The organism is Pseudomonas sp. R5-89-07, from assembly GCF_003851685.1.
Classification (GTDB): Bacteria; Pseudomonadota; Gammaproteobacteria; order Pseudomonadales; family Pseudomonadaceae; genus Aquipseudomonas.
The window spans coordinates 1,258,113-1,315,783 of sequence record NZ_CP027727.1 but is presented as its reverse complement, the minus strand read 5'-3'; the positions used below and the strand labels follow the sequence as shown (position 1 = coordinate 1,315,783).

At 62.1% G+C, this 57,671-nt stretch carries 49 protein-coding genes (2 of these 49 cut by a window edge); 18 read left to right on the top strand and 31 right to left on the bottom strand.

From position 1 onward, the window contains the following. On the top strand, positions 1-380 hold the end of the coding sequence (locus C4J94_RS05950; protein ID WP_124385327.1) for an OpgC family protein. Its footprint begins 754 nt before the window's first position; 380 of the gene's 1,134 nt are visible here — the last part of the coding sequence; its start codon lies beyond the left edge, outside the window; its stop codon occupies positions 378-380. A gap of 86 nt (positions 381-466) precedes the next feature. On the opposite strand, the gene C4J94_RS05945 is transcribed toward C4J94_RS05950, so the two are convergent. Further along, positions 467-1,879, bottom strand: a complete 1,413-nt coding sequence (locus C4J94_RS05945; protein ID WP_124385326.1) for an amino acid permease — start codon at positions 1,877-1,879, stop codon at positions 467-469. A gap of 437 nt (positions 1,880-2,316) precedes the next feature. On the opposite strand from C4J94_RS05945, the gene C4J94_RS05940 reads away from it, so the two are divergent. Next, positions 2,317-5,424, top strand: coding sequence for a transglycosylase domain-containing protein (locus tag C4J94_RS05940; protein WP_124385325.1), 3,108 nt, complete (start codon positions 2,317-2,319; stop codon positions 5,422-5,424). A gap of 222 nt (positions 5,425-5,646) precedes the next feature. On the opposite strand, the gene C4J94_RS05935 is transcribed toward C4J94_RS05940, so the two are convergent. The 5 genes from C4J94_RS05935 to C4J94_RS05915 form a co-directional block, all read right to left on the bottom strand. Beyond that, a complete protein-coding gene (locus tag C4J94_RS05935; protein WP_124385324.1) occupies positions 5,647-6,117 on the bottom strand; it encodes a CS1 type fimbrial major subunit in 471 nt (156 codons plus the stop codon). Positions 6,118-6,122: 5 nt separating this feature from the next. Next, entirely contained in the window at positions 6,123-6,881 is a 759-nt protein-coding gene (locus tag C4J94_RS05930; RefSeq protein WP_124385323.1) for a molecular chaperone, read from the bottom strand. A gap of 69 nt (positions 6,882-6,950) precedes the next feature. Further along, complete coding sequence (locus C4J94_RS05925; protein ID WP_124385322.1) at positions 6,951-8,195, bottom strand: hypothetical protein; 1,245 nt, start codon at positions 8,193-8,195, stop codon at positions 6,951-6,953. Positions 8,196-8,221: 26 nt separating this feature from the next. Beyond that, a complete protein-coding gene (locus C4J94_RS05920; protein ID WP_124385321.1) occupies positions 8,222-10,741 on the bottom strand; it encodes a CS1-pili formation C-terminal domain-containing protein in 2,520 nt (839 codons plus the stop codon). Between the two features lie 120 nt (positions 10,742-10,861). Continuing rightward, complete coding sequence (locus tag C4J94_RS05915) at positions 10,862-11,359, bottom strand: CS1 type fimbrial major subunit (protein WP_124385320.1); 498 nt, start codon at positions 11,357-11,359, stop codon at positions 10,862-10,864. A gap of 547 nt (positions 11,360-11,906) precedes the next feature. Between C4J94_RS05915 and C4J94_RS05910 the strand changes: the two genes are divergently transcribed. Next, entirely contained in the window at positions 11,907-12,443 is a 537-nt protein-coding gene (locus C4J94_RS05910) for a PadR family transcriptional regulator (RefSeq protein WP_124385319.1), read from the top strand. Then, positions 12,440-13,213 carry a siderophore-interacting protein gene (locus C4J94_RS05905; RefSeq protein WP_124385318.1) on the top strand — a complete coding sequence of 258 codons (774 nt, stop codon included), beginning with the start codon at positions 12,440-12,442 and terminating at the stop codon, positions 13,211-13,213. Before C4J94_RS05910 ends, C4J94_RS05905 begins: the two co-directional genes overlap by 4 nt. 119 nt (positions 13,214-13,332) lie before the next feature. On the opposite strand, the gene C4J94_RS05900 is transcribed toward C4J94_RS05905, so the two are convergent. Both C4J94_RS05900 and C4J94_RS05895 read right to left on the bottom strand, forming a co-directional pair. After that, positions 13,333-13,953, bottom strand: coding sequence for a Pr6Pr family membrane protein (locus C4J94_RS05900; protein ID WP_124385317.1), 621 nt, complete (start codon positions 13,951-13,953; stop codon positions 13,333-13,335). Positions 13,954-13,957: 4 nt separating this feature from the next. Beyond that, a complete protein-coding gene (locus C4J94_RS05895; RefSeq protein WP_024073644.1) occupies positions 13,958-14,191 on the bottom strand; it encodes a VF530 family DNA-binding protein in 234 nt (77 codons plus the stop codon). A gap of 171 nt (positions 14,192-14,362) precedes the next feature. On the opposite strand from C4J94_RS05895, the gene C4J94_RS05890 reads away from it, so the two are divergent. Beyond that, positions 14,363-16,381, top strand: a complete 2,019-nt coding sequence (locus C4J94_RS05890; RefSeq protein ID WP_124385316.1) for a TonB-dependent receptor — start codon at positions 14,363-14,365, stop codon at positions 16,379-16,381. Positions 16,382-16,817: 436 nt separating this feature from the next. Next, the gene (locus tag C4J94_RS05885) at positions 16,818-19,235 is read left to right on the top strand and encodes a glucose/quinate/shikimate family membrane-bound PQQ-dependent dehydrogenase (protein WP_124385315.1); all 2,418 of its coding nucleotides are present in this window, start codon (positions 16,818-16,820) and stop codon (positions 19,233-19,235) included. A 108-nt stretch (positions 19,236-19,343) separates the two neighbouring features. Here the strand turns inward: C4J94_RS05885 and C4J94_RS05880 are convergent, their stop codons facing one another. From C4J94_RS05880 to C4J94_RS05845, 8 genes are all read right to left on the bottom strand, one after another. Continuing rightward, positions 19,344-20,519 carry a PotD/PotF family extracellular solute-binding protein gene (locus C4J94_RS05880; protein WP_124385314.1) on the bottom strand — a complete coding sequence of 392 codons (1,176 nt, stop codon included), beginning with the start codon at positions 20,517-20,519 and terminating at the stop codon, positions 19,344-19,346. Next, positions 20,516-21,490 carry a GTP-binding protein gene (locus C4J94_RS05875; protein ID WP_124385313.1) on the bottom strand — a complete coding sequence of 325 codons (975 nt, stop codon included), beginning with the start codon at positions 21,488-21,490 and terminating at the stop codon, positions 20,516-20,518. The genes C4J94_RS05880 and C4J94_RS05875 overlap by 4 nt, the downstream gene beginning before the upstream one ends. A gap of 111 nt (positions 21,491-21,601) precedes the next feature. Then, positions 21,602-21,904 (bottom strand): hypothetical protein, encoded by a 303-nt coding sequence (locus tag C4J94_RS05870; RefSeq protein ID WP_124385312.1) that lies wholly within the window; start codon positions 21,902-21,904, stop codon positions 21,602-21,604. A 13-nt stretch (positions 21,905-21,917) separates the two neighbouring features. Beyond that, positions 21,918-22,667, bottom strand: a complete 750-nt coding sequence (locus C4J94_RS05865; RefSeq protein WP_124385311.1) for an SDR family NAD(P)-dependent oxidoreductase — start codon at positions 22,665-22,667, stop codon at positions 21,918-21,920. A 122-nt stretch (positions 22,668-22,789) separates the two neighbouring features. Further along, positions 22,790-23,551: an SDR family NAD(P)-dependent oxidoreductase gene (locus C4J94_RS05860; RefSeq protein WP_124385310.1), complete on the bottom strand. Its 762-nt coding sequence runs from the start codon at positions 23,549-23,551 to the stop codon at positions 22,790-22,792. A gap of 10 nt (positions 23,552-23,561) precedes the next feature. Next, positions 23,562-24,902 carry an MFS transporter gene (locus tag C4J94_RS05855; protein WP_124385309.1) on the bottom strand — a complete coding sequence of 447 codons (1,341 nt, stop codon included), beginning with the start codon at positions 24,900-24,902 and terminating at the stop codon, positions 23,562-23,564. 141 nt (positions 24,903-25,043) lie between these two features. Then, positions 25,044-25,922, bottom strand: coding sequence for a polysaccharide deacetylase (locus C4J94_RS05850; RefSeq protein WP_124385308.1), 879 nt, complete (start codon positions 25,920-25,922; stop codon positions 25,044-25,046). 12 nt (positions 25,923-25,934) lie between these two features. Next, positions 25,935-27,266, bottom strand: a complete 1,332-nt coding sequence (locus C4J94_RS05845; protein WP_124385307.1) for an amidase — start codon at positions 27,264-27,266, stop codon at positions 25,935-25,937. Positions 27,267-27,609: 343 nt separating this feature from the next. Here C4J94_RS05845 and C4J94_RS05840 point away from each other — a divergent pair, with 343 nt between their 5' ends. The 5 genes from C4J94_RS05840 to cmoB all read left to right on the top strand — a co-directional run bounded on the left by C4J94_RS05840 (position 27,610) and on the right by cmoB (position 33,618). Beyond that, positions 27,610-28,599 (top strand): GntR family transcriptional regulator, encoded by a 990-nt coding sequence (locus C4J94_RS05840; RefSeq protein WP_124385306.1) that lies wholly within the window; start codon positions 27,610-27,612, stop codon positions 28,597-28,599. Positions 28,600-28,813: 214 nt separating this feature from the next. Further along, the gene (lon, locus tag C4J94_RS05835; protein WP_124385305.1) at positions 28,814-31,231 is read left to right on the top strand and encodes an endopeptidase La; all 2,418 of its coding nucleotides are present in this window, start codon (positions 28,814-28,816) and stop codon (positions 31,229-31,231) included. Positions 31,232-31,420: 189 nt separating this feature from the next. Next, positions 31,421-31,810 (top strand): protease inhibitor I42 family protein, encoded by a 390-nt coding sequence (locus C4J94_RS05830; protein WP_124385304.1) that lies wholly within the window; start codon positions 31,421-31,423, stop codon positions 31,808-31,810. A 111-nt stretch (positions 31,811-31,921) separates the two neighbouring features. Then, complete coding sequence (cmoA, locus tag C4J94_RS05825; RefSeq protein ID WP_124385303.1) at positions 31,922-32,665, top strand: carboxy-S-adenosyl-L-methionine synthase CmoA; 744 nt, start codon at positions 31,922-31,924, stop codon at positions 32,663-32,665. Then, positions 32,662-33,618: a tRNA 5-methoxyuridine(34)/uridine 5-oxyacetic acid(34) synthase CmoB gene (cmoB, locus tag C4J94_RS05820; RefSeq protein WP_124385302.1), complete on the top strand. Its 957-nt coding sequence runs from the start codon at positions 32,662-32,664 to the stop codon at positions 33,616-33,618. Before cmoA ends, cmoB begins: the two co-directional genes overlap by 4 nt. A gap of 141 nt (positions 33,619-33,759) precedes the next feature. Here cmoB and tadA read toward each other — a convergent pair whose 3' ends face one another. The 10 genes from tadA to lptF form a co-directional block, all read right to left on the bottom strand. Further along, the gene (gene tadA, locus C4J94_RS05815; RefSeq protein WP_124385301.1) at positions 33,760-34,254 is read right to left on the bottom strand and encodes a tRNA adenosine(34) deaminase TadA; all 495 of its coding nucleotides are present in this window, start codon (positions 34,252-34,254) and stop codon (positions 33,760-33,762) included. Next, positions 34,254-35,636: a multicopper oxidase family protein gene (locus C4J94_RS05810; protein ID WP_124385300.1), complete on the bottom strand. Its 1,383-nt coding sequence runs from the start codon at positions 35,634-35,636 to the stop codon at positions 34,254-34,256. The genes tadA and C4J94_RS05810 overlap by 1 nt, the downstream gene beginning before the upstream one ends. Positions 35,637-35,877: 241 nt before the next feature. Then, positions 35,878-36,621, bottom strand: a complete 744-nt coding sequence (gene pdxJ, locus C4J94_RS05805) for a pyridoxine 5'-phosphate synthase (RefSeq protein ID WP_124385299.1) — start codon at positions 36,619-36,621, stop codon at positions 35,878-35,880. A gap of 51 nt (positions 36,622-36,672) precedes the next feature. Beyond that, entirely contained in the window at positions 36,673-37,362 is a 690-nt protein-coding gene (recO, locus tag C4J94_RS05800) for a DNA repair protein RecO (RefSeq protein ID WP_124385298.1), read from the bottom strand. 142 nt (positions 37,363-37,504) lie between these two features. Next, the gene (era, locus tag C4J94_RS05795) at positions 37,505-38,407 is read right to left on the bottom strand and encodes a GTPase Era (RefSeq protein ID WP_005785147.1); all 903 of its coding nucleotides are present in this window, start codon (positions 38,405-38,407) and stop codon (positions 37,505-37,507) included. Then, the gene (gene rnc / locus C4J94_RS05790) at positions 38,400-39,089 is read right to left on the bottom strand and encodes a ribonuclease III (protein WP_003188856.1); all 690 of its coding nucleotides are present in this window, start codon (positions 39,087-39,089) and stop codon (positions 38,400-38,402) included. Before rnc ends, era begins: the two co-directional genes overlap by 8 nt. 147 nt (positions 39,090-39,236) lie before the next feature. After that, the gene (lepB, locus tag C4J94_RS05785) at positions 39,237-40,091 is read right to left on the bottom strand and encodes a signal peptidase I (RefSeq protein WP_124385297.1); all 855 of its coding nucleotides are present in this window, start codon (positions 40,089-40,091) and stop codon (positions 39,237-39,239) included. A gap of 5 nt (positions 40,092-40,096) precedes the next feature. After that, complete coding sequence (gene lepA / locus C4J94_RS05780; RefSeq protein ID WP_003210439.1) at positions 40,097-41,896, bottom strand: translation elongation factor 4; 1,800 nt, start codon at positions 41,894-41,896, stop codon at positions 40,097-40,099. Between the two features lie 151 nt (positions 41,897-42,047). Beyond that, a complete protein-coding gene (gene lptG / locus C4J94_RS05775) occupies positions 42,048-43,127 on the bottom strand; it encodes an LPS export ABC transporter permease LptG (RefSeq protein WP_124385296.1) in 1,080 nt (359 codons plus the stop codon). Further along, complete coding sequence (gene lptF, locus C4J94_RS05770; RefSeq protein ID WP_124385295.1) at positions 43,120-44,238, bottom strand: LPS export ABC transporter permease LptF; 1,119 nt, start codon at positions 44,236-44,238, stop codon at positions 43,120-43,122. Before lptF ends, lptG begins: the two co-directional genes overlap by 8 nt. Before the next feature lie 283 nt (positions 44,239-44,521). Between lptF and C4J94_RS05765 the strand changes: the two genes are divergently transcribed. The 5 genes from C4J94_RS05765 (at position 44,522) to rlmF (ending at position 51,284) form a co-directional block, all read left to right on the top strand. Next, entirely contained in the window at positions 44,522-46,012 is a 1,491-nt protein-coding gene (locus C4J94_RS05765; protein WP_124385294.1) for a leucyl aminopeptidase, read from the top strand. A gap of 144 nt (positions 46,013-46,156) precedes the next feature. Next, positions 46,157-46,585, top strand: a complete 429-nt coding sequence (locus tag C4J94_RS05760; protein WP_124385293.1) for a DNA polymerase III subunit chi — start codon at positions 46,157-46,159, stop codon at positions 46,583-46,585. Between the two features lie 7 nt (positions 46,586-46,592). After that, complete coding sequence (locus C4J94_RS05755; protein WP_124388926.1) at positions 46,593-46,970, top strand: DNA polymerase III subunit chi; 378 nt, start codon at positions 46,593-46,595, stop codon at positions 46,968-46,970. A 211-nt stretch (positions 46,971-47,181) separates the two neighbouring features. Continuing rightward, entirely contained in the window at positions 47,182-50,028 is a 2,847-nt protein-coding gene (locus tag C4J94_RS05750) for a valine--tRNA ligase (RefSeq protein WP_124385292.1), read from the top strand. A gap of 239 nt (positions 50,029-50,267) precedes the next feature. After that, positions 50,268-51,284: a 23S rRNA (adenine(1618)-N(6))-methyltransferase RlmF gene (gene rlmF, locus C4J94_RS05745; protein WP_124385291.1), complete on the top strand. Its 1,017-nt coding sequence runs from the start codon at positions 50,268-50,270 to the stop codon at positions 51,282-51,284. 180 nt (positions 51,285-51,464) lie between these two features. Here the strand turns inward: rlmF and C4J94_RS05740 are convergent, their stop codons facing one another. Further along, positions 51,465-51,746 carry an HU family DNA-binding protein gene (locus C4J94_RS05740; RefSeq protein WP_005785131.1) on the bottom strand — a complete coding sequence of 94 codons (282 nt, stop codon included), beginning with the start codon at positions 51,744-51,746 and terminating at the stop codon, positions 51,465-51,467. A gap of 397 nt (positions 51,747-52,143) precedes the next feature. On the opposite strand from C4J94_RS05740, the gene yejK reads away from it, so the two are divergent. Together yejK and C4J94_RS05730 are read left to right on the top strand one after the other, a co-directional pair. Beyond that, on the top strand, positions 52,144-53,148 hold the full coding sequence (gene yejK, locus C4J94_RS05735; protein ID WP_124385290.1) for a nucleoid-associated protein YejK: 1,005 nt from the start codon (positions 52,144-52,146) through the stop codon (positions 53,146-53,148). Further along, complete coding sequence (locus tag C4J94_RS05730; protein ID WP_124385289.1) at positions 53,148-53,498, top strand: glutaredoxin family protein; 351 nt, start codon at positions 53,148-53,150, stop codon at positions 53,496-53,498. The genes yejK and C4J94_RS05730 overlap by 1 nt, the downstream gene beginning before the upstream one ends. 121 nt (positions 53,499-53,619) lie before the next feature. Here the strand turns inward: C4J94_RS05730 and C4J94_RS05725 are convergent, their stop codons facing one another. The 4 genes from C4J94_RS05725 to C4J94_RS05710 all read right to left on the bottom strand — a co-directional run. Further along, the gene (locus tag C4J94_RS05725) at positions 53,620-55,860 is read right to left on the bottom strand and encodes a TonB-dependent receptor (RefSeq protein WP_124385288.1); all 2,241 of its coding nucleotides are present in this window, start codon (positions 55,858-55,860) and stop codon (positions 53,620-53,622) included. A gap of 156 nt (positions 55,861-56,016) precedes the next feature. Next, the gene (locus tag C4J94_RS05720) at positions 56,017-56,994 is read right to left on the bottom strand and encodes a FecR family protein (protein WP_124385287.1); all 978 of its coding nucleotides are present in this window, start codon (positions 56,992-56,994) and stop codon (positions 56,017-56,019) included. After that, positions 56,991-57,566, bottom strand: a complete 576-nt coding sequence (locus C4J94_RS05715; RefSeq protein ID WP_124385286.1) for an RNA polymerase sigma factor — start codon at positions 57,564-57,566, stop codon at positions 56,991-56,993. Before C4J94_RS05715 ends, C4J94_RS05720 begins: the two co-directional genes overlap by 4 nt. 7 nt (positions 57,567-57,573) lie before the next feature. Beyond that, on the bottom strand, positions 57,574-57,671 hold the 3' portion of the coding sequence (locus tag C4J94_RS05710) for a DUF3325 domain-containing protein (protein WP_124385285.1). It continues 229 nt past the right edge of the window; only the last 98 of its 327 coding nucleotides appear in the window; its start codon lies off the right edge, out of view — the gene reads right to left on this strand; the stop codon is at positions 57,574-57,576.

Here is a 57,671-nt window from a genome sequence, read left to right as displayed (position 1 = left end):
ATGCGTGGATGCCGAGCCTGATCGGCGAATGGTTATATCCCATCAGCAAGACCGACCTGTCACCCGTGCGCCTGCTGCACTTTCTGGCCCTGGCCTATGTCACCGCCAAATTGCTCCCCGGTGTCGGCTGGACGCAACACTCGTTGGCGCGGCAACTGGGACGGATGGGGCGTTACTCACTGGAAGTGTTTTGCCTGGGCGTCGTGCTGGCGCCGTTGGCGGACATGGTCAACGCCCTGGCCGGCGATACCTTTGCCATGCAGATCGTCACCGCGTTGGTGGGGGCCGTCGTGATGGCCTTGTTTGCGGCGTGGCTGGAATTCAACAAGCAATTGGACCAGCGCAGGGCGACTGCGCCCCGGTTATCCGTTACGGAGTGAGTACCCTGTGGGAGGGAGCTTGCTCCCGATGGCGGTGTGTCAGCTACACATTGCCTGACTGACACACCGCTATCGCGGGCAAGCCCTCAGGCTGCGGAACGCACCGCCCCATTGGTCGGCTGCAGCTTGAACACATAGAACAACACTGTCAGCAACACCAGGAACGCCGGCCCCACATACAGTGCCACGCGGGTGTCCGGGAAGTAAGCCATCAGGCCCACCACCAGCACCAGGAACGCCAGCGCCAGGTAGGAACTGACCGGGTACAGCCACATGCGGTACTTGAGGCCCGCCTGCTCGGCCGGGCTCAGGCCCTTACGGAATTTGAGCTGCGCCAGCAGGATCATCAACCAGGTCCAGATCGCGCCGAAGGTGGCAATGGAGGTGACCCACACGAACACCTGGTCCGGCACCAGGTAGTTGAGCAGCACGCCCAGCAGCAAGGCGAAGATCGACAGCAGCAGCGCTTTACGCGGCACGCCGTTGCTCGATGTGGTGCCGAACGTCGCCGGGGCCTGGCCGTTCTGCGCCAGGCTGTAGAGCATGCGCCCGGTGCTGAAGATTCCGCCATTGCACGACGACAGCGCGGCGGTGATCACCACGAAGTTGATGATGCCCGCGGCGGTCTTGATACCCAGGCGCTCGAACGTCATCACGAACGGGCTGCCCTGGGTGCCGATTTCGTTCCACGGGTAGATCGACAGGATGACGAACAACGCGCCCACATAGAACAGCAGGATGCGCCAGAATACCGAGCCGATGGCGCTGGGGATGGTCTTCTGCGGGTTACGCGCTTCACCGGCGGTGAGGCCGATCATCTCCACGCCCAGGTAGGCGAACATGACCATCTGCAACGACATCAGTACGCCCTGCACGCCGTTGGGCATGAAGCCACCGTGGGTCCACAGGTTGGAAATGCCCAGCGCCACGCCGTCATTGCCGAAACCGAACGCAATGATGCCGACGCCGCCAATCACCATGGCGATGATGGTGACGATCTTGATCAGCGCAAACCAGAACTCGAACTCACCGAAGGCCTTGACCGCGATCAGGTTGATGGTGCCCATGCTGATCAGCGCCGCCAGGGCCCAGATCCAGCGCGGGGTGTCGGGGAACCAGACGCCCATGTACACCGCCACGGCGGTGATCTCGGCGATACAGGTCACCAACCACAGGAACCAGTAGTTCCATCCGGTCAGAAAGCCCGCCAACGGGCCAAGATAATCCTGCGCATAACGGCTGAACGAACCGGCGACGGGGTTGTGCACCGCCATTTCACCGAGGGCGCGCATGATCACCAGGATCGCCAGGCCGCCAATGATGTAGGACAGCATGATCGCCGGCCCGGCCATTTCGATGGCCTTGGCCGAGCCGAGGAACAGGCCCACACCGATGCAGGCGCCGAGCGCCATCAGGCGAATGTGCCGCTCACCGAGTTCGCGTTTGAGCGGGCCGCCTTGAGCGGTCTCGCCAGGGGGCAGTGGTTTGCCGACAGGCATAAGAATACAACCTCATTTTTTATTGGAGTTAGCCAGTGAGTCTCGGCCTATGAGCGGATGGGCCCATACGCCGGCTTGACCGGGCCTGCCTCGTGGGCAGCCCCGCCAGGCCGTGGTCAACGGCCGGGTCAGCGGGCATGCAGTATAAAAAGCTCCGGATAGGGCTTTTCACTCAATAAACAGCAAAATTTGGCGATATGCCCCGCTGAAAAGCCAATCGACGGAGGTGTGCTCCACGTGTCTAAACCGGCCTTCACGGTGCAAAACGGCGCAGAGTATTACATATCAGCGCAGCGGTGGGCCCGCCATGACAGGCCGCAGCCGCGACCGTTGCGGTTCGCCCTTGTCGAAAAACCTCAGCGCGCCTCGTAGCGCAGGCAATCTGCGTCTACGCTTCAGACAAGTCCGATCAATCTGTACGCATGGATCAATCGACTATGGGCGCTCTTTGGCAATCCGGTCCCGTCAAGGCTGAAGTCGAACACGACAGCCCTTTACCCGCACCTTTGCCGAAAAAAGCCTCGCCAAGCCACCACTGGCGCCGGTTGTTCTGGCTGATCGGGTTGATGGCACTGCTCGCCCTGGGTTATGCGGCCATGCGCGAGATGCAGACCGCCCACTGGCAGTCCCGCTTGCTCAGCCAGTGGGCAACCCAACTGACCTACACCGTGGCCCCCGGCCCCAGCGACGCCATTGTGTATCCCGGCGCCGGCCCGTTTGACCGGCGCCTGGGCTACAGCGCTCTCGGCGAGTGGCTGCCACGCTTGCTCAAGCGCAACTATGTGGTGCAATCCCAGGCACGGTTCTCCGAGGCGCTGATGGACTACAGCCGTCACGGTCTGTTCATCCCCTATGCGGAGAAAATACAGGCTGGCCTGTCGATCACCGATTGCCGGGCCGCGCCGCTGTATCAGTACAACTACCCTACCCAGCTGTACAAGCGCTTCAGCGACATACCAGGGCTGATGGTCCAGAGCCTGCTGTTCATCGAGAACCGCGAGCTGCTCGACCCCGATCCGCCCCAGGCCAACCCGGCGGTAGACTGGCCACGCTTTGCCAAGGCGGCGTGGTCACAGGTTGCACGCCAGTTGCATCTGCCGGGGCAGACGGCGGGCGGCAGCACCCTGGCGACGCAACTGGAGAAATACCGGCACTCGCCGGAGGGCCTGACCCTCTCGGGTGGCGAGAAGATCCGCCAGATGCTATCGGCCAGTGCGCGCGCTTACCAGCAAGGCCCCGATACCCTCGTCGCCCGGCAGAACATCGTGCGTGACTACCTCAACAGCGTGCCCTTGTCGGCCGTGCCCGGCCACGGTGAAGTGCACGGCATGGCCGAAGGTTTGCGGGTGTGGTACGGCGCCGATTTCGCCCAGATCAACCGCGCGCTGGCCGACAGCGCAAACACCCCAGCCAGCCTGAGCGCACGCGGCCTGGCCTTGCGCCAGGTGCTGTCGTTGATGATCGCCCAACGCCGGCCCTCCCATTACTTGAGCAATGGTCGCGATGAACTGGCGCAGCTCACCGACAGCCACCTGCGCCTGCTCGCGCAAAACGCCGTGATCGATTCCGCGCTGCTCAACGCGGCCCTCGCCGCCCGGGTCACCTACCGCGACTGGCAGCAGCAGCCGACACTGCAGCCGATCGACACCAACAAGGGCATCAGTGTCGCCCGCAGTCGTGTCGCCGCCCTGCTCAACCGCCCGCTTTACGACCTCGACCGCCTGGACCTGTCCGCCACCAGCACCTTGCAGGCCGAGCTGCAAAGCCAGGTCACTGCCTATCTCAAGCAACTGGCCGACCCCACCTTCGCGGGCCAGACCGGTCTGCTCGGCGAGCGCCTGCTGACAGCCGCCAGCACGCCCCAGGTGCGCTACAGCTTCACCCTGTTCGAACTGACCGCAGAAGGTTCGCGGGTGCGCGTGCAAACCGACAACACTGACCAGCCGTTCGATATCAACGAAGGCAGCAAACTGGAACTGGGCTCCACCGCCAAGCTGCGGGTACTGACCACCTACCTGCAAATCATCAGCGAGCTGCATGATCGCTATGCCGCGCAAACACCCGCCACGTTGAAGAAAACCGCTATCGCCGAGCAGGACCGCCTCAGCCGCTGGGCCGTCGACTACCTGATCCAGGCCCCGGACAAATCCCTGGGCAAAATGCTCGAAGCGGCCCTTGACCGCACCTACTCAGCCAGCCCCAACGAAGGCTTTTTCACTGGCGGCGGCATGCACTACTTCCACAACTTCCGCAGCCAGGACAATGGCCGCAACCCCACGCTACGTGATGCGCTGCGCGAGTCGATCAACCTGCCGTTCATTCGCCTGATGCGCGACCTGGAGCGTTACGTTACCTACGCCGGCGCCAATAACAGTGCACAATTGCTCAAGGATGACGGCGACCCGCGGCGCCAGGAATACCTGGCCAGGTTCGCCGACCGCGAAGGCACCACTTTTCTGCTCAAGTTCTGGAAGAAGTACCAGAAGAAAAACACCCAGGCGCGCCTGGACACCTTCCTCGACAGCCTGCACCCCACCGCCATTCGCCTGGCCGCCGTACACCGCTATCTGTTTCCCGAGGCCAATCCGGACACGTTCAAGCGCTTTGTGCGCTCACACCTGGGCAGCACCCAGCTCACCGACGAACGCCTGGAACGCCTGTACACCGACTACGGCCCCGGCACCTATGATTTGCCCGACCAGGGCTATATCGCCAAGGTTCACCCGCTGGACCTCTGGCTGCTCGGCTACCTGCTCAACCACCCCGACGCCACCTTCACCGAGGTGGTCAAGGCCAGCCAGTTCGAACGCCAGGAGGTTTACAGCTGGCTGTTCAAGAGCCGCCATCAAGGCGCACGCGACAGCCGCATCCGTACCATGCTGGAGGTCGAAGCGTTCCTGGATATTCATCAGCGCTGGCAGGCGGTAGGGTATCCGTTCGACCACTTGGTGCCGTCCCTCGCCACCGCCATCGGCAGCTCGGGCGACCGCCCCGCCGCCCTCGCCGAATTGATGGGCATCATCCTCAACGACGGTGTACGCGGCAAAGTGCTGCGCATCGACAGCCTGCACTTTGCCGCCGATACGCCCTATGACACCCGCCTGGTCAACAACCCCGACTCGGGCAAACGGGTGATGCCATCCGAGGTGGCCGTCGCGTTGCGCGGCGCCTTGTCCCAGGTGGTGGATGCGGGCACGGCCAAGCGCGTGTCGGGCAGTTTCAAGCTGGCCGACGGCACGCCCATGGCCATGGGCGGCAAGACCGGCACCGGTGACAACCGTATTGAAGCGATGGGCGCCGGTGGGCGGGTGATCAGCTCGAAATCGATCAACCGCACCGCCACCTTTGTGTTCTACCTGGGCGAGCGGCACTTCGGCACCCTGACCGCCTTCGTACCCGGCAACCAGGCCCAGCAATTCACCTTCACCTCGGCACTGCCGGTGCAAGTGCTCAAGGGCATGGCACCGATTCTGCTGCCGTATTTGCAGCCGGGCGGCCAGACGCTGTGCTTGCCCACGACAAGCATGGCTGCCCTCTCTAACTGATGATCCGCAGTCCAAATGTGGGAGGGGGCTTGCCCTAACGCCAATCAGTTAAGCGAAAGTTCAATGTAGGAGCGAGCTTGCTCGCGAAAAACGCCCAGGCAACGCGTTCATTCTGGATAAACACGGGGGCCCTGAGTTCTTCGCGAGCAAGCTCGCTCCTACAAAAAGCCTTACTGACTGGCATCAGGACAAGCCCCCTCCCACATTTAGGTCGTCACAGGTTCAGGGCGCCAGAAAGTCGAAGACCAGATGCACCGTGCCGAAGTAGTCCCCACCCTGGTAGCCGCCCTCGGGCTCGATGGCGGCGATGTCCAGCACCGCACGGGTGCCCGAGCGCGCCACGTCGGCGCTGATCACTTCGGCGGCGTCCAGGCTCAACGGCACTTGATTGAACAGCACACGCAGCTCGATACGGTCGCGGGGGCTGGCCAGATAGGGCGTGTCCCCCAACCGCGCAGCGACGCCGCCGGCGAGGTTTTTCACGTCGAAGTTCTTGCGCAGGCGCCCCAACTCGGCACGCGCCAGGTTCCAGGGCAGCAGTTGTTCCTGGCCCATCCAGTCCGGTTCCGACGGCAGCACATAAGCCTCGTGCAGCGGGATGGTCACCGATATGTCGAAGGTCTCGCGTTCCTGGATCGCCCAGGCCGAGGTGGCGCCCATCAATAGCGCCGCCAGTGTCAGTTGCTTGAACATCAGGCTCACCCGTTATCGTTGACGGTCATCAGTTTTTTGTCACGCCCCTCGACCATCTGGAAGCTGAACTGACGGTCGGGCTTTTTCTCGAACACCAGCTCGCGGCCCGGCAGGATATGGTGCTTGGTGGTGGGCAGGCAGTCGGACTTTTTCGCCTTGGCGCAATCGCGGAACTCATCGAGCACCACCACGCTGTTGCCTGTGTTGCGCAGTTTGTATTGGCTGGCGCTGTCGCTGATTTGCGTGTCGAAGCGCGTGTCCTTGGGCCTTACGAAAAACACCGTGCCGTAGCCGGCCATGATGTTCACACCGGCCGCCAGGCTGTCCTTGTAGTCGGCACGCTCTTGGTCGGTCACCGCAAAGTCATCGCTTTTTTCCGGCACCACCGGGATGAAACGCACGCGAAAGTAGCGCTCTTTGTCGCGTTCGCCCATGTACAACAGGCGCGTGCCCTGGCGCCCGTTGGCCGGCACGATCATGCGTGCCGGGCTGGCCATCAGGCCGTCGCGGCTGGTGGTGGCGCCCTTCTCGTCGGTCAGCGAGGCCACCGGCACTTCCCTGGAGGTACCGTCGGCGTCGTAGATAATTTCCAGCACATTGACCTTGATGAACGCGGTGCTGGTGCCACCGTTGAAGACCCGCTTGAGGTAGGAACTGCGGTCACCTTCCAGGTAGTCGTACACCACGCCGACGTTGATCGCCGGCCCGGCGTGGGCGCTCAAGGAACCCAGGAGCAGAACGCCCCATAACACTGCATGCTTCATGTTTGCTACGCCTCATTGATTGAACGCGGCCTCCACGGGAGGCCGGTACTGCGAATACTGGCCGGCCGGCTAGACTTCCGAATCCCAGATCACCGTGGCCGTGCCCGTATAGGTGGTGCCTGGCGCCTTGAGCATTTCGCCGACGTCGTCCTTGCCTACCTCGAAATGCAATTTGGCCGGTCGGTTATCCAGGTAATAGATGGGCTGGAACAACTCGGAGCCCACACCGTCCAGGCGCAACGGCAGTTTGTTCACCGGTTGGTCGTATTGGTCGCGTACGCCATAGGGCAGGCTGACGGCGATCTGCACCGGCACCTCGTCACCTGCATCGTTGCGCAGGCCGCAGGTGTTGCCGATCACCAGTCCACACTCAAGGTTCATCTTGAAACGCGAGCTGGCGGCGAGGGTGAAGGTCTGGTCACGGAACAACCGCGCCGGGCGCCGCCCCTGGTTGAGCCAGGCTTGCCAGCCGCCTTCGGGCAGCAGCTCGATGCGATTGCCGCCAGGTGGCAGGTCGACCTTGAGCACGTGCTCCACCGTAAGGGTGAAGTTGAAGGTGAGCACGGCGTCGTTGGGGATCATCGTGTCGCCGAAGTCCAGGTCAGCGCCTGGCCCCATGGTGTAGCTGATGGTGCCCTCGTAGATGCCGGTGTCCATGCCTAGGGGATTGGGAGTCTTGAGTTCGTAGCCGTATTCAAGATGGCTATAGCTGAGCCATGGAATCTCCAGCCCGTTGGTCACGCTGCAGGCCCCGGCGTTTTCCGGAACGATCCAGAAAAACAGCGCGAAACTGCTGCTCGCCGCGTAGTAATTGATCGGATTGCAAGGTGCCGGCGCGCCATACCAATAGGTCGCCCAACCAACGCCTGGGGTGGCCCAGGCCGATACGCCTGGGGGATAGGCAATGTTCCACCTGGCACCAATACCGGCAATTCGCATCTGCACCGTTTCCGTTCTACCGGTGGCGCGGTGGGTGACTTGCAGGTCGCGAAAGGCTGAAGGCACCTTGAAATAGGCGCTCTTGCGCGGGTCTTCAGGAAAAGCCGGTATCGCTCCATTCGACGTGGCGCTGAACGCCGTATTACGAATACTGAAGGTATTGACCGCTTCACATTTTGCAGGGACATGCCAGGGACACAAGCCACTTTGCGGCGTGGTATTGGTGAATTTGTTGCTCATCGGGTTGGTAGGGTCGGGACGAAACACTGCCGAGATATCCTCGACAATGGCCAGCGCCGGCTGGCTGAACGCCCCCAGCGCCAGGGCCAATGCGCCCGGCACCAGGGCCTGCTTGATTGCTGTGATAACACTCATAAAAACTCCGAGGGTCCGAGCCGCCGTCATCCGGCGGTTTCGGCCTTGTGGGTGGCTTCGGCCAGGGTGTCCGGCGTGCAACGCAGGTCGCCGATCATCAGCACGTCGTTTTCACTCGGCGCGTTGGCGGGGTCCAGACGGAACTGGCAGAGCAACTGGTTCTGGTAGCGCACTTCCAGGGTCGGCGCGCTGGCGCTCATTTCCATGGAGAAGAACCCGTCGACTTCGCTGACCCCACGGCTGGCGTGGTTGATCACCTGATGGCCGCGCAACGGCACGCCCTGCTCATTGAGCAAGCGCCCCAGCACCGTCACGGTTTTCATCACCGTGACCTTGCGGTAGTCCACGCCGCCTTTGTTCAGGTGGTAGGTGGAACGCGCCGGCTGGATATTCGCCGCCGGTGGGTAATTGCCCTCGAAGTCGAACGACACGGTGCTGCTCTTGTACGCTGACACCGGCACATAGTTGCGACCGGGGCGCAGCACGACGCTGCCGCCACTCAAGTCATCGGCACGCAGGGTAATGGCGTCCAGGTCGGTCTCGAGGTCAACGATCATGCCCGCACCGTGGCCCTGGTACTGGCTGCTCAGCAAGACCTTGCCGGCTCCGGCCACCAACGTGCTGTTGAGGTTCAAGCCACCGGTGAACTCACCGTTGAAGGAACTGCGCTGTATGAAGCCGTCACCGCTGACCGCTTCAGTGCTGAAACTGGCCATGCTCGACAGACCCACGCCGTAGGTGTCGGTAATCGCCGTCGCCGAAACGCTTTGCAGCACGTGGTCGGTCAAATCCTGGCGCACCGTCACGGAGGCATTGTTATCGCGGCCACCATCACGCGAAGTGCGCGTACCGATGCTGCCGGACACCTGGCGGCCATCGGTGCCCAGGGCCAGGCTCAAGGTCACGTCGACGCCACGGTTGCGCCGGTCGTTGGTGCTGCCGCTGCCGGGGCGGTCAAACAGGGAGAAACGCCAGTTGGCATCACTGCCCAGCAACGTGTCGCGACGGTTCCAGCCCAGGTCGACACCGGCGCCTTCCACATTGCCTTCGCTGTGGGAGACGCGCATGTTCAGCGAGTTTTTCGAATCGATGCGGTGGTTGACTGACAGCGCGCTGTTGCTGGTCTTGCCGACGAAGGTATTGCGCCGCAAACGGGTGCCGTCGGGCAGGGTTTCGTAGGTGTCGCGGGTGTCGAGCCAGCTGCGGTTGTGGCTGAACACCAGGTTGGTGGCGCCGAAGGTGTAGAGCCCTTGCAGGTCCATGCCGGTGCCGTGGTCCTGGGTCTGGAAAACGTTGGCGTAGACGTTGACGTTGTTGGCGACCGACCAGTCCACCGAGCCGCCATATTGCAGTTGTTCACGCACCTCGCGCGCCGACAGTCCGAGAATCACCCTGGGGTGCAGCAGGTAGTTGATGGACGCACCGGCGGTGATCGAACCCGAGGCCTGTTCGTCCCAGTTACTGAACAGTTTGGTCTCACGCCCGGCGAATACGTTGTAGCGCCAACGGTCTTCGGCATTGCGCCAGTTGCTGGGCTTGTAGACCAGCTCCTGGGTGGTGCTGACGGTCAGGCCGTCTTCGATCAGGCGCACTTCCACTTCATAGATGCCGCCGGGCAGCGGGCGTGTGTCCAGGGTTTGCAAACCGGACGCCACCGCCTGGGTATTGATCAGCAGGCCGTTACGATAGATCTCCACCGCAGCCTGTCGATTGGCCGTGACGTAGATCGGGTAGACGCTGGGTTTGGGGTTGTTGATGGCCAGGCTGTCGGAACTGCCGTACATCGCGCCCACCGCCGTGTCGGGGCTGGCGCCGAAGCTGCGTAGTTGCCGGGTGAGGCCATCGGAATTGGGGGTGAAATGGCCCAGGCGAAAGAAATTGCCTTCCAGTTCACGCTGGGTATACAGCTCATGAATAGCATGGCGCATGGGTTCATCGGCGCCGCTCTGGCGCGCCAGTTGCAGGTTGAACACCTGGCTCCAGTTGCCGACGCTGGAACTGGCTTGCAGGCCGTAACGCCCGCCCAGGTCCTGCTCCTGACCACCATTGAGGTTGAGCTGGTTGTTGATGATCAAGCCCAGGCTGCCGTTTTCGGGCTGCGCGTAATAGCGCGGTGCGTCGTCGCTGCGCTCCACGTTCTGGGTGATGATCGACAGCTGTGAGCTTTCCAGGTTGTAGAACGCCGACACCAGTTGCTGCGGGCACGACTGGGTACAGGCGCCCAGGGCCACACCTTTTTCCAGGATCGCTTGCCAGGTGTCGCGGGTGGCGACCGGGACTTTGCTGTCGGCGGTGTCGGTAAATTCCAGCAGGCTGACACGGTCATCCTGGGTCAATACGATCAGCGCTTCGCCCAGCGGTTGCTGGTCCAGGTCAATGCGCACGGCCAGCGGCACATCGAAGAAATGCTCGGCAAAGCCCGAGGGCAAGCCTTGGGCCTGGGTGATCAGACTACCGGGAGTCGAGGCGGCGTTGGCCTGGGTTGCCAGTGCACTCGTACCTATCAATAGCGCAAGCGCCGCCGCGATGTGAGTCATCGGGAACATGAACGGAATACTCTGAAGGCCAAGAGACGGGGTGAAAACCAGGCCGGCGGGATGGAGGAGAGGGACCCCACCGGCCTGTCAATGACCCGCAAGCGTTTGCTCAGCGGGCCTGCATCGACATCAAGGCCCTACAGGCAATACAGCGTCGAATACCACCGGCATCACCGCGGTGTACGAACCACGCTGGGTAGCGTTCGGCTTGGCAGCGGCGATGCGCATCTCTGCGCTGACACCTGGAGTGGAGTCCGCTTCGTTAACCACTTCCTTTGGCGTACCGGTCAGGGTGACGCCGTTGAGGGTGGTGGTCAGCGGGATGTTTTGAGTGGTGTCGCCATTGAACAGTACGGCCGGGCCACCTTCGATGTAGGCATGCACCGAGCCGTTGGTGTTGCGGATGTCGTAGATCGCAGTCAAAGGCGCCAACTCACCACTCACCAGGTTGTAGCTCATGGTTTCGTCACGGCCCCAGTTCGGATCACGCGGCTGGGCATGGAACACGGTGGTCGGGATGTTTGCCTTGAGATTGACAGTGTGGCTGGCTTCACCGGCGGCAAAAGCCGGCGAGGTGCTCAACGCGACAACCGTCAGGGAGGCGGCAAATGCAAACTTCTGGAACATGGTCAATACCTGTAGTTGTAAACAGTGAGAGACTCGTCGGTAAGTTTAATAAAAGCACCAGGCTTTAGAGGACTTACAACGAAACCGCGCTGCACTCAGTTAGTTGAGTCGCTGCAACGCCAAACAATAATCCACTGAATTCAAATGCAGGTATGCAAGGTACTTCGCATTAGCTCGTAGCCAGAATATGCTGGGCTTGCGGGAAAAAGATGGCACTTTGCCAAAACTTTATTTATATCCGTAGGAACCCACCTACATACTCTAAATTAGCATAAATAACGGAACTATCTTTCTGTAAGAAACAGATGACAAGCATGCCTCATTGTCAAAGTGTCTACACGCCTAGACTTCAAACACAGTATGTCCAAGCCAAATGAGCGATTACTTTAAACCGTTATGGAGCAACTTCCAACTATTGCAATTGACAAGACTGCTGCGAGTCGATCCGGCCCGCACGACGCGAGGCCAACCGTTGGTCTGGAAAGCTTGTGCCAAGCTAAAGATATATCTTAAGTTGTATCTAAACCTATCGACGAGCACAGAAGACATGAGAGAGCACCCTCCCCACGACAGCCGCGACGGCTTCGAAAAACGCATGGGCCGTGAACGCGGCGGGCGTGGACCACGCGTTTTCGCCCCAGGCGACCTGAAACTGCTGCTGCCGGCCTTGATCGCCGAACAGCCGTGCCATGGCTACGACCTGATCCGCCGGATCGAAAGCCTGTTCGATGGCGCCTACAGCCCCAGCCCCGGCGTGATCTACCCTACCCTGACCTTTCTCGAGGAGAGCGAGTTGATCAGCGGCGACGCCGAGGGCGGAAAAAAGCGCTACACAATCACTGACGCCGGCCGTCTCTACTTGAGCGAACAAGCCGTTGCCCTGGATGGCGTTCGCATGCGCATTGACGTCAGCAAGCGCTCGCTGCGCGGCCAGGACCGGCCACCGCAAATCCACGAGGCGGTGCACAACCTGCGCCACGCCTTGCACTCGCACCACGGGCGCTGGAGCCCGGAAGAAATCACGCGAGTCGCGGCGCTGCTCAACCGCACCGCGCAAGCCATTGCCGACGGGAAAGACCAATGAACACACAAACCATTCATCGCGTGACTCACGAAATCAAACGCCGCCGCCTGCAAGTCCTGCGCGTGGAGGACATTACCCCGCGCATGCGTCGCATCACCCTGGGCGGCCCGGAACTGGCGGGGTTCATCAGCCTGGGCAGTGACGATCACATCAAGCTGCTGTTTCCACAGAACGCCGCCGAACAAGCAGCTCTGGAAAGCCCGACGTTCAGCATCAAGGGTGACGGCCCGCAACCTGCGATGCGCGACTACACACCACGGCGCTTCGACCTGAGCAGGGGCGAACTGGATATCGATTTCGTGCTGCACGGCGACGGCCCTGCGTCCACCTGGGCGGAGCAGGCGCAAGTCGGCCAGCACCTGTATATCGGCGGGCCACGGGGCTCGATGATCGTGCCGGATATCTTCGACAGCTACCTGCTGATCGGCGACGAAACCGCCCTGCCCGCGATCGGTCGCCGCCTGGAGGAACTCCCCGCCGGGCGCAAGGTGCTGGCGGTGATTGAAATTGCCGATGCAGAGGAACGGCAGGTGCTGGAGAGCGCTGCGGACGTCGAAATTGTTTGGGTGGTGCGCGGCCAGGGCGACCTGCTCGAGGCCGTGCGCAACCTGACACTGCCCGAAGGCACGCTGTACAGCTTTGTCGCGACCGAGAGCAAGCTGTCGCGCCAGGTGCGGCGGGTGTTGCTCGACACCCACAAGGTCAACGAAGAGTACCTCAAGGCCGTGGGTTACTGGCGGGCAGAAGGCAGTGAAGAGGAACCAGCCTGACGCGGTCAAAATGTGGGAGGGGGCTTGCCCCCGATGGCAGTTTGTCAGTCACTGATGCATTCACTGACACTCCATCGGGGGCAAGCCCCCTCCCACATTGACTGTGCCCACTTTAAAATTCAGGGCGATTTCAAGCGGTTATCCAGCCCTACCACCGCCAGCGCAATCACAATAAACCCCAGCAAAATCCCCCCGGCATTCACGAACACCTGTGGATAACCCAGGCTGCCCACATCGATGAACGGGTATTGATACTGCCCCAGCCAATGCCCGCGCAGCAGTACATAAGCGAAGTACACCGAGGGGTAAATCACCCACCCGGCAATGTGCTTGACCCGCAAGGTGCCCTTGGGCACGCACCGCCACCAGTAGATCAGAAACAGCACCGGCATCACGTCATGCAGCAATTCATCGGCGATGAACTGAAAGCCCTCGGGGGTCCACAAGTGCCGCAGCAACAGGTTGTAGGCCAGGCTCACCACGACGATGCTCACGGCAATACCGCTGCTGATCACAGGCGCGAGGAAAAACCGCTTGGCGGCGGATTCGCGCTTGACCAGCCAATAGCTCAGCACCACGACGACCAGGGTATTGGTCAGCACCGTGAAGAAACTCAGGAAACTGATCAATCCGCCCAGCAGGCTGGCGTCGCTGGACCAGCGCGAATAGAGGATCAGGTATTGCTGGATTGCCAACCCCGCCCAACCGGACAACGCAGCCACCGCGACAAAACGCTTCACGCGTTCAATCCAGCGGGCGTTTGGTGCGCATCAGCTTGACGTACAAGCCTTCGACTTTTTCTCGGGCCCAAGGGGTCTTGCGCAGGAAGGTCAGGCTCGACTTGATGCTGGGGTCGCTCTTGAAGCAGCGGATATCAATGCGTTCGGCCAGGCCTGCCCATTCGTAGTGCTCCACCAGGGTGGTGAGGACGTGTTGCAGGGTCACGCCGTGGAGCGGGTCGTTGCTTGTCGCGGTCATGCCGGGCCTTTTTTGCGAGAGAGGAAACACAGCCGCGCACCTTAGCCGACGGGGCGTAACGGTGGAAGCACTGGATTGAATATAGCGCGTCGGTAAAAGTTCCCCTTTCCAGCCGAAAATGTGATGTTATATTGTAACAACACTTATCAAGCTCCTGCCAAGGAATGTCCGATGTCCCGCTCCTGTCTCTGGCGCCTGTCGCCCCTCGCCGCCGCCCTGTTGATCTGCTCCGAAGCCCATGCGCTGGAACTGCAACCTCAAATCATTACCGGCAATCCATTGGGCAGCGAACAACTCGCCTCGCCCACCACGGTACTGGAAGGCGACGACCTGACCCTGCAGCAAAAAGGCAGCCTCGGCGAAACCCTGAACAAGCAGCCAGGGGTGTCGTCTTCGTACTTTGGCCCGGGAGCCAGCCGGCCGGTGATTCGCGGCCAGGACGGCGACCGCATTCGCATCCTGCGCAACGGCGTGGGCGCGCTGGATGCCTCGTCACTGTCCTACGACCACGCCGTGCCGCTGGACCCGATCAACGTCGAACGCATTGAAATCGTACGTGGCCCGGCGGCCTTGTTGTACGGCGGCAGTGCCATCGGCGGTGTGGTCAATACTTTCGACAACCGCATCCCCACCGCAGCCATCGAAGGCATTCATGGTGCCGGTGAACTGCGCTACGGCGGCGCCGACACCACCCGCAGCAGCGCGGGCAAGCTGGAAGCCGGCGACGGCACCTTTGCCTTGCACCTGGACGCCAATGCGCGGGAATTCAACGACCTGAAAATCCCGGGCTATGCGCGCAGCCGCCATGCCCCCGAATCCGACGATGGCCCCGGCAAGAACGGGCGCCTGGGCAACAGCGATGGGCGCCAGGATGGCGGCGCAGTGGGCGGGTCCTACACCTGGGATGATGGCTACGCGGGGCTGTCCTACAGCAACTACGACAGCAACTACGGCTCCCCCGCCGAACAGGACGTGCGCATCCGCATGCAGCAGGAGCACTACGCATTCGCCTCCGAGATCCGCAACCTGCAAGGCCCGTTTACCTCGGTAAAAGTCGACGCGGGCTACACCGACTACCAGCACCGCGAAATCGAAGGCGGCGAGACCGGCACCACGTTCAAGAACAAAGGCTATGAAGCGCGGGTGGAAGCTCGCCACCAGCGGATCGGGCCGTTCGACGGCGTGGTCGGCGCACAAGTGACCCGCAACGAATTCTCGGCCCTGGGTGAAGAGGCCTTCGTGCCCCAGACCGATACCAACGCCGGCGCACTGTTCATTCTCGAGGAAATGCAAGCCACCGAGCGCCTCAAACTCAGCCTCGGCGGGCGCCTGGAACACACCAGCGTCGACCCGGATGCCAAGGGCAACGCGCGCTTCGCCAATGCCGACAAGACCAGTGATTTCACCGCCGGCAGCCTGTCTTCCGGCGCGGTCTACACCCTGACGCCGGTCTGGTCATTGGCCGCCACCCTGGGCTACACCGAGCGCGCACCGACGTTTTACGAGCTATACGCCAATGGCGCTCACGTCGCCACCGGCACCTACGAACTGGGCGATGCAAACCTGTCCAAAGAGAAAGCGGTGTCCAGCGACCTGGCCCTGCGCTTCGACACTGGCACCCACAAGGGCAGCTTCGGTGTGTTCTACAGCCGCTTCTCCAATTACATCGGCTTGCTCGGTACGGGCCGTACGTTGAACGATGAAGGTGAAGAGGAAGCGGGCGGTATTCCCGAATACACCTACTCCGGGGTACGCGCACGTTTCGCCGGCTTCGAAGCCCAGGATCACTGGAAACTCGGCGAAGGCGCCTACGGCAAGTTCGCCCTGGAACTGTCGGGCGACTACACCCGCGCCACCAACCTGGACACCGGCGAAGCCCTGCCGCGCATCGCCCCGCTGCGCCTGAACAGCGGCTTGCTGTGGGAGCTGGATCGCTGGCAGGCACGCATCGACGTGGAACATGCCGCCGGCCAGGGGCGCGTGCCGAGCAACGAAAACGGCACCGACGGCTACACCACCCTCGGCGCAAGCGCGGGTTACCACTTCAATGTCGGCAGCAGCCAGTGGCTGGCGTTCGTCAACGGTGAAAACCTGACCAACCAAACCGTGCGCTATGCCAGCTCGATCCTGCGCGACATTGCGCCGGCACCGGGGCGCAGTGTGCAATTCGGCATCCGCACTACCTTCTAACCAACGCTTGAACCCCTTGTGGGAGGGGGCTTGCCCCCGATAGCGATCTATCAGTCGACACATGCCAGACTGACAGACCGCTATCGGGAGCAAGCCCCCTCCCACACTCATTTTTGCAGCGACACTTAGTCACTGTTACCAAATCTGAAATGATGCATCTTGCGATTCACCCTTTCTCTAAGCGCCCCGCCGCATTATCCTTCGCAACAACCTGAAACGCTTCACCTCCCGGTCGACCCCAATTTGCCGAAACTTCCCTTCACGCAAAGACAGCGCTGTCTTAATCGACCTGCGCCTGGGGCTTTATTACCCGCCCGTGGATAACCCGGTTATTCAGGGGAAAAACCAAAAATAACGATGAACCAAGCCCGCGCCGAATCGTCATCTACAGTGAAGCACGGGGCTACATAATTCCAACGTAACGGAGAAACACACTATGAGCACTGATGGTGCCTCAAGCCCAAGCCGCCTGCTGCCCAGGCTGCTAGGCGTCTTGTTGCTGATCATGGGGCTGGCCTTGTTGGCCGGTGGCGTCAAGCTGAGCATGCTCGGCGGTTCGCTGTATTACCTGCTGGCCGGTATCGGCATCGCCTTGACCGGCGTATTGCTGCTGGCCACCCGCCGCGCCGCGCTGGGCCTGTACGCACTGGTGCTGTTCGCCAGTACCGTGTGGGCACTGTGGGAAGTCGGCCTGGATTGGTGGCAACTGGTACCGCGCCTGGCCCTGTTGTTCGCCTTGGGCATCGTCATGCTGCTGCCATGGTTTCGCCGTCCGTTGCTGCGTGGTCAAGCCGCGCCGCTGGGCACCGGTGCACTGAGCGTGGCTGTTGTGCTGGCGGGCGCTACCGCCCTGGCCAGCCAATTCACCAACCCGGGTGAAATGGTCAAGACCGGCCAACTGGACCGCGATGCAGTGCCAGGCATGGCCAGCGCCGCACCGAGCCAGGCCGATGGTGACTGGAATTCCTACGGCCGTTCGGCCTTCGGTGACCGTTACTCGCCACTGGCGCAGATCACCCCGGAAAACTCGCACAAGCTGGTGCCGGCCTGGACCTTCCGTACCGGTGACATTCCTGGCGCGGGCGACCCCGGTGAAACCACCGCGGAAAACACCCCGCTGAAAGTCAACGGCATGCTGTACGTGTGTACCCCGCATAGCCAGGTCATCGCCCTGGACCCGGACACCGGCAAGGAAATCTGGCGTTTCGACCCGAAGATCACCACCCAGGGTGCTGAGAACTTCAAGGGTTGGGCGCACATGACCTGCCGTGGCGTGTCGTACCACGATGACGCCGTCTACGCCTCCGAGCAGAGCCCAACCGGCAGCGCCAGCCCGGCCGCCGCGCCAAATGCCTGCCCGAAACGCATCTTCGTGCCGACTGCCGACACCCGTCTGATCGCCCTGAACGCCGACACCGGCAAGATGTGCGAAGACTTCGGTGACAAAGGCCAGGTCGACCTGCGCGCCAACATCGGCAGCTTCGCCCCAGGCGGTTACTACTCCACCTCACCACCGGCCGTGACCAAAAACCTGGTGGTGATCGGCGGTCACGTCACCGACAACGTTTCCACCGACGAGCCAAGCGGCGTGATCCGCGCGTTCGACGTGCACACCGGCAAGTTGGTATGGAACTGGGACAGCGGCAACCCGGACGACACCACCCCGTTGGCCGAGGGCAAGACCTACACCCGCAACTCGCCGAATATGTGGTCCATGTTCGCCGTGGATGAAAAACTCGGCACGCTGTACCTGCCGATGGGCAACCAGATGCCCGACCAGTACGGCGGCGACCGTACCGATGACTCCGAAAAATACGCCGCCGGCCTGACCGCCCTGGACATCGACACCGGCCACGTGAAGTGGACCTTCCAGTTCACCCACCACGACCTGTGGGACATGGACGTGGGCGGCCAGCCTTCGCTGATCGACATCAAGACCGCTGACGGCGTCAAGCAAGCGGTGATGGCGTCGACCAAGCAAGGCAGCATCTACGTGCTCGACCGCGCCACCGGCCAACCGGTAGTGCCGATCAATGAAATCCCGGTGCCACAGGGCGCAGTCGCGGGCGACCGCACCTCGCCTACCCAACCCAAGTCCGACCTGAACTTCATGCCACCGCCCCTCAAGGAGCGTGACATGTGGGGTGTGACGCCGTTCGACCAACTGATCTGCCGGATCGACTTCAAGTCGATGCGCTACGACGGCCCGTTCACCCCGCCGTCGCTGCAGGGCTCCATCGTGTACCCAGGCAACTTCGGCGTGTTCGACTGGGGCGGCATCTCGGTTGACCCGGTTCGCCAGATCGCGTTCGTGAACCCAAGCTACATGGCGTTCAAATCGAAACTGATCCCGGCTGCCGAGATCGCCAAGCAAGGCCCACGCGTCAGCGAAACCGAAGGCGTACAGCCGAACAAAGGCGCGCCGTACGGCGTGATCCTCGAAGCGCTGCTGTCGCCGATGGGCCTGCCGTGCCAGGCGCCAGCGTGGGGCTATGTGGCCGCGGTCGACCTGACCACCCACAAAACCATCTGGATGCACAAGAACGGCACCGTGCGTGACAGCTCGCCGGTTCCGATCCCGCTGACCATGGGCGTGCCTAGCCTGGGCGGTACCTTCACCACGGCAGGTGGCGTCGCGTTCCTGAGCGGTACTCTCGACCAGTACCTGCGTGCCTACGACGTGAAAAACGGCAAGCAACTGTGGGAAGGCCGCCTGCCAGCCGGCGCGCAAACCACCCCGATGACCTACACCGGCAAGGACGGCAAGCAATACGTGCTGGTCATGGCCGGCGGTCACGGCTCGCTGGGCACCAAGCAGGGTGACTATGTGATGGCGTTCAAACTGCCGGATTAAGCAAAACCGGCGGCAAAACAAAGGCGGCTACCTTCACGGGTAGCCGCCTTTTTTTCTGGCTGCTTTTTTTGATCGTAAAACAGCTGCTCGCGCTTACAGGACTGGAAACTACAGGCAGCGTGCGCGCATGAAATCGCCCCAACGGCGCACCAGATAATTGTGTTCATCCATCACCGAATTCCACACCGCGATGTGCCCCATGCGTTGCTCATAGGAGCCGCCGTCACGCACTTCGCCGATGTCGATCAACGGCAAGCCGTCGCTGCCCAGCAGCTCTTCGCGTGCAGGTTTGCCGGCGTACCAGTAATCCCACTCGGCGCTGCTCAGGTGGTCGCGGCTGCGCGCCGGGTTGCCGATGTAGTAACCCTGGCGCGCCATCACCGCCCCCGGCCAGCCGGACAACCACCAATTGAGGTAGGCGTAGGCCGCATCCAGCACCGGGCCCCGTGCATGGCGCGACAACGATAGCCCGCCGAACCAGGCGCGATAGCCTTCACGCGGCACGGCAAGCCGGTATTTCACGCCGGCACGGTGCAGACGCATCAAGGTGGGCGACCACAGGCTCTGGATGTCGATGCTGGGGCTGAGCATCAATTGCGCGGCTTCTTCATCGTCGGACCAGAACGCCGCAAAGTGCCCCTCTTTTTGCTTGCGCACCAGAATCCCGGCGAGTACGTCGATCTCCTCGATGCTCATGTTGCCGATGTCCCTGAACTGCGCCAGCCCCGCACCCTGCACCGCCAGCGCGGCATCCAGCGCACCGATGGCGGCATCACTTTGCAGTGCTGTGCGCGCGCGCCACGCCGGGTCGAGCAGCCAGCCCCAGCTTTCGTTGCCGTGGCAAAAACCCTCGGGCAAACGCTCGGGGCGATAGGCAAAACTGTCGGCGTTGTGGGTCAGCGGCAACATGCTGATGCGCTCGGTCACGCTGCTGCCGAGGCTGCCGTCATGCTGCACGAACAGCCGCTCACTCGGCACGCTGCCGCTGCCCAGGCGATCGTTGGGCGACAGTCGGCCGCGCTTGGGCAGGTCGTTGATCTCGTGCCACAGCGCGATGCGCCGCGTGTCGATGGGCTGGATGGCCCGCGCCGGCCACACGAAGTCGACGTTGTGGAACCACTGGTCGTACAAGTCGTAGCTGTCGGGCTGCATCACCGCGATACGCTGGGCCTGTTCCACATCATGCACCTGGTACACCAGGCGAATGCCCAGCTCCTGCTCGGCGCGCACGCGCAGGCATTCGAGCAAGGTCACGGAGGTGCCGAGTACACGCAACGTGATCATGCTGCGAACCGCCGTGCGAACACGTCGAAGGAACGGCGCAACTGCGCAGGGTCGAGGCCACGCAGGATGAACACCAGGCGCGAGTGGCGCTCGGTGCCTGGCCAGGCGGGCAGATGCACCGGGGCATGCAGGCAGTGCTGCACGCCATGGATGACGATAGGGGCCGAGCTTGCGTTCACGTTGAGCAGTCCTTTGACGCGAAGGATTCGTTCGCCGTGGCATCTTAGCAGCATCGACAACCACACCCCGAACCCGACCCAGTCCAGCGGTTGCTCGAAGGTCAGGCAGCACACCTGCGCCGCGCCGTGACGGGCCGTGACGGGTTGATGCAGCTGCCAGCGACTGACCTCCACGGCGGGCTCGGCGCCGCGCACACCTTCGCCGAGCAGCAGTTGATCGCCGCTGAGAATGGCCTGGGTCTGGAGGATCAACGTACCGGCGTTGAGGGCCTGCAGGTGCTCGCGCAACGCGGTGCAATCGTCGACCAGGTCGGTCTTGCTCAACAGCAACCGGTCGGCCGCCGCCACCTGGGCCAGCCACTCCGGGTGCAGGCGCTCTTGCAGTGCAGCATGGCTGGCATCGACCAGGGTGATCACCAGGCCGATATGAAAACGCCCGCGCAGTTGCACGTCGTTGTTCAGCGTAGCGAGGATTGGCGCGGGGTCGGCCAGGCCGGTGGTTTCCAGGATCACCCGTTTGAAGGCCGGAATCTCGCCGCGCTCACGGCGTTGCAACAGGCCCAGTAGCGCGTCTTTCAACTCACCGCGAATCGAGCAGCACACGCAGCCGCTGGGCAGCAGGACGGTATCCGGCGCGACTTCTTCAACCAGCAGATGGTCGATGCCGACATCGCCGAACTCGTTGATCAGCAACGCGGTGTCGCCCAGGCTTTCGCCCTGCAACAGGCGCTTGAGCAAGGTGGTCTTGCCGCTGCCGAGGAAACCGGTGATGACATTCAGGGCAATACTCATATTTACCTCCGCCCCCTGTAGGAGCGAGCTTGCTCGCGAAAAACCCGAGAGCGCCACGTACATCCAGACAACACGCGTTAGCGTTGACGTTTTTCGCGAGCAAGCTCGCTCCTACAGTGGGGTGTTTTCCAGGTGGTCAAGTAGACGCGGGTCAAGGGGGTCCAGCGGGCGGCCGAGCAGGGTTTCGGCCGCCTGCCAGAGTTGATCCAGGCCGCTGGCCAGGGCCTGTTTGCCGGTGGCGCCGAGCAGCAGATAGGAGGCGCCCTGGAAGTCCTCGACCTTGAGCCGGAACACCGCCAGCACCTGGTTGATCGCCGCAATCCGGCGCAGGCGCTCGCGCCGCCGGGGCAGCGCATCGCCCAAGGGGTCGCTCCAATGCAGGTCTTCGCCGAGCAGGCCACACAGTCCGCACATGTTCAAACCCCGCTCATGGCATGACATCGCCGGCGTTCGGGCCGAGGGTCTGGCCGACGAACAGATTGCCGCCCGGGGTACTGGCCAGCAGCACGGCGGTAGGCGCGACTTCGTCCGCCAGGCCGAAGCGGCCCAGCGGCAGTTCGGCGGCCTTGGCGCGTTTCCAGCTGTCGCTGATGCCGCCCACCAACGGGGTTTCGATGGGGCCGGGAGCAATGGCGTTGACCAGCACATTGTCCTTGGCCACTTCCAGGGCCAGGGACTTGGTGAAGCCGATCACCCCGGCCTTGGCCGCCGCGTAATGGCTCAGCTCGGCACCGCCCTTGATGCCCAGTTGCGAGGCAACGTTGATGATCCGCCCCCAGCGCTGCGCGAGCATATGCGGCAAGGCACGCTGGCTGGCGACGAAGACGCTGGTGAGGTCGACGCGCAGCATCTCGTCCCACAGGGCGATGGTCAGATCGACGCACCGCGCCTGGGTCAGCATGCCGGCGTTGTTGACCAGAATGTCGATACTGCCGAAGTGTTCGACGCAACGGTCAACGCCGGCCTGGGCGCCTTCGACGCTGCCGACATCGGCCAGGCATTCGACTACCTCGGCACCGAGGTTACGACAGGTGATCGCGACTTCGGCGAGGCTCGCGGCGTTGCGATCGGCCAGCACCAGGCGCGCGCCTTCAATCGCATAAGCCTGGGCGATGGCGGCGCCGATGCCGCTGCCGGCACCGGTGATGACGGCGCGGCGGTTAGTCAGTTGGAGCATGGCAGTTCCTCAATGGTAAACGCGGTCCACTGTGGGAGGGGGCTTGCCCCCTCCCACAGTTTGGGTTGAGTAGAGTCAGTGGTAACAGTGAGCCCCCTCCCACACTTTTGGGTTGAGTACCTTCAGTCAGGCCAGCGCACGGTCAGGCCGCCGTCGATGACGATGCTTTGTCCGGTCAAGTAGCTTGAGGCGTCACTGGTCAGGAACTGCACCAGCGACGCCACTTCATCGGCGCGCCCTACCCGGCCCAGCGGGATCGCCCTGGCCGCCTTGGCCAACCCTTCAGGCCCCAGCGAATTCTTCGCATCCAATGACTGCGGCGTCTCGATCAACCCGGGGATCACCGCATTGCACCGAATGCCCTTGGCCGCCAATTCCACCGCCAGCGAACGGCACAATCCCGGCACCCCGGCCTTGGCCGCCGCGTAGTGGCTGTGTTCCTGCCAGCCATACACGCCACCGGCAATCGACGAAATCGCCACCAGCGCACCGCCTTCGGTCATATAGCGCGTGGCGGCACGGAAGGTGCGCATCACCCCCGTGAGGTCGATATTGAGCATCTCGTCCCACAACGCATCGCTCATTTCCAGCAGCGGTGCGCGACGCAACAACCCGGCATTGGCCACCGCATAATCGAGGCGTCCGAAATGCTGCACCGCGTGCTCGGCCAGGGCGTCCACCGAGGCGCTGTCGCCCACGTCCAGCGCCAGCATCAGGCACTCGCCACCGGCCTCTTCCACCAGGGCAACAGTGCTTTGCGGATCATGGGGATCGGCCGGGTAATACCCACCCACCACCGCTACGCCGCTGCGCGCATAGGCCACGGCAAGGGCTTGGCCGATGCCGCTGGCGGCACCGGTAATCAAGGCAACTTTACGGCTCATCGATAACTCCTTACTGAACGGTTTCCGGACGCACGTGGCGTGCGGCAAACATCAAGGCACCCGACAGAAAGCACGGCAGCGCGCCGAACCACAGCGCGGCGGTCTGCCAGTCACTGCCGGCGGACAACACCTGGGTGGCGCCAAACCCGGCCACCACGGCGCCGATTGGCCCCATGGCATGGATGATCGCGCCACCGGTGGCGCGGATGCTGGTGGGGAAACTTTCGCTGATAAAGAACAGCGCCGCCGAGTAGGGCCCGATCAGGAAGAACAGGCCCAGGCTGTACAGCCCGACCACCATCGGCATATTGCTCGGGCCGAACAGCATCCCGGCGAATGCCAGGCCGCCGAGCATCCAGCCCAGGCCGATCACGTTGCGTCGGCCGATCTTGTCGCCCATCCAGCCGTGGCTCAGGTAGCCGCAATAGCCCACCAGGTTCGACAGCACCAGGATGATCAGTGAGTTCTCGAACGAGATGTGGTGCACGCTGACGATCACCGAAGTGCCGAGCACACTGAACACCTGGATCGCCGCCCAGTTGAGCAGCAACGCGGCGCCGATCACCAGGGTGGCGCGGCGGGCCGGGCCACGGAACGCGGCCTTGAGGCCGGCCTTGCTGTGTTCGTCATAGTCCACGCCGTAGGTGGCGGCGACGTTCTGCGCCTCGCTCACCGCACCGCGTTTACGCAGTTGGCTGATGCGCTGGTGAATCTGGAACTGCGGGCTCTCCTTGAGCTTGCGCGCCATGATCGCAATCACGATGGCCGGGATCGCAGCGAAGATGAAGCAACCCTGCCAGCCTATAATCGGCAGCAGCAGTGCGGTGAGTCCGGCGGCGATCAGCGCACCGACCGGCCAGCCGCCTTGCACCAGGCTGTAGATGAACCCGCGACGCTTGGTCAGTTTCGGGTCTTGCGAAGCGCCATACAGCTCACTCAAATAGGTGGCATTCACCGTTTCTTCGGCATACCCCAGGCCACCCAGCGAGCGAATCAGGATCAGCGGCGACTTGCCCCACGCCCCGCCAATCGCGGTGAGCGCCGAGCACAGCGCGGAACCGGCCACGGTCAAAATAATCCCCTGGCGCCGCCCTAGTCTGTCGACGATGGGCCCGATGGCAAACGCGACCACCGCCGTGCCCACCGCCACCCAGGTCGCGATTTGCGCCTGCTCCACTTCACCCCAGCCAAAGTGCCGGCCGATTTCCGGCAGCAAGGTGCCGAACAGGATGAAGTCATACACCGCGAACACCCAGGCGAAAAACGCGATCCAGGTAGCGAAGCGCACTTCCTGGGACGTCAGTTGCCGGGGTTTCCAGCCAGTCAGGTCAAGCTTGTTGTAGATAGACATGGAGCGCGCCTCGGGAGGTAGGGTGGGCTTTCTGTAGGAGCGAGCTTGCTCGCGAAAATCGTCAACGATGACGCGGGCCTCCTGAATGCACGCGGTGCTCTCAGGCTTTTCGCGAGCAAGCTCGCTCCTACAGGGTTCAGGTCAGGTGCGGGGCTGACGGCGGATGAAGTCGTCGGCGATTTCGTCGAAGGTGACGAAGCGCACGCCGGCATGGCTCTGGATGTGTTCGATCAGGCGCTCAAGCATCAGCAGCACCTGCGGGCGGCCGGACACGTCGGGGTGGATGGTCATGGTGAATACCGCGTGTTCGTGCTCGCGGTAGACCCAGTCGAACTGGTCGCGCCACATCTCTTCCAGGTGACGCGGGTTGACGAAGCCATGGCTGTTGGGGGCTTTCTTGATGAACATCATCGGCGGCAGGTCGTCGAGGTACCAGTTGGCCGGGATTTCCACCAGGTCGGTTTCCTCGCCGCGCACCAGGGGTTTCATCCAGGTGTCGGGGTGCTGGCTGTAGTCGATCTTGGTCCAGCTGTCGCCCTTGCGCACGTAGTAGGGGTGGAAGTCGTTGTGCATCAGGCTGTGGTCGTACTTGATGCCTTTTTTCAGCAGCAGCTCGTTGGTCACCTTGCTGAATTCCCACCATGGCGCGACGTAGCCGGTGGGGCGCTTGCCGGTGACCTGGGTGATCAGTTCGATGGATTTATCCAGGACGATTTCTTCCTGCTCGGCGGTCATCGCGATGGGGTTTTCGTGGCTGTAGCCATGCACGCCGATTTCGTGGCCGGCGTCGGCGACTGCCTTCATCTGTTCGGAGAAGGTTTCCATCGAGTGGCCGGGGATGAACCAGGTAGTGCGCAGACCGTAGCGCTCGAACAGTTTGAGCAGGCGCGGCGCGCCGACTTCACCGGCGAACAGGCCGCGGGAGATGTCGTCTGGCGAGTCTTCACCGCCGTAGGAACCGAGCCAGCCGGCGACGGCGTCCACGTCGACGCCGAATGCACAGAGGATGTCTTTAGCCATGGTGTTTCTCCTTCAAGGGTTGAGGGCGCTTTCGACCGACAGCGCGGCCCTGAGCAGGCGCGCATCCTCGCCACAGGGGGCGCTGAGCAGCAGCCCGGTAGGCAGGCCGAGGGCATCGCGACCGCTGGGCAGGCTGACCCCCGGCATGTCGAGCAGGCTGCCGGGCATGGTCAGGCGCAGGGTGGCGAGGTTGGTGCTGACGAACAGCGCGTCGTCGGCTTCCAGCGGTGCCAGCGCCGGGGCGACGTGGGCGACCGTCGGGGTGATCAGCAGAGCGCCGTCGAGGTCGTCGCTCAGTTGGTGCTGCAAGCGCCGGCGCGCATCGGTCAGGTGAATCAGTTGACTGGCCGGCAGGGTGCGGGCAGCTTCGAGACGGCGGCGCACACGCGGGTCGAGTTGCTCGGCGTCACGGCTGTCGAGCAAGGCCTGGTGCAGGGCGAACGCTTCGAAAGCGCCGAGCCAGCCGTGTTGACGGATCAAATCGAGGGTGGCCTGGAACGTGGCGCAGGGGCGCTCGTCGACCAGCGCACCGCAGGCTCTGAGCTGGTCCACCGCGCGCAGCAGGTTGCCGCGCACCGCCGGCTCAACGTCTTGCAGCACGCCTTGCTCAAGCACAAAACGCTGGCCCTTCAGGCTGCGCGCACTGTGGGTTTGCGCGCGGCCATGGAGCAGGTCGTCGATGACCAGTGCATCGCGCACGCTGCGAGTCAGCGGGCCGAGGCTGTCGAGGCTACGGGCCAGGGGGAATACGCCGTCGCGGCTGTAGCGGCGGCAGCTGCTGCGGTAGCCCACCACGCCATTGAGCGCGGCGGGAATGCGGATCGAGCCGGCGGTGTCGGTGCCCATGGCAATCGGCACGATGCCGGCCGCCACCGCCACGCCCGAACCCGATGAGGAACCGCCGGGAATCCGTGGCTGATCGCGGCTGTTCGGGTTATGGGGCGTGCCGAAGTGCGGGTTCAGGCCCAGGCCGGAATACGCCAGCTCACTGAGGTTGGTCTTGCCGATACTGACCATCCCGGCGCGGCACAACAGCCCCACGCTGGGCGCATCGAGCAAGGCGGCCGGCGCCTGGCGGCGATAGGCGGCGCCTGCGGTGGTGAGGCTGCCGGCCACGTCGAACAGGTCCTTCCAGGCCAGGGGCACGCCGTCGAACGCACTCAGCGGCTGGCCGGCACGCCAGCGCGCAGCGGACGCCTCGGCTTCACGCAACGCACGCTCGGCGGTCAGGGAGATAAACACGCTGGGCGCCGTGCTCGCGTGGACAAGCGCTTGTTCAAGGACCTGCACCGGGTCGCTTTGACCGCTGGCGAACGCTTCGGCCATGGAGGTGGCGTCTGACATCGGGATCACCTTAAAACGTATATATTTATAAAATGTACGTTTTAAGCGAGCAGCTTTCGTGCCAATCTCTTGCCGGACGCTGCCTCGTTTATTGCGCGTCTTGAGCCATGACCACGGGATAGAAGCCTTCAAGCGACGCGAAATAATTCGACGCGGGTGCTGAGCCAGGGCTCGGACGAAATAATGTATCTTTTATTAATAAATACATTTTGGTGCAGAAAGGTAACAGGATGGCGCCAAAGGCCCCAAGAAAGTGCCACCGACGTGGCGCAGAGTGACAGGCCCATCTATGAGAGAATCCCGGGCTTCGCCACGCCTTAGAACTCTTGACCCAGAGATGCAGATGAAAACAGTGTCCGCCTCGGCATCCCGTTACGCGATGATTCACAAGGTGATGCGTGATGCGATCGTCAACGGCACCGCGCGCCACGGGCTTGTGCTACTGGAAGCACCGCTGGCCGAGCTGTTCGGCACCAGCCGCGTGCCGGTGCGCAAGGCGCTGGACCTGCTGCATGACGAGGGCCTGATCTGCCGCTTCAACGGCCGCGGTTACTTGATCAACCCTGAGCGCGTCGCCGTGGAACCGCTGCGCCTGCCCCTGAGCCACGCGCACCTGGGCCTCGATAGCAACGATGAACTGGTAGACACTCGGCCATTGGGCGAGCGCATCGTCGAGGAAATCGGCGCGGCGTTGTCCACCTGCATCGCCTTCGGCCATTACCGCCTGGACGAGCAGGCCGCCGCCGACCACTACGGCGTCAGCCGCGCCGTGGTCCGTGAAGCGCTAATGCGCCTGCGCGACCGTGGCCTGGTGGAGAAAGAACCCTATTCCCAATGGCTGGCCGGGCCGTTGACCGCGCGGGAAGTCATCGAAGACTACGAACTGCGCGCCTGCCTGGAACCCGAGGCCCTGCGCCAGAGCGCCCCGGACCTCGACCGGCAAGCCCTCGAAGCCATGCTGCAGCGGGTCATGGACGCCCAGGAGAACCCGCACTGCAGCCTGCAAGCCATCGAGCAGATCGAAGAGGACTTGCACCAGCGCTGCCTGGCCGGCCTGCAAAACCGCAAGATCGCCGCGCTGATCCGCCAGGGCCAGAGCCCGATGATCATCAGCCGGATCTTCTATCGATTGCTGGGCATCGGCGCCGATCCCGCCATGCTGGCCGAACATCGGTTGATCCTGGAGCTGTTGCTGCATGGCGCGTTCGATGCGGCGGCGTTGAATTTGCGTGAGCATTTGCAGCGGGCAAGCCAGAGGATGTTGCAGCGGTTGAAGGTGCTCTCGGTATTGCCCGAACAGCCCCTTCCCGCCTACCTGCACAAAATCAGCTGACTCACAGGCCAAATGTGGGAGGGGGCTTGCCCCCGATGGCGGCGTGTCAGTCACCATTGTTTATCTGAACCACCGATATCGGGGGCAAGCTCCTTCCCACAATGACCGAGTCGCTGCGGTAACTTTATGTAATATGTTGCTATCTTACCCCTGCGCTTGAAACCACCACTGCCCCGCCCCATCTAAGCTGCATACTTCCTTATGCAGGTGCCCCATGAGCGACCAGCAAGACGTCCCCGATTACGACCTGAACGACTACGCCGACCCCGAGAACGCTGAAACCTCGTCCAACACCGGCCTGGCCCTGCCTGGGCAAAACCTGCCGGACAAGGTCTACATCATCCCGATCCACAACCGGCCCTTCTTCCCGGCGCAAGTGCTGCCGGTGATCGTCAACGAAGAGCCCTGGGCCGAAACCCTGGAACTGGTGAGCAAGTCCGACCACCACTCCCTCGCCCTGTTCTTCATGGATACACCGCCCGAAGACCCGCGCCATTTCGACACCTCGGCCCTGCCGCTGTACGGCACCCTGGTCAAGGTACACCACGCCAGCCGCGAGAACGGCAAGCTGCAGTTCGTCGCCCAGGGCCTGACCCGCGTGCGCATCAAGACCTGGCTCAAGCATCACCGCCCACCGTACCTGGTGGAGGTCGAATACCCGCACCAGCCGAGCGAGCCGACCGACGAGGTCAAGGCCTACGGCATGGCGCTGATCAATGCGATCAAGGAACTGCTGCCGCTCAACCCGCTGTACAGCGAGGAGTTGAAGAACTACCTCAACCGCTTCAGCCCCAACGACCCGTCACCGCTCACCGACTTCGCCGCCGCGCTGACCTCGGCCACCGGTAACGAGCTGCAGGAAGTGCTGGACTGCGTGCCCATGCTCAAGCGCATGGAGAAAGTGCTGCCGATGCTGCGCAAAGAGGTCGAAGTCGCGCGCCTGCAAAAAGAACTGTCGGCTGAAGTGAACCGCAAGATCGGCGAGCATCAGCGCGAGTTCTTCCTCAAGGAACAGCTCAAGGTGATCCAGCAGGAGCTGGGCTTGACCAAGGACGACCGCAGCGCCGATGTCGAACAATTCGAGCAGCGACTGGTGGGCAAGACGCTGCCGGCCCAGGCGCAGAAGCGTATCGATGAAGAACTCAACAAGCTGTCGATCCTCGAAACCGGCTCGCCGGAATACGCCGTCACCCGCAACTACCTGGACTGGGCGACCTCCGTTCCGTGGGGCGTGTATGGCGAAGACAAACTCGACCTGAAACATGCGCGCAAGGTGTTGGATAAACACCATGCGGGCCTGGACGACATCAAGAGCCGCATCCTCGAATTCCTCGCGGTCGGCGCCTATAAAGGTGAAGTTGCCGGTTCCATCGTGCTGCTGGTGGGCCCGCCGGGCGTGGGCAAGACCAGCGTGGGTAAATCCATCGCCGAATCCCTGGGGCGGCCGTTCTACCGCTTCAGTGTCGGCGGCATGCGCGACGAGGCCGAGATCAAGGGCCACCGCCGCACCTACATCGGCGCCCTGCCCGGCAAGCTGGTGCAGGCGCTCAAGGATGTGGAGGTGATGAACCCGGTGATCATGCTCGACGAAATCGACAAGATGGGCCAGAGCTTCCAGGGCGACCCGGCGTCTGCCCTGCTCGAAACCCTCGACCCCGAGCAGAACGTCGAATTCCTCGACCACTACCTGGACCTGCGCCTGGACCTGTCCAAAGTGCTGTTCGTGTGCACCGCCAACACCCTGGACTCGATTCCCGGTCCGTTGCTCGACCGTATGGAAGTGATTCGCCTGTCGGGCTACATCACCGAAGAAAAAGTCGCCATCGCCAAGCGTCACCTGTGGCCCAAGCAGCTGGAAAAAGCCGGCGTGGCGAAAACCAGCCTGAGCATCAGCGACGGCGCCTTGCGCGCGTTGATCGATGGGTATGCACGGGAAGCCGGTGTGCGTCAGTTGGAGAAACAACTGGGCAAACTGGTGCGCAAGGCGGTGGTCAAGCTGCTGGATGAGCCGGACACGGTGATCAAGATCGGCAACAAGGACCTGGAAGCGTCGCTGGGCATGCCGGTGTTTCGCAATGAGCAAGTGCTGTCCGGCACCGGCGTGATTACCGGCCTGGCCTGGACCAGCATGGGCGGCGCGACTTTGCCGATTGAAGCGACGCGCATCCACACGCTCAATCGCGGCTTCAAGCTCACCGGGCAACTGGGTGAAGTGATGAAAGAATCCGCGGAAATCGCCTACAGCTTCATCAGCTCCAACCTGAAGTCGTTTGGCGGTGATCCGAAGTTCTTCGATGAAGCCTTCGTACACTTGCATGTGCCGGAAGGCGCCACGCCAAAAGACGGGCCGAGCGCGGGCGTGACCATGGCCAGCGCGCTGCTGTCCCTGGCGCGTAACCAACCGCCGAAAAAAGGCGTGGCCATGACCGGCGAACTGACCTTGACCGGGCATGTACTGCCGATTGGCGGGGTGCGTGAGAAAGTGATTGCGGCGCGGCGCCAGAAGATTCACGAGCTGATCTTGCCGGAGCCCAATCGCGGGAGTTTTGAAGAGTTGCCGGAGTACTTGAAGGAAGGCATGACCGTGCACTTTGCCAAGCGTTTTGCGGATGTGGCAAAGGTGCTTTTCTGACAGTTATGTAGTGCCTGAGCTGGCACTATCGGGGGCAAGCCCCCTCCCACACTTGAATCTATTCACAATTCAAATGTGGGAGGGGGCTTGCCCCCGATGAGGCCAGACCTGCCAACACAACCCCCTCCTGTCACACCCCGCCTCATCTTCGGTTATGCTCGCCCTTCGTCGTGTATCAACGGAGCCTCCATGACCGCAGCCCGCCTGCTTCTCCCCTTAAGCCTTGCCCTGCTGGCCGCGTGCGCCAGCGCGCCCAAGCAAAACGTCACCGTGGACAACCAGAGCGCCTGCCCGCTCGCGCTTAAAACCGGACAGAACCTCATCCTCACCCTGCCGAGCAATCCCACCACCGGCTACCGCTGGGCCATCCAGGATTCCGCCGGCGGCGTGTTGCGTGCGCTGAGCCCGGAGGTGTACAGCAGCAGCGAATCCGGCGTGATCGGTGGCGGCGGCCAGTCCACCTGGCGCTTCCAGGCATTTACCCCAGGGCAAGGCCGTTTGCGCCTGACCTCCCAGCAACCGTGGGAGCCTGAGGCTGAACCCGTCGAAACGTTCGACTGCGCCATTACGGTGAACTGATCGGCAGATCCCTGGCTATTGCCGGTCTTCGGCTTTCCATCAGACAACGCGCGCATCCGAGGGCCAAGTTGGCTAAAATGCCGGCCTTTCCCCTTCGTCGCCGGAACAACCGTGAGCAAAGAACCCGATCGCCTATTCGCCCAGCCCCTGGCCCAGGTGCCGGACTTCGCCTTTAACGAGGACGTGGTGCGGGTGTTCCCGGACATGATCAAGCGCTCGGTACCCGGTTACCCGACCATCGTCGAAAACCTCGGCGTGCTTGCCGCCCAGTTCGCCCAGCCGGACAGTGTGCTGTACGACCTGGGCTCGTCCCTGGGCGCCGTGACCCAAGCGCTGCGCCGCCATGTGCGCACCGAGGGTTGCCGGGTGATCGCGGTGGATAACTCGACGGCGATGGTCGAACGCTGCCGCCAATACCTCAATGGCCAGGATTCGATGTTCCAGGAGTTGTTGCCGGTGGAAGTGATCGAGGGCGATATCCTCGCCCTGCAATTCCAGCCGGCTTCAGTGGTGGCGCTGAACTTCACCCTGCAATTTATCGCCCCCGCTGAACGCCTGGCGTTGCTCGGGCGCATCCGCCAGTCGCTGCTGCCGGGCGGTGCCCTGATCCTCTCGGAAAAGCTGCGCTTCAACGACGCCCAGGAACAGGCGCTGCTGACCGACCTGCATATCGCGTTCAAACGCGCCAACGGCTACAGCGAACTGGAAATTGCCCAGAAGCGCAGCGCCATCGAAAACGTCATGAAGCCCGACAGCCTCGAAGAACACCGCGAACGCCTGCTGGCGGCCGGGTTCTCGAAAGTCGTGCCGTGGTTCCAGTGTCTTAACTTTGCCTCGTTGATTGCCTTGCCATGATTGATCTGTCTCCCCTCGCCCGTCACCTGGTGGGCACTCCCCTGGCCGTGTGGGCCCAAGGCCTGCAAGCGCAACTCGATAGCAAGATGGAAAAGGGCCATGGCGACCTGGAGCGTTGGCAAAGCGCACTGGACGCATTGCCGAAAATCCAGCCCAGCGAAGTCGACCTGCTCACCGGCCTGGTGCTGGACACGGACTGCGATGACGCCACCCGCGCGCAAATGCACACCGCGCTGATGGGCCTGAGCCCGTGGCGCAAGGGGCCGTTCCACCTGTTCGGCGTGCACGTCGACACCGAATGGCGCTCGGACTGGAAGTGGTCGCGGGTAGCGCCGCACCTGAACTTGAAGGGCAAGCGCATCCTCGATGTGGGATGCGGCAACGGCTATTACATGTGGCGCATGCTCGGCGCCGGCGCCGACAGCGTGATTGGCGTCGACCCGAACTGGCTGTTCTTCTGCCAGTTCCAGGCGGTGCAGCGCTACCTGTCAGAACCCAGGGCGTGGCACCTGCCGTTCCCGTTCGAAGACTTGCCAGCGAACCTGGAAGGTTTCGACACGGTATTTTCCATGGGCGTGTTCTACCACCGTCGTTCGCCGATCGAGCATTTGCTGGCGCTGAAAGACACCCTGGTCAAGGGCGGCGAACTGGTCCTGGAAACCCTGGTGGTGGAGGGCAACCAACAGCAGGTGCTGGTGCCTGAAGATCGCTACGCGCAGATGCGCAACGTGTGGTTCCTGCCCTCGGTACCGGCGTTGATGCTATGGCTGCGCCGCGCCGGTTTCAGTGATGTGCGTTGCGTGGATGTGAGCGTGACCACGGTCGAGGAACAGCGTGGGACGGAGTGGATGAAGTATCAGTCGCTGAGTGATTTCCTGGACCCTGAGGATCACAGCAAGACGATTGAAGGGCTGCCGGCGCCGATGCGGGCCGTGATCATCGCCAAGAAGTAACCGCCAAACCCGCTGAACAAATGAAGATCCAAAATGTGGGAGGGGGCTTGCCCCCGATAGCGGTGTATCAGCCATGGATGTGGTGGCTGACACACTGCTATCGGGGGCAAGCCCCCTCCCACAGTTGATTTGCAGTGTTTTTTAGAGCGGTGGCTTGGCGCGCCGGGCCTTGAAGAACTCACTTAGCACCGTACCGCACTCTTCGGCCAGTACCCCCCCCTCAAACAACACCCGATGATTCAAAAAGCTCTGGGTAAAAAACTGCCCCTGGCTCTGCACGATCCCGGCCTTGGGCTCCACCGCGCCATACACCACCCGCGCGACCCGCGAATGCACGATCAGGCCCGCGCACATGCTGCAGGGCTCCAACGTCACATACAGCGTGCTGCCCAGCAGGCGATAGTTGCTGATCGCTTGCGCCGCGGCGCGGATCGCGACCATCTCGGCATGGGCGCTGGGGTCATTGCCGCTGATGGGGCAGTTGAAACCGCGGCCGATGATCTCACCATCCTGCACCAGTACCGCGCCCACCGGCACTTCACCCAGCGCGGCGCCTTGGGCGGCAAGTGCCAGGGCTTCGCGCATGAAGTCCTGGTCGCGGCTGCGGTCGATGATCGCGGGGCGAATCTGGCGCATCACGCCACCTCGATGGCAGCCATCAGGCCGGTTTCCATATGGTCGATCACATGGCAGTGGAACATCCATACCCCCGGGTTATCCGCCACCAGCGCCACGCGGGCGCGTTCGTTCTTACCCAGCAGGTAGGTGTCGGTGAAATACGGGATGACCTTGTGGCGGTTCGACGCAATCACCTTGAAGCTCATGCCGTGCAGGTGGATCGGGTGCTGGTACTGGGTCATGTTCTTCAATTCGAAAATATAGCTTTTGCCCTTCTCCAACTTGGCAATCGGCCGGTCGGCGCAGGTTTTATCGGTGATGTCCCAGGCCTGGCCGTTGATTTGCCACAAGCTCGGTGGCTTGCCGTTATCGACGTTGACCGACACCGAGCCGACCCACTCGAAATTGAAGTTGAGTTTTTCCGCATTGGCCAGGTCCGGTTCGGCGACCGGGTTGGCCGGCAGGGCCGGTGGCCATTCGCTTGGCGCGTCGCTGCTGGCAACCGAGCGGAACGTACCCAGGCGCACCGGGCCATTGCGGATCGACAGTTCTTCGCCCGCCGGCGGCGCCTTGATCGCCAGGCAAATACGCATGCCGGGGCCCAGCCAGTATTCCTTGCCCAGCGGGCGCGGCTCGATGGGGTTGCCGTCCAGCGCGTAGATCTGCGCTTCGACATCCGGGATGTTGAGGCGATAGGTCAGGGTGTTGTCGAGGTTGAGCAGACGCACACGTGTGATCTGCCCGGCGGGCAGGTCGATCACCGCCTGGGACACGCCGTTGATGGTGGACAAGCGCCCCGCCGTGCCGCCACGCGCCGCCTCGCGCGGAATACTGAACGCCACAAAGGCGCCCTCTTCGTCCACGTGCCAGCTTTTCAGGCTAAGGGTGCGTTCGTGCTGGAAGCCGGTGGGTTCGCGCTCTTCGATGATCAACGGGCCGACCAGGCCACGGCCGAGTTCTTCACTGCTGTTCACATGGGGGTGATACCAGTAACTGCCGGCGTCGGGCACGCGGAACTTGTAGTCGAAGTACTCCCCCGGCAAGACCGGCAATTGCGAGACGTAGGGCACGCCGTCCATTTCCAGCGGCAGGCGGATGCCATGCCAGTGGATGGTGGTAGCGACTGGCAGGTGGTTGATAAAGCGCACCCGCAACCATTCGCCCTGGCGTACACGCAACTCGGTGCCCGGTGCAGAAGGGCCGAACGCCCAGGCTTGGGTCTTATGGCCCGGCACCAACTCCACGTCCAACGGCGCGGCAATCAACTCGTAATCGTGCCCCGCCTCGGATTCGGCAACCTTTCCCAGCCAGTAGCGGTAGCCGCCACCGGCACCGACGCCCACTACGGCCAGGCCTGCAAGGCCACCCAGGATTTGTCGACGGGAAAAGGATCGGGACACAACAACCTCACGTATCTACCGCAGGCCAGGGCCCGCAAAGGGGGGACACGATACACCTGCGCGAGCTAAACAGTAAGGGTTCGCATTGCCACATTCATGAAATCAACAAGAAATCAAATGTGGGAGGGGGCTTGCCCCCGATTGCGGTGTACCAGTCATGGATGGATTGGCTGACACACTGCTATCGGGGGCAAGCCCCCTCCCACATTTTGACCTTCTGTGTGGCTTGAACCGTGCTCACTTAGTGCTTGGCGGCGGCCAGGATCAGGGCTTTCATTTCCGCCACGGCGCCTTTGAAGCCGACGAACAGCGCGTGAGCCACCAGCGCGTGGCCGATGTTCAGTTCGTTGATGCCCTTGATGGCTGCCACGGCTTCGACGTTGTGATAGTGCAGGCCGTGGCCGGCGTTGACGATCAGGCCTTGATGAAGGCCGCAGCTCACGCCGTCGATGATGCGTTGCAGCTCGTCGGCCACTTCGGTAGGCGTGGTGGCATCGGCGTAGCGGCCGGTGTGCAGCTCGATGGCCGGGGCACCGACGCGGCGGGAGGCCTCGATCTGGCGCTCGTCGGCGTCGATAAACAACGACACTTCGCTGCCGATCTTCGACAGGCGCTCCACCGCCGCCTTGATCCGCGCTTCCTGGCCGGCCACGTCGAGGCCGCCTTCGGTGGTCAGTTCCTGGCGGGTTTCCGGTACCAGGCAAATGTGCGCCGGACGGATGCGCTCGGCAAACGCCATCATTTCCTCAGTGACACCCATTTCGAAATTCATGCGAGTCTGCAGCACGTCCTTGAGCAGCAGCACGTCGCGCTCCTGGATATGGCGGCGGTCTTCGCGCAGGTGCACGGTGATGCCGTCGGCGCCCGCTTCTTCGGCGTCCAGCGCGGCCTTGACCGGGTCAGGGTAACGGGTGCCCCGGGCCTGGCGCAGGGTGGCGACGTGGTCGATGTTGACGCCAAGAAGAATGCGGTTGCTGGTGGTCACGGAAGCGCTCCTGAAAAGGGAAAGAATCGGTGCACAGCATACACGGGGATGTCAGGGCTTTCGAAACAACTCGCGACTGACCAGCGGCCGTCCGCCCAGGTGCACGGCCAGGGCCTGACGCATCAGGCGCTTGGCGGCGGACAAGGCACCGGGGGCGGTCCAGTCCGCTTCGCTCATGGCCAGCAGTTCGGCGCCCTGGAACAGGCCGGGTTGCAACAGATAGACGCGCTCGAGGCCCGCGTCCACTTGCAGGCGGTACATGCCGTCGGCGGCGACGGGATCACCGTGCAGGTCGTTGTGCAGTTCAAAGCCGTAACCCAGGTCATCCAGCAGGCGCCATTCAAACGCGCGCAGCAGCGGCTCCAGGGGACGGCCTTCCGCCAGGGCGAGCAAGGTGGCGGCGTAGTGATCGAAGACGGCCGGGTGCGGGTCTTCGGCGGGCAACAGACGGATCAGCAGCTCATTGAGGTAGAGCCCGCTGAACAGCGCATCACCATTGAGCCAGGCAGAGGTGCCGACGCTTTCCAGGCGGCCGACGTTCTTCAACTCGCCCTTGCCACGAAACTCCACGTCCAGCGCCACGAAGGGCCGCGCCAACGTTCCGGCCTTGCCCCGCGCACTGCGCAAAACCGCGCGCAGACGACCTTGGGGCGTGAGGAAGTCCACCAGCGCGCTGGTCTCACGGTAGGCGCGGCTGTGCAAGACGTAGGCAAGCTGGCTGGGCGGTGGGGATTGGGACATGGGTTCTCGATCTTGAAAACAACATCAGCCTGATGTGGGAGGGGGCTTGCCCCCGATGGCAGTCTGTCAGTCACTTATTGGTTAACTGACCCACCGCTATCGGGGGCAAGCCCCCTCCCACATTTTCTGCCCTGCGGTGTGCTTACAGGTCGCCGTAGCCCAGGGAGCGCAATGCACGCTCGTCATCGGACCAGCCACCCTTAACCTTCACCCACAGGTTGAGCATGATCTTGGAGTCGAACAGCAGCTCCATGTCCTTGCGCGCTTCGGTGCCGATGCGCTTGATGCGCTCGCCCTTGTCGCCAATGATGATTTTCTTCTGGCCGTCGCGTTCAACCAGGATCAACGCATGGATGTGCAGGGTTTTGCCCTGCTGCTTGAACTCTTCGATTTCAACGGTGATCTGGTACGGCAGCTCGGCGCCCATCTGGCGCATGATTTTCTCGCGTACCAGTTCGGCGGCGAGGAAGCGGCTGCTGCGGTCGGTGATCTGGTCTTCCGGGAAGAAGTGCTCGTTTTCCGGCAGGTAGCCGGCGATCACGCGCTCCAGGGCTTCGAGGTTGTGCCCGTGCTGCGCCGAGATCGGCATGATCTGGGCGTTCGGCAGTTGTTCCTGCAGCCAGGTCAGGTGCGGCATCAGCTCGGCTTTGTCTTCGATACGGTCGGTCTTGTTCAGCGCGACGATCAACGGGCCGGTGACGTACTGCACGCGCTCGAGGACCATCTGGTCTTCGTCGGTCCACTTGGTGCGGTCAACCACGAAGATCACCACGTCGACGTCTTTCAACGCTGCCGAAGCGGTCTTGTTCATGTAGCGGTTAAGCGCCTTTTCACCACCTTTGTGCATGCCTGGGGTGTCCACGTAGACCGCTTGCACATTGCCTTCGGTCTTGATGCCCAGCATGTTGTGGCGGGTGGTCTGCGGCTTGCGCGAGGTGATCGCAAGCTTCTGGCCGAGGATGTGGTTCAGCAGCGTGGACTTGCCCACGTTCGGGCGGCCGACGATGGCAACATAGCCACAGCGTGTTGCGGTTGAATCAGTCATGGCCATTCTCCACGCCCAGGGCAATCAGTGCTGCAGCGGCCGCTACCTGTTCGGCAATACGACGGCTCACACCCTGACCTCGGCTTTTTTCGTTCAGTAAGGTGATTTCACATTCCACGAAGAACACACGGCAATGCGGCTCACCCTGGATATCCACCACTTCGTAGCGTGGCAGTTCACAACCGCGGGACTGCAGGTATTCCTGCAGGCGGGTCTTGGGATCTTTGTTGGTGTCGACCAGCGTCAGGCTCTCGATTTCCGAAGCCAGCCACGCGACCACGCGCTCCTTGGCCGTCTCCATCCCTGCATCGAGGTAGATCGCACCGATCAATGCCTCCAGGGCATCAGCCAGGATCGACTCGCGACGGAAACCGCCGCTTTTCAATTCACCGGAGCCCAGTCGCAGGTACTCGCCCAGGCCGAACCCGCGAGCCAGCACGGCCAGGGTCTCGCCTTTCACAAGGCGCGCACGCAGGCGCGAAAGCTGGCCTTCACGGGCCTGGGGAAAGCGCTCGAAGAGCGCCTCACCGGCGGCGAAATTGAGGATGGCATCACCGAGGAATTCCAGGCGCTCGTTATTGCGCCCTGCAAAGCTGCGGTGTGTGAGGGCAAGGACCATCAATTCCTGGTCCTTGAAGGTGTAGCCGAGCTGGCGCTCGAGACGACTAAGAGAAACGGTCACGGTTTATCCATATCTAGTTGGTGGCACCGGCGGCCATCGACGATTGACGCAGTGTTCAAATTCAAATCCTGATTGCTGCTGCAAGGAGCCGGAAAATGTCCAAGCCCCAGAAAAGCATTCGGCGCTGTGATCACAGCGCCGCCTGTATTACCTGATCAGCCCCACCCGCGAGAAGTTCGGCAGGTGGCTGAGCTTGGGTTCGGGCCAACTCATCCAGACCGCGAAGGCTTTGCCGACGATATTCTCGTCGGGCACCATGCCCAGCAGGTCCTTGGGAATGGTGGGGTCATCCCAGTAGCGGCTGTCATTGGAGTTGTCGCGGTTGTCGCCCATCATGAAGTAGTGCCCGGCAGGCACTTTCCATTGGCCATCGGGCATCGCGCGGTAGCGGCTCATTTCCTTGCGGATCTGGTGCTCTACCGTACCGAGTTTTTCCTGGTACAGCTCGGCACTGCCCAAGGTGTTCGGCTCTGCACCCAGCAACTTCTCGGCCACCGACTCACCGTTGATGAACAGGCGCTTGTCGCTGGTGTAGCGGATCACGTCGCCCGGCAGGCCGACCACGCGCTTGATGTAGTTGACGTTCGGGTCGCTTGGGTAGCGGAACACCATCACATCACCGCGCTGCGGGTCGCCGATCTCGATGACTTTCTTGTCGATCACCGGCAAGCGGATCCCGTAGGAAAACTTGTTCACCAGGATGAAGTCGCCCACGTCCAGGGTAGGTTTCATCGAGCCCGACGGGATCTGAAACGGCTCCACCAGGAACGAACGCAGCACCAGCACGATGAACAACACCGGGAAGAACGACTTGCCGTATTCAACCAGCAAGGGCTCTTTGTTCAGCTTCTCGACCACCACCGCATCGGGCTGGCTGACGCTGCCCTGATAGGAAGCGATAGCCGCCCGCCGACGCGGGGCGAAGAACACCAGATCGAGCAACGCCAGGAAACCGCAAACGGCAACGGCGATGACCAGCAACAGCGGGAAATTTAGTGACATAGGACCTAACTATCCAACCTGAGCACCGCAAGGAAGGCTTCTTGTGGAATTTCCACGTTGCCCACTTGCTTCATGCGTTTTTTACCGGCCTTTTGCTTCTCAAGCAGCTTGCGCTTACGGCTTACGTCACCGCCGTAGCATTTGGCCAGTACGTTCTTTCTGAGAGCCTTGACGGAAGTCCTCGCAATGATCTGCCCGCCAATGGCGGCCTGGATCGCGACGTCGAACATCTGGCGCGGAATCAGTTCTTTCATCTTTTCGGTCAACTGGCGACCTTTGTAGTGCGCGTTGTCCTTGTGCACGATCAGTGCCAGGGCATCGACCTTGTCGCCGTTGATCAGTACATCCAGTTTCACCAGATTGGCCGATTGGTAACGGTCGAAATGGTAGTCCAGCGAAGCATAGCCGCGACTGGTGGATTTGAGACGGTCGAAGAAGTCGAGTACCACTTCGTTCATCGGCAAATCGTAGGTCACTTGCACCTGGGTACCGAGGAACAACATGTCGTGCTGCACGCCACGCTTTTCGATACACAGGGTGATGACGTTGCCCAAGTGCTCCTGCGGAACCAGGATATTGGCCCGCACGATTGGCTCGCGCATGTCTTCAATGGACGACAGGTCCGGAAGCTTGGACGGGTTGTCGACGTAAATCGTTTCACCGGTTTTCAGCGCCAGCTCAAAAATAACCGTGGGTGCAGTGGTGATCAGGTCCAGGTCGTACTCGCGCTCCAGGCGCTCCTGGATGATTTCCATGTGCAGCATGCCCAGGAACCCGCAGCGGAAGCCGAAACCAAGGGCGTCGGAGCTTTCCGGGGTGTACTGCAACGACGAGTCGTTGAGGGTCAGCTTTTGCAGGGCTTCGCGGAAGTCTTCGAAGTCGTCGGAGCTGACCGGGAACAGGCCGGCGTAGACCTGCGGCTGGATGCGCTTGAAGCCCGGCAGCACGTCGACATCGGGGGTGGAACTCAAGGTCAGGGTGTCACCTACCGGTGCCCCATGAATGTCCTTGATACCGGCGATGATGAAGCCCACTTCACCGGCCTTCAGGTCAGTGGTGGCGGTGTGCTTGGGGTTGAATACACCGACGCTGTCCACCAGGTGGATCTTGCCGGTGGACTTGACCAGGATCTTGTCGCCCTTCTTCACGCGGCCGTGGCGCACGCGCACCAGGGAAACAACGCCCAGGTAGTTGTCGAACCAGGAATCGATGATCAACGCCTGCAGCGGATCTTCGTAGTTGCCGGTTGGCGCGGGGATGGTCTTGACCAGACGCTCGAGCACTTCGTCGACGCCCAGGCCGGTCTTGGCGCTGCACTCGACGGCGTCGGTGGCGTCAATGCCGATGATTTTTTCGATTTCTTCTTTTACGCGGTCCGGATCGGCCTGAGGCAGGTCGATCTTGTTCAGCACCGGCATGACCTCCAGGCCCTGCTCGATGGCGGTATAGCAGTTGGCCACGGATTGGGCCTCGACGCCCTGGCCGGCGTCGACCACCAGCAAGGCCCCTTCACAGGCCGCCAGCGAGCGGCTGACTTCGTAGGTGAAGTCAACGTGACCGGGGGTGTCAATGAAGTTCAGTTGGTACTTGATGCCGTCTTTAGCGGTGTAATAAAGGGTAACGCTATGGGCCTTGATGGTGATCCCGCGTTCACGCTCGAGGTCCATGGAGTCCAGGACCTGGGCTTCCATTTCACGCTCGGCAAGGCCGCCGCACATCTGGATGAATCGATCGGCCAGCGTCGACTTGCCATGGTCAATGTGGGCGATGATGGAGAAATTGCGGATATGACTCAAATCACTCACGGATCAACACTCAAAAAGGCTGCAGGCAGATTGCCCGCTGAAAAATAGCCGGGAATTGTACCTGATGCTCAGCCCGGACGTCATCTTTGCTGACCAGAACAAAAATGCCCCGCGGGGATGAGCGGGGCATTTTTTGTGCATAAGCGCGTAATCAACCGGCTCGGCGCAACAACCAGAACCCGGCGACGGCGCAGATGAACGTCGGCACCAGCACCGCGAACAAAGGCGAAAAGCCGAATACCAGGCTCGACGGCCCCAGCAGGTCCTGGGCGATACGGAAGGTAAAGCCCACCAGCACCCCGGTGAATACCCGCTGACCGAGGGTCACGGAACGCAACGGGCCGAAGATAAAGGAGATCGCCATCAATACCAGCGCGGCGGTGACCACCGGCTGCAACACCTTGACCCAGAAGGCCAGCCAGTAGCGACCGTTGTTCAGGCCCTGGTCCTTGAGGTAGTGGATGTAGCTCCACAGCCCCGAGATCGGCAGGGTTTCCGGAACCATGATCACCGTGTTGAGCAGTTCCGGCTTGAGCGCGATGTCCCATGTCTGGGTGGGCTCGTTGACCACTTCGGTGCTCGCCTTGATGCCCTCGCCCACATTGTGGAAGAGCGTGGTGGTGACGTCGCTCAGCTGCCATTTCTCGCCATCGTACTGCGCGCGCTTGGCGAAACTGGAGCTGAGCATGTGCCGCTCCTTGTCGAAGGTGTAGCGCGTGACCCCAACCAACAGCCCGCCCGGCTGCACGGCGTTGATGTGGATGAACTCGTCACCCTGGCGGTGCCACAGGCCGTGCTTGGAGCTTTGCGCATCGCCCGAACCCTGGGCCAGGGCGCGATTGGCCTGGGCGGTGGCTTCGGACGGCGGCGCGACGTATTCGCCGATCAGCACGCTGCACGCCATCAACAGCAGCATCGGCTTCATCACCGCCCAGACGATACGGCCGATGGACACGCCCGCCGCGCGCATGATGGTCAGTTCGCTGTTGCTGGCCAGGGTACCCAGGCCAATCAGGCAGCCGATCAGGCCGGCCATCGGCATCATGTCGTAGAGACGACGCGGCGCGGTCAGCGCGACGAAGCTCAGAACGTCCATGACCGTATAGGTGTCGGTGACGTTGCCCACTTCATCGATGAAGGCAAACAACGACGCCAGCCCCAGGATAATGCCCAGTACCGCCAGGATGGCGATCAGTACGCTGCTACCAATGTAGCGATCGAGCTTAGCCACGAGCCAACTCCTTCAGGCCACGACGGCTCTTCATTTTCAAACGGATAGGCTCCCAATAGAGAAGCCCCAGGCCGATTACCAGGAAAATCCCGTGCACCCACCACAGGCCCAGGGCGGGTGGAATCTTGCCCTTTTCCAGGGAACCACGGGCGGAAATCAGGATGGTCAGGTAGGCCATATACAGCAGGATCGCCGGCAGCAGCTTGAGGAATCGGCCCTGACGCGGGTTGACGCGCGACAGCGGCACCGCCATCAAGGTTACGATGAATACCAGCAGCGGCAGGGACAGGCGCCATTGCAGCTCGGCGATGGAGCGCAGTTCCTGGCTACCGAACAGCGACGCCGTCGGCAGTGCATCGCGGTCGGTGACCTCGTCGCTGATCTCGGGCTTGGGCAGCATGACGCCGTAGGTGTCGTACTTGATCACGCGGTAGTCGGCCAACCCCGGGCTGCCATCGTAGCGATAGCCGTTGTCCAGGATCAGGTAGCGGCTGCCGTCGGGGCGCACTTCCTGGCGCCCACCGTCGGCCACCAGAATCGAGATGCCGCGGTCTTTCTGGTCGGTGCCGAGGTTTTTCTGGGAAATGAACACACCGCTCAGGTTCGAACGGTCTTCGGTCATCTGCTCGGTGTAGGTCACACGCGTGCCGTCGTTGAGCGCCTGGAAACGCCCGGGTTCGAGGGTGTCGAACTCGGTCATCGCGTCCTGCTTGTTCAGCAGCAGCTGGAACTGCATGGCCCCCTGGGGCGCCAGGCTCAGGCTCAACCAAGCCACCAGCAGTGCAACACCGGCAGCCGGCACCAGGGTCATGGCCAGCAGGCGCTGCTGGCTCATGCCGGTGGCCGACAGCACGGTCATCTCGCTTTCGAGATACAGCCGGCCATAGGCCAGCAGGATGCCAAGGAACAGGCCGAGCGGCAGGATCAGTTGCAAAAAGCCCGGCAGGCGAAAGCCCATGATCAGGAACAGAGAGCCCGGATCCAGGGCGCCCGAGGCGGCCTGTGCGAGGAATTTGACGAAACGACCACTCATGATGATGACCAGCAATACCGCACTCACGGCACTCAGGGTCAACAGGACTTCGCGGGACAGATAACGGAAGACGATCAAACCAGACACTCCAGGGTTGTCAGGCTAAGGCGGCCAAACAAGCAAGCATACCGAGTCGACCCGCTTGCACGGGCCGGCTAAAAAGATGGCGCATTATCCTGTGATTGACCGCGCCTGTCACTGCGCAACCTCATGCGCATGCACAAAGCGTGCTTCGAGGGTTGTCAGGCTCCGCTGGCGAGGTTCAAACTGCGGCCTTTGTCGCTGGCGGTTTACAACGCCGCCAAGCTTTAAAGCCTGAGTACAAACGCCAGGCTCACCGACCTTTATAAGGGACCCGAAAATGGAATTGGTTGTAAAAAGCGTTAGCCCCGAAACGTTGAAAACCGCCACCCTCGTGGTCGCTGTCGGCGAAGGCCGCAAACTCGGCGTTGCCGCCAAGCAACTGGATGAACTGAGCGGCGGCGCCATCAGCGCCGTGCTCAAGCGCGGCGACCTGGCCGGCAAAGTCGGCCAGAGCCTGCTGCTGCAGAGCCTGCCGAACCTCAAGGCCGAGCGCGTATTGCTGGTGGGCGTGGGCAAGGACGCTGAGCTGGGCGACCGTCCGTTCCGCAAGATCATCAGCGGCATCCTCAACACTCTTAAAGGCCTGGGCGGCACCGATGCAGCCCTGGCACTCGACGAGATCGTCGTCAAAGGCCGTGACAGCTACGGCAAGACCCGCCTGCTGGCCGAAAGCCTGGTGGACGGCGGCTACGTCTTCGACCAGTTCAAAAGCCAGAAAGCCGAACCCCGCGCGCTGAAGAAAATCACCCTGCTGACCATCAAGGCCGCCCAGGCTGAAGTCGAACGCGCCGTCACTCATGCAACGGCTATCGCCAAAGGCATGTCGTTCACCCGCGACCTGGGCAACCTGCCGCCGAACATCTGCCACCCGACCTTCCTCGGCGAACAGGCCAAGGCGCTGGGCAAAGAATTCAAGGGCCTCAAGGTTGAAGTGCTGGACGAGAAAAAGATCAAGGACCTGGGCATGGGCTCGTTCTATGCCGTGGGCCAGGGCAGCGACCAGCCGCCACGCCTGATCGTGATGCAATACAACGGCGGCAAGAAGTCCGAGAAGCCTTACGCCCTGGTCGGCAAAGGCATCACCTTCGACACCGGTGGCATCAGCCTCAAGCCGGGCGCCGGCATGGATGAGATGAAGTACGACATGGGCGGCGCCGCCAGCGTGTTCGGCACCCTGCGTGCCGTGCTGGAACTCAAGCTGCCGGTCAACCTGGTGTGCATCCTGGCCTGCGCCGAGAACATGCCGAGCGGCGGTGCCGCCCGCCCAGGCGATATCGTCACGACCATGAGCGGCCAGACCGTGGAGATCCTCAACACCGACGCCGAAGGCCGCCTGGTGCTGTGTGACGCGCTGACCTACGCCGAACGCTTCAAGCCGCAAGCAGTGATCGACATCGCCACCCTGACCGGTGCCTGCGTGGTGGCCCTGGGCGCCCATACGTCGGGCCTGCTGGGCAACAACGACGAACTGATCGAGCAACTGCTCAGCGCCGGCAAGGCCGCCGACGACCGCGCCTGGCAGCTGCCGCTGTTCGATGAGTACCAGGAGCAACTGGACAGCCCGTTCGCCGACATCGCCAACATCGGCGGCCCGAAAGCCGGCACCATCACCGCCGCGTGCTTCCTGTCGCGGTTCGCCAAGAACTTCAACTGGGCGCACCTGGACATCGCCGGCACTGCCTGGACCAGCGGCGGCAAGGACAAAGGCGCCACTGGCCGTCCGGTACCCCTGCTGACCCAGTACCTGCTGGATCGCGCCAAAGCCTAAGCGCCCCCGGCCCTTCTGTAGGAGCGAGCTTGCTCGCGAAGATCGCCAACGATACCGCGCGCCCCCTGGATGAACGCGGTGTCCTCTGGTTTTCGCGAGCAAGCTCGCTCCTACAGAACTGGCGGGCCAGCACCAGGAACCGCAATGACCCAAGTCGACTTCTATATATTGCCCAGCGCCGACCCGTCCGCGCGCCTGGACTTTGCCTGCAAGCTCACCGAAAAAGCCTGGCGCATGGGCCATCGCATCTACCTGCATTGCAGCGATGCCGCCCAGCGCGAGGACCTCGATGCGCGCCTGTGGCGTTTCAAGGGCGAAAGCTTCGTGCCCCACGGCCCCGCCGAATCGGAACCCGACAGCCTGGTAGTGCTGGGCCTCGGGGACAATTGCGGCAATCACCATGACCTGCTGGTCAACCTTGACCTGAAAGTACCCGCCTTTGCCAAAGCCTTCGCCCGCGTGGCGGAAGTGGTGGTGGAAGACCCGGCTATTCGTCAGGCCGCGCGGGAGAGTTTCCGTTTCTACCGCGAACAGGGCTATCCTCTGCAGGATCACCGGCTACAACGACTTTGAGTACATGATGGACACGCCCAACCCGCTGAAAAAAGACGACCACCTGCTGGACGACCTCGAGTCGATCCGCCAGTTGCTGGGTGATGATGGTTTGCAACCGCCGCTGTTGACCGAACCGGTCGAGGGCGAGGTACAGATTCCGCTGTTGTTCGACATGGTCGGCAACAAGCCTGCTGCTGCGCCGGAGCCTATGGTGACACCGCCCGCTCCCGCCGCAGAAAAAGCCCCCGACGCTTTGCTGCTGCACTTGGACAACGAACTGCGCGCCGCCGCGCAACTGATCATGCAAGACGTGATCGACGACTTTGCCCCGCACATCGAAGCCGAGATCAAGCGACGGATGGATGCGCGGATGGAGCGGCTGTTGAGCCAGTACCAATCCTGAACCAGACATAAATCCCCTGTGGGAGGGGGCTTGCCCCCGATAGCAGTGTGTCAGTCAGTGATGTTGTGACTGATCCACCGCTATCGGGGGCAAGCCCCCTCCCACATGTGATCGCATGCACCTCAAGCCTGTCTTCGCCTCGCCCTTCGCCCTATCCCCCGTTATACTTGCCGGCTTTCCTGAATAAATGCCAACTAGGGTCCCGCCGCGCATGGATAAGACCTATCAGCCCCACGCTATCGAAACTTCCTGGTACAACACCTGGGAGTCCGAGAACTATTTCGCCCCACAAGGTGCGGGCGACTCCTACACCATCATGATTCCGCCGCCGAACGTCACTGGCAGCCTGCACATGGGCCATGGCTTCAACAACGCGATCATGGATGCATTGATCCGCTTCCGCCGCATGCAGGGTCGCAACACCCTGTGGCAACCGGGCACCGACCACGCGGGTATCGCCACCCAGATGCTGGTGGAACGCCAACTGGAAGCCACCGGCCAAAGCCGTCACGACCTGGGCCGCGAGAAATTCCTGGAGAAAATCTGGGAGTGGAAAGACCAGTCCGGCGGCAATATCAGCCGTCAGATCCGTCGCCTGGGTTCGTCCGTGGACTGGAGCCGCGAGCGCTTCACCATGGACGACGGCCTGTCGGAAGCGGTGAAGGAAGCTTTCGTACGCCTGCATGAAGACGGCCTGATCTACCGCGGCAAGCGCCTGGTCAACTGGGACACCAAGCTGCACACGGCAATTTCTGACCTCGAAGTGGAAAACCACGACGAGAAAGGTTTCCTGTGGAACCTCAAGTACCCGCTGGCTGACGGCGCCAAGACCGCTGAAGGCAACGACTACCTGATCGTCGCCACCACCCGTCCGGAAACCATGCTCGGCGACGCCGCCGTCGCGGTTAACCCGAACGACGAGCGCTACCAGGCACTGATCGGCAAGTTCGTCGAGCTGCCGCTGGTGGGCCGCCGCATCCCGATCATCGCGGACGACTATTGCGATCCTGAGTTCGGCACCGGCTGCGTGAAAATCACCCCGGCCCACGACTTCAACGACTACGAAGTCGGCAAGCGCCACAACCTGCCGCTGCTCAACATCTTCGACAAGAACGCCGCCGTACTGCCGGCCTGCCAGGTATTCAACCTGGACGGCACGCTGAACGAGAGCATCGACGGCCAGATCCCGGCCGAATACGCAGGCCTGGACCGCTTCGAAGCGCGCAAGCAGATCGTGGCCGCCTTCGACGCCGCCGGCTTGCTGGTGAGCGTGGACGACCACGCGCTGAAAGTGCCGAAGGGCGACCGTTCCGGCACCGTGATCGAGCCGTGGCTGACCGACCAGTGGTACGTGTCCACCAAGCCGCTGGCCGAGCCGGCGATTGCCGCCGTGGAAGACGGTCGCATCCAGTTCGTGCCCAAGCAGTACGAGAACATGTACTTCTCGTGGATGCGCGACATCCAGGATTGGTGCATCAGCCGTCAACTGTGGTGGGGCCACCGGATTCCAGCCTGGTACGACGAGTCGGGCAAGGTCTACGTAGGCCGCGACGAAGCCGAAGTGCGTGCCAAGCACAACCTCGGCGCCGACATCGCGCTGCAGCAGGACAACGACGTACTGGACACCTGGTTCAGCTCCGGCCTGTGGACGTTCTCCACCCTGGGCTGGCCGCAGCAGACCGAATTCCTGAAGAAATTCCACTCCACCGACGTGCTGGTCACCGGCTTCGACATCATTTTCTTCTGGGTTGCCCGGATGATCATGCTGACCATGCACTTGGTGAAGAACGAAGACGGCACGCCGCAGGTACCGTTCAAGACCGTGTACGTGCACGGGCTGGTGCGCGATGGCCAGGGCCAGAAGATGTCCAAGTCCAAGGGCAACGTCCTGGACCCGCTGGACATCATCGACGGCATCGACCTGGAAACCCTGGTGCAGAAACGCACCTCGGGCCTGATGCAGCCCAAACTGGCGAAGAAGATCGAAAAGCAGACCCGCGACGAATTCGCCGACGGCATTGCCAGCTACGGCACCGACGCCCTGCGCTTCACGTTCTGCTCGCTGGCCTCCACCGGCCGCGACATCAAGTTCGACATGGGCCGCGTCGAAGGCTACCGCAACTTCTGCAACAAGATCTGGAACGCCGCACGCTACGTGCTGGATAAAGGCGAAGACTGCGGTCAGAACGGCGAAGCCTTCGAGCTGAGCCTGGCCGACCGCTGGATCATTTCGCAGTTGCAGCGCACCGAAGCCGAAGTGACCCGCCAGCTCGACCAGTTCCGTTTCGACCTGGCCGCACAGGCGCTGTACGAGTTCATCTGGAACCAGTATTGCGACTGGTACCTGGAACTGTCCAAGCCCGTACTGTGGGACGAAAACGCGCCGGTCGAACGCCAACGTGGCACTCGCCGCACCCTGGTGCGGGTGCTGGAAGTGGCGCTGCGCCTGGCGCATCCGTTCATGCCGTTCATCACCGAAGAAATCTGGCAGCGCCTGGCGCCGCTGGCCGGTATCCAAGGCAAAACCATCATGCTGCAGCCTTGGCCGGTGGCCAATGAAGCCCGTATCGATGAAGCCGCCGAAAGCGATATCGAATGGCTCAAGACCTTGATGCTCGGCACGCGCAACATCCGCGCCGAGATGAACATCGGCCCAGGCAAGCCGCTGGCCGTGTTCGTCAAGAACGCCAGCGCCGAAGACCAGCGTCGCCTCAGCGAGAACGATGCGCTGCTCAAGAAACTGGCCAAGCTGGAGTCGATCACCGTATTGGCTGCAGGCGCCGAAGCACCGCTGTCCGCCACCGCGCTGGTTGGCGACATGGAGGTGCTGGTGCCGATGGCCGGCCTGATCGACAAGGGCGCGGAACTGGCTCGCCTCGACAAGGAAATTGCCCGCCTGCAAGGCGAAGTTCAGCGCGTGGGCGGCAAGCTGTCCAACGCGGCGTTCGTCGACAAGGCGCCGGCAGAAGTCATCGAGAAGGAACGCGCCAAGTTGGCCGAAGCTGAACAGGCTTTGGGCAAACTGGCCGAGCAACATGCGCGGATTTCCAGCCTGTAAGGGGGCAACCCGTGTAAAAAAGAGACCTTCGGGTCTCTTTTTTTTGCCTGATCGTTCCCGATCTCCTGCTGGCAATGCAGTCAATGTGGGAGGGGGCTTGCCCCCGATGGCGGTGGGTCAGTTAACAGATAATTGACTGACACACTGCCATCGGGGGCAAGCCCCCTCCCACATTTGACCGAGTTATCCTCGGGAATGTGTGACAATGGCCGCCACTTTGAGCCAACACCAGAATCATCATGACCGCCCCCACTACACCCAAACCTCCACGCAAGAAGCCCAAGACTGCAGCCACGGCCAAACCCGTCGTGCCACGCAAAGAGGCTACCCTGCATCCGCGCAACCGCCACACAGGCCGTTACGACTTCCCGGCGCTGATCAAGACCACGCCCGAGCTGGCGAAATTCGTGATCATCAACCCCTACGGCAAGGAAAGTATCGACTTTGCCAGCCCGGATGCGGTGCGGGTGTTCAACCGGGCGTTGCTCAAGTCGTTCTATGGCATCCAGCACTGGGACATTCCCGCCGATTACCTGTGCCCGCCGGTGCCAGGGCGTGCCGACTACGTGCACTTCCTCGCCGACCTGCTGGCCAGCGTCAACGACGGCAAGATTCCGCGCGGTTCCATCGTCAAGGTGCTGGACATCGGCATGGGCGCCAACTGCGTCTACCCGCTGATTGGCTACATGGAGTACCGCTGGAACTTCCTGGGCTCGGAAGTCGACCCTATCGCCGTTGCCGCCGCCAAGGCCATCGTGCAGTCCAACGACCTGAGCAAGGTCATCGAGCTGCGCCAGCAACCCAACCCCAAGCAGATCCTGTTGGGCCTGCTGGAGCCGGGCGAGCGTTTCGACCTGACCATGTGCAACCCGCCGTTCCACGCGTCCATGGACGAAGCCACCAAGGGCAGCGAGCGCAAGTGGCGCGCCCTGGGCAGAGCCGACCCCAAGCGCAAGTTGCCGGTGCTGAACTTCGGTGGCCAGTCGGCCGAGCTGTGGTGCGAGGGTGGTGAAGCGCGTTTCGTCACGCAACTGATCGCTGAAAGTGCGCACTTTGCCCACAAGGTGCTGTGGTTCAGCACACTGGTGTCAAAAGCGTCAAACTTGCCCGCGATCGAGACTGCACTGAAAAAAGCCGGCGTACTGGAAAGCCAGGTGGTGGAAATGTCCCAGGGCCAGAAGCAAAGCCGCTTTGTGGCCTGGACTTTCCAGACCAAGAACGAACAGCAAATCTGGCGTCAGCGCTGGGTGCGATAGCACCCACCTGTAGGAGCGAGCTTGCTCGCGAAGATCTTGTAGGCACCGCGTACATCCAGGATGACCGCATTATCGTTAACGTTTTTCGCGAGCAAGCTCGCTCCTACAGTTAAATGCCAAATAGCAGGCAACAAAAAACCGTGCCCGGATCACTCCGGAGCACGGTTTTTTTACGGCGTCTTACTTGTTAACAGCGTCGGTCAGGCCTTTGGCCACAACCAGCTTGATAACTTTCTTGGCAGCGATTTCGATGGCAGCGCCAGTCGAAGGGTTACGGCCAGTACGGGCAGGACGCTCGGTCACTTTCAGCTTGCCGATACCTGGCAGAGTGATTTCGCCGCCGTTTTCCAGCTGATCGGCAACGATCTGGCCCAGTTGGTCCAGCGCTGCGCGCGCGGTGGTTTTTGGCGCGTCGATAGCTTCAGCGATATCAGCGATCAGTTGGTCTTTAGTCAAAGCCATTGTGGTGTTCCTTCCCTATCAAATTCATATGGATTGCAGAGTGCAGTGTCAGCCGTCGAGCCCGACCGTCGTGGGTCTGGCGCCCCGGCTATAACCTCGGAGAACGGGGTTATAGATGCTTGAAACGGGGATTGGTTCGACCTGACAAATGCTGAATGCACGCTTAACGCCGAGACTTGGCGTAAGACGGGGCAAAACTAGCACAGAGACGGGGAAATATCCGCCTCAACATACCCATTTGGTCAGCTTTATCGCTCTAAACCGTGAAAAAAAGGCATATGCCCGGTCGGAGAACATCCAAAACGCCCTTCCGGGCGCGTCTTGACCAATGGGTGCGGTACACTGGGCAACTTTTTGGGGGAGGCTCACCGCTCCCCTTCAACCAGCCGAGAAGCCTATGCCGATCCGTCATTGCATCGTCCACCTGATCGACAAAAAACCCGACGGCACTCCCGCAGTTCTGCATGCCCGTGATTCGGAGCTGTCCGAATCCGCCGCCATCGAGAACATGCTTGCCGACCTCAACGAGAGCTACAACGCCAAACAAGGCAAGGCCTGGGGTTTCTTCCATGCCGAGTCCGGCGCGCACCCGTTCAGCGGCTGGTTGAAGGAATACTTTGATGGTGGCCTGGACTTCACCGCATTCAGCCGTACGGCCGTGGAGCATCTGCAGAAGCTGATGGAAGAGTCCAACCTGTCCACCGGCGGCCACGTGCTGTTCGCCCACTACCAGCAGGGCATGACCGACTACCTGGCCATCGCGCTGCTGCACCACAGCGAAGGCGTGGCGGTGACCGATGAACTGGACGTGACCCCCTCACGCCACCTGGACCTGGGCCAACTGCACCTGGCAGCGCGGATCAACATCTCCGAGTGGCAGAACAACAAGCAGTCCAAGCAATACATCTCGTTTATCAAGGGCAAGAACGGCAAGAAGGTCTCGGAGTACTTCCGCGACTTTATCGGCTGCCAGGAAGGCGTCGACGGCCCGGGCGAAACCCGCACCCTGCTCAAGGCGTTCAGCGACTTCGTTGAAAGCGAAGACCTGCCGGACGAGTCGGCCCGCGAGAAAACCAAGACCCTGGTGGACTACGCCAGTAGCCAGGCCAAGCTCGGCGAGCCCATGGGCCTGGAAGAATTGTCCGGCTTGATCGATGAGGATCGGCCCAAAGCGTTTTACGACCACATTCGCAACAAGGACTACGGCCTGTCGCCGGAGATCCCCGCCGACAAACGCACGCTCAACCAGTTCCGCCGCTTCACCGGCCGCGCCGAAGGCTTGTCCATCAGTTTTGAAGCGCACCTGCTGGGCGACAAGATCGAATATGACGAAGCCGCCGGCACCTTGATCATCAAGGGCCTGCCGACCCAACTGACCGACCAGCTCAAGCGCCGTAACTGATGCTGGGCGGCGTGCTCAAGAAAGTCCTGCTGGTGCTGCTGGTCGTGGTGGTGATTCAGAACTGGGGCAAGATCGAGCGGCTGTTCAACCCCTCGCAAGTGGTTTCGGAGCAGGTACGCGCCTCGGCGCGCGTGGTGCTCTACGCCACCGAGTGGTGCGGCTACTGCAAGCAGACCCGGCGCTTCCTGGACCAGAAAGGTATTCCTTACCAGGCCTTCGATATCGAAAAGGACGCCCAGGCGCGCAAGGCGTATGAGGCGTTGGGCGGCGGTGGGATTCCGTTTGTGGACGTCAATGGCACGCTGATTCGCGACTATGACCCCGAGGCGATCATGGCCGCGCTGAAGTAACGCGACAGATCAAATGTGGGAGGGGGCTTGCCCCCGATAGCAGTGTGTCAGCCAGCCTATAGGTAGCTGACACACCGCAATCGGGGGCAAGCCCCCTCCCACATTGGGTTTTGTGAGGTGTTTAGAAATTGGCTTCGAGCGACACCATCGCCGTGCGCTCTTCTCCCACGTTGTAATACGCCGTACTCGGTGCCAGCCCGTTGACCGGTGCCGAGTTGAACGCCACGGTGCGCGCCGAGCTCAAGTACTCCTTGTCGAAGACGTTAAGCATCGAGAACCGCAGCGCGGCCGACTTGATGACTTTTTTGTCCACCGGCAGATAAATACCGGCGTTCAGGTCGAACACCGTGCGACCTTCGATCTTTTCCTTGTTGGTCAGGTCGCCATAGAAGCTGCCGACATACTTGCCCGCGATATTCCCGTAGAACCGCGCGTCGTCATACCCGAACACCAGGTTGAACATGTTTTCCGGCACGTTGGCCAGTTGCTTGCCCGATGTCGGCAACAGCACGTTCTTGCTGAGCAAGTCGTCCTTCTGCTCGGACTGGGTGTAGGTATAGGAGGCGTAGTAGTTGAAGTGGTTGGGCAACAAACCACTCCACTCCAGTTCCAGGCCTTTGTTATCGACACTGCCGACGTTGAGCACCATGTAATCACCGGCGGCGTCGGTGGTGGACACTTGGCGATCCTTGAAGCTGATGTAGAACAGCGTCGCACTCAATGCCATGTCGTCTTCGCTGTAGCGCCAGCCCAGTTCCTGGTTCCAGCTCAGTTCGGACTTGAGGCTGACCGAGTCGCCTTTGTTGTACAGCACGTAGTTGGGCGGCGTGCGCATGTTGCGGGTGACGTTGTAGAACGCCTGGTTACGCTCGTCCACCTGGTACTTGGCGCTGAAGTTCGGCAGGAACTGGTGGTAGCGGGTGTTACGTTTTTCCGGTTGGTCGTACAGGCTGCCGAGGTTATCGCCGTCACGCTCGACGTACTGGTACGCCACGCCGCCGACAAAACTCAGGTCCGGCGTGGCTTGCCAGTTGTCCTGAACCCAGAGTTTCTGCGCCGGGGTCACGGTGTAGTAATGGCGGCCCTGCACGGTCTTGCCGTTTTTATCCACCACCTGGCCGCCATCGTTGTAGTCACCCCACACATCGTCGGGCGCGCCCTCGCCGTTGATCCCGATAAACGGCTGGGTCTGGCGCTGGCGTGCGCGTTCATACCAGTAGCCGTAGTCCAGGCTGTGTTCGTCGTTGATGTCCCATTTCATCTTGGCCGTGAAGCCAGGGCGCCAGGTTTCGGTCCATGAGGGGCGGTAGTAGTTGGCCGATTGCAGGTTGCCCAGGTCGTAGTTGCCCGCCTTGTCGGAACGCGGGCCCAGGTTCGACGCGGTCTGGCCGCTGAAGCTGCCACCATTGGACCAGTAGTAATACGGCGTGAGCGTCAACGCCAGGTTGTCCTGCAACTGCCAGCGTTGGGTCAGGGTGGCGTTGACGCTTTCGAACGGGTTGCGGTTGAGCTTGTAGGACGCCGACAGCAATCCTGCCTTGTAGATCGGCGTCTCGGAGTAGTCCTTGCGCCGGCCTTCGTTGTCGAACTGGGCTTTGCTCAGGCTGTTGTAGTTGTAGTTCTCCTGCTGGTTGTACTTGATCGTGGCCAGGGTGGAGTTGCCGTTGCCATCTTCGTACAGGCTGCTCCACTCGACTTTATCGCTGCGCAGGGTGCCCTTGCCGCGCCACTTGTCACCTTCCAGGTGCGACGCCGAGACCCAGGTCTTGAGACCGCCCAAATCACCGGTATTCACCCGCACGAAGGTCTTGCGCAGGGCATTGGCGCCGACAATCTGCTTGGCGAAGACCCCGGCGTCCCTGGTCGGCCGAAGCGTGATCATGCCGATGTTACCGCCGCTCGAACCAATGTGCGGGCCGTCCGCCTCGGAGGAACCTTGCGTGGCGAACACTTCCGCGAGGTTTTCCGGATCGCCCAGCTGGTTGGAGTAGACGCTGTAGTTACCCGAATCGTTGATCGGTACGCCGTCGACCGACACGCCAACCTGGTCGGAGCTCATGCCGCGCATGGTGAAGGTGGTACCGCTGGTGCCGCTGGCGTCGTCGCTGGAAACGTTGATACCGGGCGTGTATTTGAGCTTGTCGATGGCATTGGCGGTCGCCGACATCTCATCCATGGCTTCCTTGGTCACCGTCGACCGTGCCTTGGCGCTGTCCTCGCGGATCATGTGACCGTTGCCCAGGGTTTGCTGGCCGGCCACCTGCACCGAGCCGACATCCTGGGAGTCGTCCGCCAGAATCAGCGGCGCAAAACCGCCCAGGCCCGAGGCCATGAGCAGGGCATAAAGTCTGTTGTAGTTCACGTGTAGATCCCTTACTGACGTTGCTCTGTTGAACGGGCAGAGGTAGGTGGCTTCCTGACCGCTTGCTCAGGAACCCAGGGATGATCCACGGCACGTGTAACGGTTTGGTGACAGGTTGGGGTGATTGCGATGAAGGTTCGGTGAACGGATGCGGGCCTAGCGCAACACGATCATGCGGCCCAGCAAGGTGTGCTGCTCAAAGCCCAGGACCGCTTGCAAGGCGTTCAACACGGCGACCGGGTCTTTGCTTGGGAAGCTGCCGCTGACGCGTTTGGCGCTCATCTCGTCGTTGAGCAGCAGGATGCGGCCGGGGTAGTAGCGCGCCAGGTCCTCGATCACCTCGGCCAGCGGCGCCTTGTAGTAGTTGAGCCACCCCTCGCGCCAGGCCAGGCGCGCCTCGCTGTCGACCGCATGCAGCGGCTCGGCCACCCCATCGGCGTAGGCCACTTGCTGGCCTGCCGTCAGAATTTGCTGCGGCGCCTGCCTGGAGGGCGTCACGCCAACCCGGCCGGACAACACGGTCACCTGCGCCCCCGCCGGTTGCAGGCGCACTTCGAACTGCGTGCCCAACACTGTCGTTGCTCCGCCGCCGGCCTCGACCACAAAGGGCTGGCCGGTGTGGGCAACCTGGAAAAAACCGGCGCCTCGACGCAACTGGATGCGCCGCTCGCCGTGGCTGAAATCCACGGCGATGGCGCTGTCGGCGTCGAGGGTGACATGGGATTGATCGGCCAGGGTGACGGTCCTCACCTCCCCTGGCGCCGTCACGTAGTCGGCGCCCAGATCATCGACCCAGCGCGACGGCTGCCATCCGGCGCCCATCGCCACCATCAGCCACAGACACGCGGCCATGGCCAAGGCGCCGGACCAGCGCAGCCTGCGCGAGCGCCGCGCACCGCTCATTGCATCGAGGTAGCCCTGCAAGGCCTGCGCGTCTTCGGCCGCCAAGCTGCGCGCCGGCACTTCGCTCAACTCCCACAGCACCTGGGCCTGGGCGTAGGCTTCGATGTGGGCGGGGTCGGCCCGCAGCCAATGGCTGAACGTGGCCTGGTCGCCGCTGCTGGGCTGGTCGTGCAGCAGGCTCAGCCAGGCGAGCGCGGCCTGTTCCTGGGCGGGCGTGGGCGTAACGTTCACGGTGCTTTCCCTGGCGTGCGTGGCGGCGGTTCGCGAAGGCTGGCCTTGCAGGCTTCGAGGGCACGCATCATATGTTTTTCCACAGCGCTCTGGGACAAGCCCATCGCCTTGGCGATCTGTGCGTATTTGCGACCGTGAATGCGGTTGAGCAGGAATATCTGCCGGGTGCGCTCGGGCAAGCTGCGCAAGGCGGCTTCGACATGGCGCAGGTCATTGCCCGCTTCGAGGGCCGCCTGGGGTTCGTCGCACTGGTTGTGCTGTTGCTCCGGCAACCAGCCTTCGTTGCTGCGCACGCGGGCGCCTTCGCTGCGCAAATGGTCGATGGCGATATTGCCGGCGCAGCGCAGCAGGTAGGTACTGAGCTCTTCGACCTGCACCAGCGGGCGACGCCAAAAGCGCAGGAACAGGTCCTGCACCAGGTCAGCCGCCGTGGCGCGACAACCGACACGGCGGCTGACCAGCGCTTCCATTTGCGAACGCTGGGACAAAAACACCTGCAGGAAATGCGCACGCCCACCGGCCGCATCGGCGTGCGAACTGTCCTGGGGTTTGGGCGGCGGGCTGATCATCATCGGCAACTCAGAAGAGGCCGAAGGCCGCGACCGGGCTGGCCAGCAGGCCCGCGCCCGCCAGCATCAGCGCCAGCCGTGGCCGATACGGCAACAGCAGCACCAGCA

Coding starts and splice junctions, on each gene's coding strand:
- C4J94_RS05945 (WP_124385326.1), bottom strand. CDS start 1,879: ATGCCTGTCGGCAAACCACTGCCCCCTGGCGAGACCGCTCAAGGCGGC.
- C4J94_RS05940 (WP_124385325.1), top strand. CDS start 2,317: ATGGGCGCTCTTTGGCAATCCGGTCCCGTCAAGGCTGAAGTCGAACAC.
- C4J94_RS05935 (WP_124385324.1), bottom strand. CDS start 6,117: ATGTTCAAGCAACTGACACTGGCGGCGCTATTGATGGGCGCCACCTCG.
- C4J94_RS05930 (WP_124385323.1), bottom strand. CDS start 6,881: ATGAAGCATGCAGTGTTATGGGGCGTTCTGCTCCTGGGTTCCTTGAGC.
- C4J94_RS05925 (WP_124385322.1), bottom strand. CDS start 8,195: ATGAGTGTTATCACAGCAATCAAGCAGGCCCTGGTGCCGGGCGCATTG.
- C4J94_RS05920 (WP_124385321.1), bottom strand. CDS start 10,741: ATGTTCCCGATGACTCACATCGCGGCGGCGCTTGCGCTATTGATAGGT.
- C4J94_RS05915 (WP_124385320.1), bottom strand. CDS start 11,359: ATGTTCCAGAAGTTTGCATTTGCCGCCTCCCTGACGGTTGTCGCGTTG.
- C4J94_RS05910 (WP_124385319.1), top strand. CDS start 11,907: ATGAGAGAGCACCCTCCCCACGACAGCCGCGACGGCTTCGAAAAACGC.
- C4J94_RS05905 (WP_124385318.1), top strand. CDS start 12,440: ATGAACACACAAACCATTCATCGCGTGACTCACGAAATCAAACGCCGC.
- C4J94_RS05895 (WP_024073644.1), bottom strand. CDS start 14,191: ATGACCGCGACAAGCAACGACCCGCTCCACGGCGTGACCCTGCAACAC.
- C4J94_RS05890 (WP_124385316.1), top strand. CDS start 14,363: ATGTCCCGCTCCTGTCTCTGGCGCCTGTCGCCCCTCGCCGCCGCCCTG.
- C4J94_RS05885 (WP_124385315.1), top strand. CDS start 16,818: ATGAGCACTGATGGTGCCTCAAGCCCAAGCCGCCTGCTGCCCAGGCTG.
- C4J94_RS05880 (WP_124385314.1), bottom strand. CDS start 20,519: ATGATCACGTTGCGTGTACTCGGCACCTCCGTGACCTTGCTCGAATGC.
- C4J94_RS05875 (WP_124385313.1), bottom strand. CDS start 21,490: ATGAGTATTGCCCTGAATGTCATCACCGGTTTCCTCGGCAGCGGCAAG.
- C4J94_RS05870 (WP_124385312.1), bottom strand. CDS start 21,904: ATGTGCGGACTGTGTGGCCTGCTCGGCGAAGACCTGCATTGGAGCGAC.
- C4J94_RS05865 (WP_124385311.1), bottom strand. CDS start 22,667: ATGCTCCAACTGACTAACCGCCGCGCCGTCATCACCGGTGCCGGCAGC.
- C4J94_RS05860 (WP_124385310.1), bottom strand. CDS start 23,551: ATGAGCCGTAAAGTTGCCTTGATTACCGGTGCCGCCAGCGGCATCGGC.
- C4J94_RS05855 (WP_124385309.1), bottom strand. CDS start 24,902: ATGTCTATCTACAACAAGCTTGACCTGACTGGCTGGAAACCCCGGCAA.
- C4J94_RS05850 (WP_124385308.1), bottom strand. CDS start 25,922: ATGGCTAAAGACATCCTCTGTGCATTCGGCGTCGACGTGGACGCCGTC.
- C4J94_RS05845 (WP_124385307.1), bottom strand. CDS start 27,266: ATGTCAGACGCCACCTCCATGGCCGAAGCGTTCGCCAGCGGTCAAAGC.
- C4J94_RS05840 (WP_124385306.1), top strand. CDS start 27,610: ATGAAAACAGTGTCCGCCTCGGCATCCCGTTACGCGATGATTCACAAG.
- lon (WP_124385305.1), top strand. CDS start 28,814: ATGAGCGACCAGCAAGACGTCCCCGATTACGACCTGAACGACTACGCC.
- C4J94_RS05830 (WP_124385304.1), top strand. CDS start 31,421: ATGACCGCAGCCCGCCTGCTTCTCCCCTTAAGCCTTGCCCTGCTGGCC.
- cmoB (WP_124385302.1), top strand. CDS start 32,662: ATGATTGATCTGTCTCCCCTCGCCCGTCACCTGGTGGGCACTCCCCTG.
- tadA (WP_124385301.1), bottom strand. CDS start 34,254: ATGCGCCAGATTCGCCCCGCGATCATCGACCGCAGCCGCGACCAGGAC.
- recO (WP_124385298.1), bottom strand. CDS start 37,362: ATGTCCCAATCCCCACCGCCCAGCCAGCTTGCCTACGTCTTGCACAGC.
- era (WP_005785147.1), bottom strand. CDS start 38,407: ATGACTGATTCAACCGCAACACGCTGTGGCTATGTTGCCATCGTCGGC.
- lepB (WP_124385297.1), bottom strand. CDS start 40,091: ATGTCACTAAATTTCCCGCTGTTGCTGGTCATCGCCGTTGCCGTTTGC.
- C4J94_RS05765 (WP_124385294.1), top strand. CDS start 44,522: ATGGAATTGGTTGTAAAAAGCGTTAGCCCCGAAACGTTGAAAACCGCC.
- C4J94_RS05760 (WP_124385293.1), top strand. CDS start 46,157: ATGACCCAAGTCGACTTCTATATATTGCCCAGCGCCGACCCGTCCGCG.
- C4J94_RS05755 (WP_124388926.1), top strand. CDS start 46,593: ATGGACACGCCCAACCCGCTGAAAAAAGACGACCACCTGCTGGACGAC.
- C4J94_RS05750 (WP_124385292.1), top strand. CDS start 47,182: ATGGATAAGACCTATCAGCCCCACGCTATCGAAACTTCCTGGTACAAC.
- rlmF (WP_124385291.1), top strand. CDS start 50,268: ATGACCGCCCCCACTACACCCAAACCTCCACGCAAGAAGCCCAAGACT.
- C4J94_RS05740 (WP_005785131.1), bottom strand. CDS start 51,746: ATGGCTTTGACTAAAGACCAACTGATCGCTGATATCGCTGAAGCTATC.
- yejK (WP_124385290.1), top strand. CDS start 52,144: ATGCCGATCCGTCATTGCATCGTCCACCTGATCGACAAAAAACCCGAC.
- C4J94_RS05730 (WP_124385289.1), top strand. CDS start 53,148: ATGCTGGGCGGCGTGCTCAAGAAAGTCCTGCTGGTGCTGCTGGTCGTG.
- C4J94_RS05715 (WP_124385286.1), bottom strand. CDS start 57,566: ATGATGATCAGCCCGCCGCCCAAACCCCAGGACAGTTCGCACGCCGAT.